This is a genomic window from Maccoyibacter intestinihominis, assembly GCF_040096355.1.
GTDB lineage: Bacteria > Bacillota > Clostridia > Lachnospirales > Lachnospiraceae > Maccoyibacter > Maccoyibacter intestinihominis.
In genome coordinates, this window is the sequence record NZ_JBBMEX010000015.1 from 1 (window position 1) to 55,845 (window position 55,845).

Here is a 55,845-nt window from a genome sequence, read left to right on the forward strand (position 1 = left end):
AAGCCCCCCCCAAGATGAGATATCCCATCCATAAGGAAGTAAGACCCCTGAGAGACGATCAGGTAGATAGGGCAGAGATGGAAGTGCAGCAATGTATGGAGCTGACTGTTACTAATCGGTCGAGGGCTTGACCAAAAGGGAAGAAGTTCAAGGAATCTGTATGAAGTTTTGAAGGTATGTAAATAAGGCCTCATGGCTCAGTTGGTTAGAGCGCCGCCCTGTCACGGCGGAGGTCGGGGGTTCGAGTCCCCCTGGGGTCGCTACATGAAACATTTGAAAATGAATAAATTTTAGATGTGGATTGCGTATCATGTGGGATCTTAGCTCAGCTGGGAGAGCATCTGCCTTACAAGCAGAGGGTCACAGGTTCGAGCCCTGTAGGTCCCATTTTTTGAGTATTCTATGTAAAGATACGCCGATGTGGCTCAATTGGCAGAGCAGCTGATTTGTAATCAGCAGGTTATCGGTTCGAGTCCGATCATCGGCTTTTTGAAAATTTTATATTTTCATAATGGATGGATTCCCGAGTGGCCAAAGGGGACAGACTGTAAATCTGCTGCATATTGCTTCGGTGGTTCGAATCCACCTCCATCCATTTAGTTATTATCGCGGGGTGGAGCAGTCTGGAAGCTCGTCGGGCTCATAACCCGAAGGTCACAGGTTCAAATCCTGTCCCCGCAACTCAAACGCCCAGTTAGCTCAGTTGGTAGAGCAGAGGACTGAAAATCCTCGTGTCTCTGGTTCGATTCCGGAACTGGGCACTAAGCAAATTAAAATAAATATGGGGTATTAGCTCAGTTGGCAGAGCACTTGACTTTTAATCAAGTTGTCCGGGGTTCGAATCCCCGATGCCTCATTCAAGGAAATCCTGAGAAATTAGGATTTTCTTATATTATGAAAGATTTTGAGCAGAATAAGAAAAACGCAGGGAAGAAGAGAGTACATTTAGGAAACTGTTACAGAGAATTTTCCAGACAGATATCAGAGGTCTTGCTGAGAGGAAAAGTAGTGAAGTAGATGGAAGATGGCTTCGGAGCGGCATAGCTGAACAGATGATGTTAGGTTATGAAGGGTTCGCCCGTTACAGCGAGGAGTACTGCAGGGTACTTGCTAAGATTCATACCCGTGAGGGCTGGATGAATTGAAGTGGTAACACGGGATATAACTCGTCTTCAGGTTAGAAGGCGGGTTTTTTTGATTTATAGGGACAATGAAAGTCAGATAAGGAGGAAGTGTTATTCATGCGGAAAAGAAAAAAAATCCACAGTAAACTTGTAGTGGCAGGCATCGTTTGCCTTGCGGGTGCAGTTTTTCATATAGTGGACACAGGAAGGATATTCCAAAAGCAGACGATCATATGGAGCGAAGAACAAAAGGGAAGTTATGTGCAGGCAGCGGAAAAGGCACCCGTATATTTTGCGGATCAGACATTCAAAAAGAGGATTCAACAGGAGATAGACGGGGTTGCCAATAAGCAGAAGTCTGGAAAAGCGTACTATGTTTCACCGAAGGGAAATGACAATGCAAAGGGAAGTAAAAAGAAGCCGTTTCGCACGTTCAAGCGGGCATGTAAGAGTCTGAAGCCGGGCGATACGCTGTATGTGCGTGGTGGGATTTATACGGAAAACATACGACTTGGGAAAAAGCAGAGCGGAACCAAGAAAAAATATGTTACAATCTGCAATTATCCCGGGGAAGAGCCTGTGATCAGCGGAAAGAAGAAAAAAGCAGAACTGATGAAAATTACAGGTGCATCATATTTACGGATATCAGGTTTGGAGTTTCAGGATGCAAAGGGGCAGGATTCCTGTGGGATTAAAATTGCTCCGGGCAGTCATCATATAGTGATCAGTGGAAACAAAATACATCAGATATCGGTGCCGGATCCGAAGAAAGAAGACCACTGTGCCAATGGAATACTTCTCTTTGGAGAAAAAGCAAAAAAAGAGATCCATAATATACTGATTTATAATAATAATCTGTACGATTGCCAGACCGGCTGGGCAGAATGTATTTCTGTGGCGGCAAACTGCCGAAATATTAATGTGATATCGAACCGGATTAAAAATACGGGAAATATCGGGATTGATGTAACCGGCAATTATGGATATTGCAGCGACCCCGCAAAGGATTTTCCAAGAAAATGCCTGATCTATCAGAACAGGGTAGAGCAATGTGTTTCGCCGTATGCAACCTCTTATGGTATCTATGTGGATGGAGCTAAGGAAGTTCAGATTTTAAAAAATCAGGTCAGAAAATGCAGCGGAGGCATTGAAATCGGAGCAGAGGAAAAGCCACCAAAGGAAGAATACAGTACATCGGATATTTTAGTACAGGACAACCGGATTGTGGATAACATAGAAAATGGTATTACGGTTGGTGGATATCAGAAGAATCTCGGATGGGTAAAAAATGTTCGGATTTTGAACAACCGATGCAAAAATAATGGAAAAGACAATGCCATCCTGACACTGGCAAAGTGTAAAAATATCACCTTGAAACAGAATACGTTTCAGAATACGTCCGGAGATGCTGCAGTGGTATATGCGGAATTTCCAGAAAAGTATACAAAGAATATTCAATTTCAAAATAATAAATATTACAATGGACACAGCAAAAACAAGACACTGTTTGTTTATCGGGGAAAGACCTATACCTCTTTTTCTAAGTGGAAAAAAGTAGTTGGAAAACAGGCGGGTGTCTATCAAAAATAAAAAAGTATGGAGGAAAGAAAATGAGCAATAAAGGAAAGTTTTACATGACAACGGCGATTGCCTACACATCGGGAAAGCCTCATATTGGAAATACCTATGAAATTATCTTAGCAGACAGTATTGCAAGATATAAAAGATTTGAAGGGTATGATGTATTTTTCCAGACAGGTACGGATGAGCATGGTCAGAAGATTGAGTTAAAAGCACAGGAAGCAGGAATTTCTCCAAAGGAATATGTGGATGGTGTTGCAGGACAGGTAAAAGAGATCTGGGATATGATGAACACTTCCTATGATAAATTTATCCGTACCACAGATGCACCGCATGAAAAACAGGTGCAGAAAATCTTCAAGAAGTTATATGACCAGGGAGATATTTACAAAGGACATTATGAGGGACTGTATTGTACCCCTTGTGAATCATTTTTTACAGAGTCACAGTTAGTAGATGGAAAATGCCCGGACTGTGGAAGAGAGGTTGTTCCGGCAAAAGAGGAAGCATACTTCTTTAAAATGAGCAAGTATGCAGACCGTTTGATCGAACATATCAATACACATCCGGAATTTATCCAGCCGGTTTCCCGTAAAAATGAGATGATGAATAACTTCTTATTACCGGGACTTCAGGATCTTTGTGTTTCAAGAACTTCCTTCTCCTGGGGAATTCCGGTAGATTTTGATCCGAAGCATGTGGTTTATGTATGGTTAGATGCACTGACCAACTATATCACCGGAATCGGTTATGACTGCGACGGAGAATCCAGTGAACAGTTCAAGAAAGACTGGCCGGCAGATTTACATCTGATCGGAAAAGATATTATCCGTTTCCATACGATTTACTGGCCGATTTTCCTAATGGCACTCGATCTGCCGCTGCCAAAACAGGTATTTGGTCATCCGTGGCTGATCCAGAGTGATGGAAAAATGAGTAAATCCAAAGGAAATGTGTTATATGCCGATGAACTGGTAGATTTCTTTGGCGTGGACGCAGTGCGTTACTTCGTGTTACATGAGATGCCGTTTGAAAACGATGGTGTGATCTCATGGGAGCTTTTAGTAGAGAGAATTAACTCCGACCTTGCAAATACACTTGGAAATCTGGTAAACCGTACCATTTCCATGAGTAATAAATATTTTGACGGTGTAGTTTCTAATAAAAATGTCTGCGAGGATGTGGATGAAGATTTAAAGAATGTTGTAACTTCCACCGTAGACCGTGTCGATGCAAAAATGGGTGAGCTTCGTGTTGCGGATGCAATCACAGAGATTTTTGCACTGTTCAAACGCTGCAACAAATATATTGATGAGACAATGCCTTGGGCACTTGCAAAAGATGAGAGCAAGCAGGATCGTCTTGCAACCGTGCTTTACAATCTGGTAGAGAGCATCAGCATTGGTGCAGAATTATTAGAGAGTTTTCTGCCGGAGACAGCAGAGAAGGTCTTAAATCAGTTAAATGCAACCAGAAGAGGTTATGACCATCTGCATACCTTTGGACTGTACCCGGATGGCGGCAAGGTAACGGAAAAACCGGAAATCCTCTTTGCACGTTTGGATTTAGATGAAGTATTGAAAAAAGTAGAAGAGCTTCATCCACAGAAGGAAGAAGAAAAAGCGGATGAGGAAGTAGCACCGGGAATTGATATTGAAGCAAAATCGGAAATTTCCTATGATGATTTTATGAAAATGCAGTTCCAGGTAGGAGAGATCATTGCCTGTGAAGAAGTGCCGAAATCTAAGAAACTGCTCTGCTCACAGGTTCGTATCGGAAGTCAGGTAAAACAGATCGTATCCGGTATTAAGAAACATTATAGTGCAGAGGAAATGGTTGGCAAGAAAGTTATGGTTCTTGTAAACTTAAAGCCGGCAAAATTAGCAGGTGTTCTATCGGAAGGAATGTTATTATGTGCCGAGGATGAGAACGGCGAGCTTTCCTTGATGGTACCGGAGAAAGAGATGCCAAACGGAGCAGAAATCTGCTAGTGAGAAGTTGCAAATAAAAAGTTAGGGAATTAAAATATCAGAATATAAAACAGAGGGTTTATCTTAGAATATTCCAGGATGAACCCTCTATTTATATAGGTAGGTAACTAATTAGATTCTGCCGAGAAAATCTTATTTAGAGGTACGAAGATTTGCCCGCTCTTGTGCTGCTTGTTAGCAACCAGATAAATCGCAAAGATTGCTACAAAGAACAAGAGCTGGATTCCGATCGCTTTCCAGTAAAAGTTCATGGAAAACGGTTCAGCGGAGTAGCTGCCAAACATATTCGTAATCCGCACATACCAGTAAGCCGGCAGGAAGCGGGACACCTGCAGCAGGTTGTCACTTAAGATGGACTGTGGAACAAAGATTCCGCATAAGAAGCTCATGCCAAGTCCGACTACATTTGCGATCATGTTTAAAACATTGGTATTCGGTGAAAAAGTGCTTACCAATAAAGTGAGGGCAAGTGTGAACAATAAAAATACAAAGCTGTTTAAGATACAGAGCAAACCGTTTTTAGAAAACATATCCGCACCGTATACTATCCGTCCAATGATGATAAAAAATCCCCAGACTGCCAGGCAGTAGAGAGCACATCCCATACTTAAAGCCAATCCTTTCGAGGTTGGTGAAACCGGAGCACAGTCCATGCGGTTCTCAATGTCCTTTTTACGGAAGATAATGAGGATTGGTGCAAGGCTGATCGTCAGCAGCAGGATCAGGATGTATGGCATGTACTGGAAGTAATAGTACAGGTTATCCGAAGAGGAGTGGTCCTTTTCAAAAGAGAGGGAGGTTACCTTTTCGATATCCTTTGCAGAATCCGCCGTGTGCTTTGCCGCATCGGTAATACTATCACCGCTGCACAGATAGAGGCGCATGGTTTTTAAATACTGGTCTACCTGTTCATCTAAAAAATAGCCACTGGCACTGTCTTTTCTTTTGCTGGTCTGAATGAGATTTTTGCTGTTACCGTCTAAAAGCTCTTTTTCAAAACCCTTCGGGATAGTTAAAACATAGCTCACCTTACGATAGAAAAGACTGTCCTGAATGACTTCGCCATCGTTTTCTAAAGGAACAATGGTGTGGATTTCATCCAGATAATCTGTCAGGGCATGACTGGCTTTGGATTCATCACAATCTATGATACCGATATCTAAAGAGGATGCCTGAAACTGGCTGTCATTGCTATCCTGTGCTAAGAAGCTGAGAAGGATCATAATGACAACATAAATGCCCAGATATAGGATACAGGAAGGCAGATGCTTTTTAGAAATCTTAAAAAAAGTCTTAAATGTTTGCATATTTTTTCCTCCTTGTCAGTAAAAATCCACCGATACAAAACAGAACCGATAAAATAACCAGAGATATCAGATTTTCAAAGTATCGGTCGAGCGAATCATAAATTGCGAGTGAGTAGAACATATCGCTGATCAGTGCAGTCGGATTGATCCGATTGATGATCGGGCAGTAAGTATCCACAACGATCCGCATATTTCCTGCCATTAATCCACTTAAGAAACTGCCACCCATGGTGATGACCATGACCAGCCCGGTTTTGACGTTTTCCGACATGTTTCCAATGGCACCGATGAAAAATCCCATGGTCATACCGGTCGTACATCCGGTAAGGATTGCTAAAAGTGCAAACGGAAGTCTGGTATTCAACGGAATCCGTAAAACAAGGATAATAAAGGCAAAAGAGATCAAAATACAGAGAAAACGAAACAGGATATTTACTGCAAGTTCTCCGGTAATGTCTTTTAATTTGTGGGTTGGTGATACATTCTTGCGGGCGCCGATCGCAGACATATTTCCCTGATTCTGAATCGCGATCAGACATCCGGCTGTACCACAGTACATGGATACCATAGCGAGAAGATTGTAAAAATACTGGTCGTAGGTATCTACGTTTTTTCCGTAAGAGATTTCCTGGTTGTAGGAAGCACTTTCCTGTAAGATGTCCATGGCTTCGGAAAGTTTTTCCGGGTGAGTTTTTACAATTTTTACAATCGCCTGATAGTTCATCTGATATTCTTCAATGAAAGCAGACAGGATACTCTGATTTAATTTTGCAGAGGACATATCGGAAGAAACCGTCAGGGAGATGTTGTCATCTACCTGAATGATACCATCCACTTTTTCTTTTTTTAACAGGGACAGTGCCTGTTTCTTATCACAGTAGACCGCTTTTAAGAAACGATCCTTATCGTCTTTATCTAATTCTTTTACCGTTTCCATAAATCCGTCAGACATACTTCCCTGCTCATTGACGATGGCTACGGGAATTGCCTGAAATTTTTCACCGGCAGTAATATTAGAAAAAGCAGCCTTGAATAAGGAACCTAAAATGATCGGAAACAGGATGACCCAGAACAGCTCACTGCGGTTATGGAGAAGCTGCTTTAAGTTATATTTAAATATCTGTAACATGGCATTTCCTCCTTAATCTCGTAATTCTTTTCCGGTCATTTCGAGGAAGACATCATTCAGTGTCGGAAGTTCGGAATAGACTCTGCCAAAGGAAAGATTCTTTGTCTGCAGATAGTCTAAAATGTGGATCAGGTTGTGCTTGCCGTTGCTGCAAAGGATGGTCAGTTTGTGATTTTCGTAAGTAACATCATAAACATTTTTTAATTCCTTCAGAGCAAGGATGTCTTCATCTGAAATATCAAGGATTTCGATGGAGATGATTTCTTTTTTCTTGATCATCTGCTTGAGTTCATCCGTAGTTCCGGTAGCAAGGTTTTTGCCTTTGTCCATGATGGCAATACGGGTACAGATCTGTTCAACCTCTTCCATATAGTGGGAGGTATAGACAATGGTTGCGCCCTGTCGGTTCAGTTCTAAGATGCCCTCTAAAATGCGATTGCGGCTCTGCGGGTCGACAGCTACGGTTGGTTCATCTAAAAAGATCAGTTTTGGTTTGTGGGCGATGCCACAGGCAATATTCAGACGGCGCAGCAGACCACCGGACAATTTTTTCGGATAAAATTTCTTATAGTCACTCAGTCCGACGAACTCGATGGCTTCTTCTACATACTGTCTGCGTAATTGTTTGTCTTTGATATAGAGACCACAGAAGTAGTCGATGTTGTCATAGACATTTAACGCATCAAAAACGGCAACGTTTTGCATGACAACACCAATTTTTCGTTTGCTGTCATAGCTGTCCGGCTGCATTTCCTTTCCAAATACTTCGATCGTTCCCTTGTCATAGGATAACAGGGAAAGGATGCAGTTGATCGTGGTGGTCTTGCCGGAACCGTTAGGGCCTAAAAGTCCTAAAATTTCACCTTCCCGGATCTCTAAATTAAAGTGGTCTACGGCGATCAGTTCTTTATAGCGCTTGACCAGATTCTCTACTTTTATTACCGGTGTACTCATATGTAATTCCTCCTTCAATTTCAAGGTGTCTATTTCTTTCTAATTGTAGTATAATGGAACGGAAAAACCTATGGTAGTGAGTGTTGTCAGAATGTGAGATGACAAATGTCATAAAGCAACGAGGGAGGGGGCGAAAGGATGATAAGGATTTTAGACAAGGGAATCCTGTTTGGGTTAGGAGCAGTCCTGCTGTTTCAAAGACAGGAATTTGTGATACCGGTAGTCGTGCTTTTGACGGCATTGATCTTTTCGTCTTTTAGCCTTTATCTTACGGATGCAAAAATTCTTGGAATTTTGTGGATGGGATATCTGGTGTTGTGTGTGATCCGTCCCGAATTTTCGTATTTTTTACCATTATTATTGTATGACAGCATGTGGTACTCATTTTACTGGGGACTTGCGGGAGTGCTGTTTTATTATCCGGCAAGAGAAATCTATACGGGATGGATGAGTATGCTCTGGCTGTTGACAGCATTTCTTGCCGTTTATATGGCATATAAGAGTGAAAAAAACGACAGACTGGATGCGGATATCATTCATTTGCGGGATACCGATACGGAACTGAAACTGGTGATGGAGCAGCGAAACCGTGAATTATTGGAAAAACAGGACAATGAGATCTATCTGGCGACTTTGAGAGAACGTAACCGTATTGCAAGGGAGATCCACGACAATGTAGGACATATGTTGTCGCGTTCTATTTTACAGGTGGGAGCACTTGCTACCATTTGTAAGGAAGAGACGATCCGGCAGCAGTTAGCAGGGATTAATGATACGCTGAATCAGGCGATGAACAGTATCCGGGAAAGCGTGCATGATCTGCACGATGATGCGATCGATCTGCGGCAGGCGGCATATGAAGCGGTAAAGGATATGAGAAAAAATTATGATGTCCATATCGAGTATGATATGTCTGCCCACATCCCGCGCAATGTCAAGTACTGTTTTATTGCGATTGTCAAAGAAGGAATGTCGAATATCATAAAACACAGCAATGCAGATAAGGTGGACATTATTTTCAGGGAACATCCGGGATTTTACCAGCTCTGCATTGAGGATAACGGTAGTGTCAGTCACAGCGTGGAAGAGTCAGACCACGGGATCGGAATCTCTAATATGAGAGAACGGGTTGAGGCACTGGGGGGAACACTCAATATCCGACAGAAGAACGGATTTCGGATTTTTGCAACGGTGCGCAAAGAGATGGAGGAGACAGAATGAGGACAGTAATTGTAGACGATGACGGTCTGGTAGCAATTTCATTAAAAACAATATTAGAAGCACAGGGGATTGAAGTGGCAGCAACCGGCAACGACGGAAAAGAAGCGATCGAGCTGTATCATCAGTATCATCCGGACGTATTGCTGATGGATATCCAGATGAAAGAGATGAGCGGTTTAGAGGCAGCGGAACAGATCCTTATAGAAGATGCAGAGGCGAAGATTTTATTTTTGACAACGTTTTCGGATGATGAATATATTGTAAAGGCTTTGAACATCGGGGCAAAGGGTTATATTTTAAAGCAGGATTTTGAAGGGATCGCGCCGGCAATGCAGGCAGTTGAACGCGGGCAGAGTGTGTTTGGAGGAGAAATCGTGCATAAGATCCCGGTTCTGATGCAGAGTAAAGAAGAGTTTGATTATGAAAAATATGACATCAGTGAAAAAGAGCAGGAGATTATAGAGCAGGTGGCACTTGGAAAAAGCAACCGGGAAATTGCAGGAGAACTTTTTTTGAGCGAAGGAACCGTAAGGAATTATATCAGTTTGGTGTTAGATAAGCTGTCGCTTCGTGACCGGACACAGCTGGCAATTTTTTATTATCAGAATGTAAGATAATATAAGATAGATAAAGGAGACAAGTTTTATGATTTTTGAGTCACATGCACATTATGATGACAGTAAATTTGACGATGACAGGGAAGAATTGTTATCCTCTATGCAGGAAAACGGAATCGAAAAAATCATCAATATCGGATGCAGTATCGAAAGCTGTAAATCGACCTTGGAACTGACGAAGCAATATCCGTTTGTCTATGGGGCAATGGGAATCCATCCGAGTGATATTGGGGATTTGAATGAAGATACTTTTTTATGGCTGAGGGAGCAGGTAAAAAAGGAAAAGGTGGTTGCAGTCGGAGAAATCGGACTGGACTATTACTGGGACAAGGAAGAGGAAGTACAAAAAAATCAGCGTATCTGGTTCCGGCGGCAGTTAGAGTTAGCAAAAGAGAGCAATCTTCCGGTCATTATCCATTCGAGGGATGCGGCAGCAGATACGATGGAGATCATGAAGGAAGCATATGTGCAGGGAATCAAAGGAGTTATCCATTGTTTTTCCTATTCTAAGGAACAGGCGCAGGAATATGTGAAAATGGGATATTATATCGGAGTCGGCGGAGTCGCCACTTTTAAAAATGCAAAGAAATTAAAAGAGGTCATTGAAACGATTCCGTTAGAGAAAATCTTATTGGAAACAGATTGTCCGTATATGGCACCGGAACCGTACCGGGGCAGGAGGAATTCGTCACTTTATCTGCCTTATGTCGTAGAGAAGATTGCCGGGTTAAAAGGTGTGACAGCGAAGGAAGTAGAAGAAGTTACCTATCGGAATGCAGAGCAGTTGTTTTTAGGAAAGTAAAAGGAGAAGTATGGCAACATTAGGAAATCCACAAAATACCATTGCGGTATTACAAAAATATAAATTTAATTTTCAGAAAAAATTCGGACAGAACTTTTTGATCGATACGCATGTACTGGATAAGATCATTGATGCGGCGGGAATTACAAAGGAGGACTTTGTCTTAGAGATTGGCCCGGGAATTGGTACGATGACACAATATCTCTGTGAAAATGCAAGGGAAGTGGTTGCAGTAGAGATTGATAAAAATCTGATCCCGATATTAGAAGATACTTTGAGTGATTACCGGAATGTCACGGTGATCAATCAGGATATTTTAAAGCTGGATATTCCGGCGTTGGCAAAAGAGAAAAATGACGGGAAACCAATTAAGGTGGTTGCAAATCTTCCATATTACATTACGACACCGATCATTATGGGACTTTTTGAGAGCCATGTGCCGATCGACAGTATTACGATCATGGTACAAAAAGAGGTGGCTGACCGGATGCAGGTAGGACCGGGAACAAAAGACTATGGTGCCTTATCCTTAGCAGTGCAGTACTATGCAAAACCGGAAATTGTTGCGAATGTACCACCGAACTGCTTTATGCCAAGACCGAAGGTTGGCTCGGCAGTGATCCGTCTGACCAGACATGAGCAATGTCCGGTGGAAGTAGAGGATGAAAAGTTCATGTTCCGTGTGATCCGTGCATCATTTAATCAGAGAAGAAAGACCTTAGCCAACGGACTGAATAATGCACCTGACATTCAGGTATCCAAGGAAGATATTGCAAAGGCTTTAGAGGAATTGGGAGTCGGGGCAAGCATCCGTGGAGAGACACTGACCTTAGAACAATTTGCAAGGCTTAGCAATATTTTAAAAAAATATATGTAAAAACTATGCAGAAGAACTATTGAAACTCCACAATATCTTTTCGGAAACGTTTCGGCAGATTCTGGTTTTGCAGGGCAGGATTTTTTCTGGCATCGATCGCAATACTTTCAAAGAAGCCTTTCCAGAGTTTTTGATATTCTAATTCCATAGAGGAATAGTCTGTGATCATATCGGCATTGAGATCGGAAGCATCTGTTAATACACAGGGGCTTCCTTTTTTATGCAGTACCGCTAACTGCCTGCCTTCGTCATAGATCATAAAGTTTTCCTGTGGCAGCCGGTCACTGAAATGGTCTGCTAACAGAAGCAGGATATTGTGCTTTGGGTGCACCGTGGCAATTAAAACGCCATTTTTTAATTCTTCAAACCGTAGAAAGCCGAGCAGATGATGTGCTTCATTACCGGCAGCACGGGCAAGGGAAAAGACTTCATGGACATAGGGTTCTGCTAAGTAATCCGGCAGACGGCTTCCATCGGGAATTGCAAGTCCAAGGACAATACTCTTATATACGGCATCGGCTTTGTCCATCGGATGCCGTTTGCTGACGCATTTCTCATCAGAGATGACAGCCTGATAGAGGATCGAATAGACTTCTTCACCCAGGCGTTGCTTTAAGGTTCTGCTTACTTTCTCACTCTTTTGTAAATCCGGTGTGACATCCCGGTAAGTGCAGAACAGATCATAGTTCTCTTCTCCGGTGTGGATCTGCAGGGAAATATTGTTGTGTCCAAGGCGGCTCTCCCAGGCATCGTAGACACCGGTAAAAATACCTTCGGGAGAATCCTCACATAAAAAAACATACATAATAAAGCTCCTTATCCATAGGCCAGATGTGACAGCCCACACAGGATCATCCTAAGATATCGGAGAGTGTAAGCTGTTCATAGCCCTGATTTCGTAATTCTTTTGGTACCATGGTCCGGTCAGAAACAAGATTGCGCACGATATAATCTTCGTCTAATTTTGTGGGATACATCATTCTGCCGGAACAGGTAATAAAATATAATGCCCGCTTTAAGACGACCCCCATCCGTTTTAGATCATCAAAACCAAGATTTGCGTGCCGTCTTGCTCTTATGATCCGTTGGGCTGATTTATAACCAATGCCCGGAACACGCAGCAGGGTGCGATAATCTGCCTTTTGGATCTCAACCGGAAAATATTCTAAATGACGGACTGCCCAGTCACATTTCGGGTCAAGATAAATGTTGAAGTCGGGTCTTGCCTCACTTAACAGCTCATCCACATGGAAATGGTAATAGCGCAGCAGCCAGTCCGCCTGATAAAGACGGTGTTCCCGCAAAAGAGGCGGTCCACCGGGCAGCATAGGGAGATTGGAATCCTCATTTACATTGATAAAAGCAGAATAAAAGACACGCTTTAGGGAGAACCTGTCATAAAGCTGTTCTGCAACACTCATGATCTGGTAGTCATTTTCCGGAGTGGCGCCAATGATCATCTGGGTACTCTGTCCGGCAGGAACAAACTTTGGAGCAGAGCGGTACAGTGCCAGTTCTTCTTTGTTCTCCGTGATACCGTTCTGGATCTGCCGCATAGGTTTTAAGATTGTCCGGCGGGATTTATACGGTGCTAATTTTTTTAATGCATTGGCAGTCGGCAGTTCTAAATTAATGCTCATACGGTCAGCTAAATATCCGGTTCTCTGGACTAAGAGCGGGTCAGCCCCCGGAATTGCCTTCACATGGATATATCCGTTGAAATGGTATTTGTTACGCAGCAAAAATAAAGTCTGATAGATCAATTCCATCGTATAGTTCGGACTGATCAGAATCCCGGAACTCAAAAAAAGTCCTTCGATATAATTCCTGCGGTAAAATTCTAAGGTAATGGTGCAGATTTCTTCCGGCGTGAAAGAAGCACGACGCACATCATTGTTGCAGTTGTTCAAACAATAAGCACAGTTAAAAATACATTCATTCGTAAACAGTATTTTTAAGAGGGAGACACAGCGTCCGTCAGCAGAAAAAGTGTGGCAGATGCCCGGTGCAAGGCAATTCCCCATTCCGGTCTTGTTCCCGGAACGGTCTACGCCGCTGGATGTACAGGCAACATCATATTTTGCTGCGTCTGATAAAATGGTCAATTTTTCAAAAAGCGTCATATCCATTGCAATCTGCATAGCGTCCCTCCATAAAACACAAACAAATGTTCTGAAATAAGAATAGCACAGAAGAGAGAAAAAATCAAGAACAAACGTTCTGGAATAAAAGGAATTTTTTCCCATATACTAAAACGGGATGAAATTGTCCTAGGAGTCAGGAGGTCTATGTGAAAGAAAAATTAAAGCTGATTTTCTCCTGTGTTCTGATCCTGATCTGTCTGCCGTATTTTGTAACTTATTGTTTTCAGGGAGAGCCGGCAAAGGCAACCGTCAAAACGGATGAAAGTATTGAGATTGCAGGAATCCTTGCTTCACAGGTTCCGGTTACGGTGGAAGAAGAGGCGCTCAAAGCACAGGCGGTCATTGTGCGGACACAACTGCAATGGTGCAAAGCGAATAAAAAGGAAGCACCGAAGCCGCTTTCAAAAAAGGAGATGGAGCAGCTTTGGGGGCAGGAAAAATATTATGAATTTTATGAAAAAATGATTCGGGCTGCCGGGGACACGAATGGACAGGTTATGACGTTTGGAGGGAAGGTCATCAATCCGTCTTTTCATAAGGTCAGTGCGGGAATGACCAGGGACGGAAGCCAGATTTATAAGGATACGCCGTATCTTTTGAGTGTGAAAAGTTCGGAGGATGTCTTATCGGAGGACTATCTGAGCGTGAAATTTTTCACAAAGAAGGAATTTGAGGAAAAATTGGCGGGGGTATTACAAAATAAAGAAGGGTCGCAGCAGACGGATGATAAAAGCGAAGAAAAAACAGAGAATACAAAAGAAGAGGAGATGAAAAAAGAAATTGAGGCATATCTGGATACGTTTACGATCCAGCGGGATGGGGCAGAGTATGTCACGGAGTTAGAAAAAGACGGGAATCCTCTGGATGTCGATGCATTTGTGCAGGCATTTGAGCTGCCGTCGCCCTGCTTTTTTTTGAAAGAGATGGACGGACACATCCGCATTGTGATAAAGGGGTGTGGTCATGGTTACGGACTCAGTCAGTACGGTGCAGAGGATATGGCAAAAAATAAGAAATCTTATGAAGAAATTCTAAAATATTATTTTTCCGGTATTAAAATCGAAAAAATGGGGAAACACTAACATTATCAAATGTAGATAATGGATGGTGAAGAAATGAAGAAAAAGAAGGAGTATATCATCGCCGGCTCACTTTTGAGTCTTGCCATTGTAGGAATGGTATTTGCCTATAACACGGAGTCGGGAGATAAGAAATCACAGGAAAAAGAGGAGCAGCAGGTTGCTTTTCAGGAGGTCGAAAAAGACAAGGAGACCGCAAAGGACGAAGTGGAAGATGTGTCCAGTATTTTAAAAGCGAAAGAAAAAAAGGAAGAACAAAAGCAGGAGCAGAAACAGAAAGCAGAGACACAGAAGGAAGAAGTAAATGTAGCAAAGGAAGAGCCGAAGGTGCAGGAGACAGCAAGTAAGCCATCCGCACTGACTTTTAAGGGAGAGCTTGCATGGCCGGCAGCCGAAGAAGATAAGGTGATCATGAACTACAGCATGGATCAGACGGTTTATTTTAAATCGTTAGACCAGTACCGTTATAACCCGGCAGTCATCATCGGAGCAAAGGTGAACGATAAGGTGACATCAGCGGCAGCCGGAAGTGTTTTAGATGTTTCTAATAATGAAGTAACCGGATGCACCGTTACCGTGAATTTAGGCGACGGATACAAAGCAATCTACGGACAGTTGAAAGAAGTAAGCAAAAAAGCAGGAGATTATGTTGCTCCGGGAGAGGTCATTGGCTATATCAGTGAACCGACAAAATATTACTCAGAAGAGGGCAGCAACTTATATTTTGAACTGCAAAAAGATGACCAGCCGGTAGACCCAATGGGTTATTTCAAGTAATTCTTGAACGGTGTTCGGAAGTCTGCTATAATATAACAGATATTGTGTTCGGCGGTGGAATACACCGTCGATTTTCATGCTCTTTAAAAAGAAATTTTCTGAACAGATATTTGTAAAAAAGAGGCGTAAGATGAATTATACATACATTCTGCAATGTGCAGATGGAACCTATTATACCGGTTGGACGAACAATTTAGAAAAAAGGGTCGAGGACCATAACCAGAACAGGGGAGCAAAATATACGCGGGGTCGGACACCGGTAAAGCTGGTATACAGTGAAACATTTGAGACCAAAAGCGAAGCCTTAAAAAGAGAGGCGGCGATCAAACGACTCAGCCGCAGCGAAAAAGAGGCATTGATCGCGAAACAGCATAAGGAGAATTGATGGAAACAGTTAGATTTGACGAATTAGAGTTACAGCCGCAGATTTTAAGAGGGATCAAGGCAATGGGATTTGAGGAGGCAACCCCGATCCAGAGTCAGGCAATTCCGGTTGTGATGAGCGGCAGTGATGTCATCGGTCAGGCGCAGACCGGAACAGGAAAAACAGCAGCATTTGGAATCCCGATCTTACAGACCGTAGACCCTTCTAATAAGAAAACACAGGTGATCATCCTCTCACCGACGAGGGAGCTCGCCATACAGGTAGCCGATGAGATCCGTGCTCTGGCAAAATATATGCACGGTGTCAAGGTGCTTCCGGTTTATGGCGGTCAGGAGATCAGCAAGCAGATCCGCTCGTTAAAAGGCGGAGCACAGATCATCATCGGTACACCGGGAAGAGTTATGGATCACCTTCGCAGAAGAACGATCCGTTGTGATCATGTCAACAAAATTGTCTTAGACGAAGCAGACGAAATGTTAAATATGGGATTTCGTGAGGATATTGAGACCATTTTAGAATATATTCCGGAACCGCATCAGACGATTCTTTTTTCTGCAACGATGCCGAAACCGATCTTAGAGATCACGAAAAAGTATCAAAAGGATGCAGTCACCATTAAGGTGGTAAAAAAAGAACTGACCGTACCAAGCATTGACCAGTTCTATTATGATGTGAAGAGAAAAGAAAAAATTGACGTGTTATCCAGACTTTTAGATTATTACGATCCGAAGCTGTCCTTAGTGTTCTGTAACACAAAACGTAAGGTAGACGAACTGACGAATGAACTTCAGGGCAGAGGATATTTTGCGGAAGGTCTGCATGGAGACATGAAGCAGTCCCAGCGTGACCGTGTTATGAATAATTTCCGAAAGGGCAAAACGGATATCCTTGTGGCGACGGATGTAGCGGCAAGGGGAATCGACGTAGACGATGTGGAGGCAGTTTTTAACTATGATATTCCGCAGGATGACGAGTATTATGTACACCGTATCGGAAGAACCGGACGTGCCGGAAGAACCGGACGGGCGTTTACATTTGTAAAAGGAAAGGAAGTCTACAAACTCAAGGACATCCAGCGTTATTGCAAGACCAAGATTTTAGCGCAGCCGATCCCGTCCAGTCAGGATGTTGCGATGATCAAGGCAGAAAAGATCATGGAGCGGATCGGAAATATCATCGAGGAAGAAGACTTAAGCAAGACGATCAATTTCATTGAGCAGGCGATCAATGAATCCGATGACCTGACCGCAATGGACATTGCAGCAGCATTTTTATTAGATGCCATTGGAACACAGGAAGGAAATGTTACAGGCAGCAGTGACTATGATTTTGAGAATACCGGTGCAGAAGAGGGCATGGTCAGACTCTTTATCAATATCGGAAAAAAACAGCGTGTGAAGCCGGGCGATATTTTAGGTGCGGTTGCCGGTGAAACAGGAATGCCGGGAAGTCTTGTAGGTGCGATTGACATGTATGATAAGTATACTTTTGTCGAAGTGCCGAAAGAGTACGGAAGAGAAGTCTTAGAAGCAATGAAGAATGCGAAAATCAAAGGAAAATCCATCAATATGGAGCCTGCGAACCAGAAATAGGGTAAAGATTGTGTCTTTTTTCCTATGCAGGAAAAATTTTCAATGCGGTCTGAGCAGAAGTATGCTATAATGAGCGAAAGTGCATTTGAAAGGAAATTGTATCGTTAACATTTAAAGTATATTGGAGGTTATTATGGAAAGCTTAGTTATCTGGTATCAAAATTCATTAGGAAGCTTTATGCCAAAAGAAGTCTTTATTTTTCTGGTATCAATGCTGCCCCTGATTGAATTACGAGGCGGACTGATTATTGCATCTTTACTGAAGGTGCCGTTGATGCAGGCAAATATTATCTGTATTCTTGGAAATATTCTTCCGATACCGTTTATTCTGTTGTTTATTAAGAAGATTTTTGAATTTATGAAAAAACATAATATTTTGAAAAATTTGGTATACAAGTTAGAGGACAGAGCCGCAAAGAAATCGAGTGGCGTGGAAAAGGGAGAATTTATTTTCCTGTTGCTGTTTGTTGGAATCCCGCTTCCGGGTACCGGTGCATGGACCGGTTCTCTGATTGCTTCTTTATTAGAGTTCGATATTAAAAAAGCATCTCTTGCGATTTTGATCGGAATCATTTTAGCAGCGATCATTATGGATATTGTATCTTATGGAGTGCTGGGAAGTCTGGTTAGTTAGTGATAAACTAAGAACATAGAAGATGTAGGAAAAAGAGTCCATATCGGTTGATATGGACTCTTTCCGTTCAAAGAGAGGATTAATTTTTATTTGCTTTATCGCCTAGCATTAAATTTGGATTTACATCTTTTAATTTTTCTTTTGCCTTATTTTTTAATAGTATATTCATTTGTGAATGTGCAATATTTCTTAATTTCTGAAAACGTTCTTCTTGTAATAAACCGTCCTTTATCAATTCTGCGTTCTGGCTTTCAAGATTGATAAGAATAATTAATTCTTCTGCTGATGCATAATCTCTAATATTTTCACCTCTTTTTGCTTCGTCGGGATGTTCGCTTCTCCATTCCCATGCTTTTTTTCCAAACAAAGCAACATTAATCATATCTGCTTCGTTTGCAAATTTATAGCCTTTTTCCTGTTCGGTCAGACTGTTTGTAATCAAATACTTTTGTACCGCATCAGTGTGGATATGATAATTAATTTTTGATAAAGCTCGTTTTTCATCCCATCCAATAGCTTTCCTCTCAGATTCATCTTTCTTTAAACGCTGATAATCTTTAATGATGTATAATTTGAATTCCGGTGAAATCCAAGAGGCAAATTCAAAAGCTATATCAGTGTGAGCATATGTTCCGCCTCCATATCTTCCTGATTTTGAAATTATACCAATGGCATTTGTGGTTTTTATCCATTGTTGTGGAGACATAGTAAATGCGTTAGAACCTGATTCATTTTTAAAGTGGTCGAATTCGACCACTTTAAAATTAGAATTATGTATCTGCTCCCATAGCCCTAGAAATTCAATGGTGCTCCTTAGTCTCAGCCAATTTTTAACAACATCTGCAGGAGATGTCGAATTTTTATACTTGGCTATATCCGTTAGACAGATATATGCGTTTTCATCTATTGTATTTCCAATTACGCCTATTTCTACTCCATTTGCGTTTATCTTAGATGTCGGTAATATAAAATCTCCCCCTTTAATTAATATGATATATTGTAATATTATGTACTATCAGTACATGGTAGTCAATATAAAATTATTGCATTGGAGAAACGAAAAATCTCGAATGAGATAATATACAAATATAAAACATTAAGATATAATGAATAGGAGTGAGAAGAACGTGAAAGGAGTATCTCCATGAAAGTAACCATTGTCGTAGACAATATTGAACATGCAGGGATTCCCGGCGAGTGGGGATTTTGTGCCTACATAGAGCAGAACGGAAAGAAGCTGCTGTTAGATACTGGGGCATCTAACCTGTTTGCAGACAATGCAGAAAAATTAAATATAGATTTAAAAGATGTGGATTTTGCGGTATTATCGCATGCACATTATGACCACGCCAATGGGATGGGAAAATTCTTTGAAATCAATGAGAAGGCACCGTTTTATTTGCAGGAAGGATGCGGCGAAAACTGCTATTTTAAGAAAGGCTTTGTCAGAAAATATATTGGGATTCCGAAGGGGATTACGAAAAGATATCAGGATAGAATCAAATATGTTTCCGGGATTTGTCCGATTGCAGAGGGAATTTATCTGGTGTCACATTCCACGCCGCATTTAGAACAGATCGGGAAAAAAGAGATGATGTACCAAAAGACAAAGCTGGGCTGGAAACCGGATAATTTTTGCCATGAGCAGAGTCTGGTACTGGATACGGACAGCGGTTTAGTCATCTTCAACAGTTGTTCCCACGGAGGTGTTGTGAATATCATTAATGAGGTAAAAGCTGCATTTCCGGAACAAAAAATTACTGCATTAATTGGAGGTTTTCACATCTTCAGGCATCCGGAAGCGGCAATCCGGGAGCTCGCAAAATTAATAAAAGAAACAGGAATTCAGCGTATTTACACCGGACATTGCTCGAAGGAAAGAGGTTATAGAATTTTAAGAGAAGAGCTTGGGGACATGGCAGGTCAGTTCTATGTCGGAATGGAATTAGAGTTCTAGCACATGTTCTGATATGCCGGATAGAATCAAAATGTGAGGTACTAATCAATGGAGAGAGAACATAACGAGATCAACATTCGTGTTGCCACGGTGGAGGATGCACAGCAGATTTTACAAATCTATGCACCTTATATAGAAAAAACGGCAATTACATTTGAATATGAAGTCCCTGCATTAGAGGAATTTCGTGGAAGGATACAACATACCTTAAAGAAATATCCATATCTGGTTGCAGAAGAAGCAGGTGAGATTTTAGGGTATGCCTATACGGGACCGTTCAAGGAACGTGCAGCGTATGACTGGGCAGTGGAAACCACGATTTATGTAAAAGAGGACAAAAAGCAAAGAGGAATTGGCAAGCTGCTGTATCAGGCACTTGAAGAAATTTCAAAGGCTCAAAATATATTGAATATGAATGCCTGCATAGCTTATCCCGAAAATGAGGATGAACACCTGACAAAAAACAGTGTGCAATTTCATGAGCATTTAGGGTATCAGATGGTAGGAACATTTCATCAATGTGGTTACAAGTTTGAAACATGGTATCATATGGTCTGGATGGAAAAATTTATCGGGGAACACCAAGTGCCGTCGGCTGAGGTGATTCCCTTTGCGGATATGGAGGATATGAATTGGAGGACAGGAAAGATATGAATCATAAAGAGGAGTTGAACGTAGACGAGGGTCTGCGTGGCAACGAACAGATAGAAGAGGCAATCGCAGCACTTCAACAGGAGCCGTCTCAGGAAATGTTAGCACATACACTGACGTGCATACGCAGACGTATGAATGAAAATGGACAGGTCATCATAGCAGTAGAACCTCCGGTTGGAGATCAGGGGATGCAGGTGCAGGCGGTTCAGACAGATGACGGAGCGAACTGGTGGGTGGCATTTACCGGATTTGAAGAAGAGATAAAAGGAAGTGAAGGAGTCATGTCCACCTTTTTAACCGATATGGGACATCTGTTTACTTCTGCTTTAGAAGTAGAGGAGATTAGTGGTATCATACTGAATCCGTGGAACCGAACATTAATGTTAAATAAAAAATTAATAAATATTATATTGGGAAATTGTTAAAGGAAAACGAAATGGCGTTATTGATTGACAAAAGAAGAACAATTCCTTTATACTAAAATGAAGAGGTGTGATTCGTGAAAAAAGCAGAAGATTCCCAATTAAATTATAATGAAGAAGCCGTGACATGCGTAAAAAATGAGATGATACCGGATGAATATGTGACGAAGCTGGCATCCTTTTTTAAGTCGGTCAGCGAGGAGAACCGGGTGCGGATGATTTTCGCCTTATCCAAGCGGGAGATGTGTGTGAATGACATTGCAGCGGCGCTTGGCATTTCCCAATCTCTGGTGTCCCATCAGTTAAAACTGTTAAAGCTCGAAGGACAGGTGAAATCCCGAAGAGAGGGAAAGAATGTATACTATTCTCTGGATGATCAGCATGTAGTAGACATTTTTGAAGAGGCATTAAAGCACATTATGCATCGCATGGAAGAGGGGAATAAGTCCTGATTAGTAATGTGAAGGAGTAGTTAGAGCCGGAGGGCTACATTTTAAAACCGATTGACGGAAAGAAGTTAATAGAACGCATTGAGAATTATTTTCAGAGCGGGGGTAACGTATGATAAAAATGCAGACAGCGCTATTAATACTGACAGTATTTATTGCCTGTCTGTATTTTAGTGCAAAAAGAAAAAATGATATCAATCACAAGCTGTTCAACAGTATGCTGATTATGGGAATCGTAAACTTGACCTTTGACATCGTGACCGTTTATACTGTGAATCATTTAGAGGAAGTTTCATCGGTTGTCAATCGGGTGTGCCACGATATTTTTGTCTGGTACTGACAGTTATTTATGTGATACGCTACCGCTCGAAACTGAGCCAGAAGAAGCGTATTCTCATTCTGATACCAATGGCGGTAGAGATTGCAGTTTCAGTCTATCAGCTTTTTTATCCGGTCAGTCTGATTAGTGGTTTTGGTATTTTTCTGATTATGTTTTCGATTTATTTGATCCATGAAAGCCCGGATATCCAGATGGCGGAAGAACTGAAAGAGGCAAAGGCAAAAGCCGAGCAGGCAAATCAGGCAAAATCAGATTTTTTAGCAAGTATGTCCAATGAGATACGAACCCCAATCAATGCCATTATCGGTATGGATGAGATGATTCTGCGGGAATATGAAGATGAAACCCTGCATCGGATGCGGAGTATGGGAGATATTCCGTGTAAAGATATGACGGTGATTATTCTGACTGCAAATGCAGTAACCGGGGCAAGAGAGGAATATTTAGAAGAGGGATTTACGGATTTTTTAGCAAAACCGATTGACAGTACGCATCTTGAAAAAATGCTATGCACCTACCTTCCGAAAGAATTATTAGAAGAAGGTATGCCACAGGAGCATCAGGACAGCAGCAAAAAAGAGGAAACCGTATCGAAAGATATTTTAGATGTAGATTGTGGAATGGGGCTGATTGATGGAGTGATGAATGAGAGTTAATTATTGATTATAAAGTTCAGATGACAAATGTTGTATCCTAACCGACCAGTCAGACGCTCACACAAAGGAATATTCCCAGTTTCCTTGTGCAGAACATTCCAATGAACCTCTGAAACCGGAAATCGTGTTCGCCGATGGACTCCACGATTTCCTGAGTTTCATTTCCCTTGCACAAAAAGAAACTTTTCATATTCCTTTGTGGGAGCTGTGAATAGGCGGTTATAGAACCGTATTTGCCATCGGAAACTTATTGAGAAAAGCTCTCATTTATTTTGAGCGAAATTTAATAGAAGTAGTTGACAAATGGAAATAATAAGAATATTATAAGGATAAACATATGAATAGATGTTCAAATGAACAGATAATAAAATGATTAACAATAAGAAGAGAGGAGTCGATTTTATGAATAAAGAATTACATGAACATGAACATCATCACGATGATGGCTGTTGCTGTGGACATGAGCATGAACATCATCACGATGACGATTGCTGCTGTGGACATGAGCATCACGAACACGACCACCATGAGCATCACCACGTTGCAGAGAATATTCCGGCAGACCACAAGACGAAGGTTTATACAATTGAAAATCTGGGTTGTGCCAACTGTGCCGCAAAGATGGAGAGCCGGATTAACCAGTTAGAGGAGGTATCCGATGCGACCATTACGTTTGCAACAAAACAGCTTCGTGTCAGTGCAAAGAATCCGGATGCCTTATTAAATGAGATACAGGAAATCTGTGCAGGCATTGAGGTCGGAGTACAGGTTGTAGAGAAAAAAGAGCAGCGTCAGAATACCGCACAGAAGCGGGAGAGAAAAGCGGAGCAGAAAAAAGAACTGTATACCATTATCGCAGGAGCCGTATTATTCTTAGGTACGGTGCTGGTAAATGAAGTGATGGGTTACGAGGATTACAGTTTTCCATTCTTTTTGGCATTTGCAGTATCCTACCTGATCTTAGGTGGAGAGGTTCTTTTAAGTGCCGGTAAAAATATTTTAAAAGGCCAGATGTTTGACGAGAATTTTCTGATGAGTATTGCAACACTCGGATCATTTGCAATCCATAAATATCCGGAAGCAGTCGGCGTTATGCTGTTCTTTAGAATCGGAGAATTTTTTGAAGATGTGGCAGTTGAAAAGAGCCGAAGTCAGATCATGGAGGCAGTGGATTTAAGACCGGAAGTAGTCCTTTTAGAAAAAGACGGTCAGATCACTGAAATCCCTGCGGAAGAGGCAAAAGCAGGAGATATCGTACAGGTACGTCCGGGCGACCGTATTCCGTTAGATGGAGTTGTCATTGAAGGCGAGAGCCGTATTGATACTTCCGCAGTTACAGGCGAGCCGGTGCCGGTAGCAGTCCGAGAGGGTTCTGAGGCAGTTTCCGGGTGTGTCAATATTTCGGGACTGTTACGCATCCGCGTAGAAAAACCGTTAGAAGAATCCATGGTCAGCAGGATCTTAAATTCGGTAGAAAATGCAGCAGCAGGCAAACCGAAGATTGACCATTTTATTACAAGATTCGCAAGAGTCTATACACCGATCGTAGTTGCGCTGGCATTGTTTACGGCGATCGCCATTCCGTTGATCACAGGTCAGGAATTTTATCCTTGGATCTACACAGCATTGAGTTTTCTGGTAATGAGCTGCCCATGTGCAGTGGTACTGAGTGTTCCGCTTGCATTTTTCTGCGGGATCGGAGCAGGTTCTAAACGTGGAATCCTTTTTAAAGGCGGAGTTGCCATTGAGGCATTGAAAAATGTAAAAGCAGTTGTTATGGATAAGACGGGAACTATTACCAAAGGAAACTTCGATGTACAGAAGGTACTGACACAGGATGAGTGGTCAGAAGAAGCAGTGTTATCCATGGCGGCAGCCTGTGAAAGTGCATCGACACATCCGATCGCAGTCAGCATTGTAACAGCGGCAAAAAATAAAAATCTTTCGATCGAAAAACCAAGTGAGATTGAAGAAATTTCCGGTAAAGGAATCCGTGCCATCCAGAACGGCAGACAGCTTTTATGTGGAAATGTGAAGCTGATGCAGGCATTTGATGTGGATTTAAGTTCCTATCAAAAAGAAGGAAGCGCTTCTGAAGTACTTTTAGCCGTAGATAAAAATTACGCAGGATGCATCATCGTTTCCGATACTTTAAAAGAAGAAGCACCAAAGGCGATCGCGCGTATCAAGGGACAGAATTTAAAGACAGTTATGTTAACCGGAGATGCATTAGAAAGTGCAGAGGAAATTGCAGCATTAGCAGGTGTGGAAGAAGTTCATGCAAGACTGCTCCCGGAAGATAAACTTTCCGAGCTTCAAAAAATCCGTGAAAAAGACGGAAGCGTGATGTTTGTCGGTGATGGCATCAACGATGCACCGGTACTTGCAGGAGCAGATGTCGGAGCAGCGATGGGAAGTGGAGCAGATGCAGCGATTGAGGCAGCAGACGTTGTATTTATGAATTCGAACATGGATGCAATCCCGCAGGCGATCGCACTTGCAAATAAGACCGGAGCGGTAGCAATGCAAAACGTGATCTTTGCGATTGGAATCAAAGTAATCGTTATGATCTTAGGACTGACAGGAATCTATACCAATATGTGGTTAGCAGTATTCGCCGATACAGGTGTTGCATTCTTATGTATTTTGAATTCGATCCGAATTTTACGTCAGAAGTAATACAAAAAAATATAAGATTGCAATTTGACAGAAGGGAAACAGGAAACAAAATAAAATTTCTGCATATACTAAAGCCTGGAGGTATTGTATATGCAGAGAAATTGTACACAAATTAAAAAATGGGAAATCGCAGAATTTATATTTATCGCCATCGTGGGAACGCTGCTTCATTTTGTCTATGACTGGAGCGGACAGAATCCGGCGGTGGGCATTATCGCGCCGGTCAGTGAGAGTACATGGGAACATTTAAAGCTGCTCTTTATGCCGGCACTTTTATTTACACTGATCCAGGAGGCAGTGGTTGGCAAAGATTATCCGTGTCTATTGACGCAAAAAGCAAAAGCCGTCTTAGCGGGTATGGCGTGGATCGTCGTAGGATTTTATACCTATACCGGCGTTTGGGGGAAAGATGTGGCATGGATAGATATTCTCTTGTTTTACACCGCAGTGGCATTGTATACATGGCTTTCTAAACGCAGTATAGAAAAAGAGAAAAAATACTGCAATGCAGGAGTGGGAACGGCAGTCTTTGTGCTGACATTTATCCTGTTTTTGGTGTTCACGGTACAACCGCCAAAGATCGGACTGTTTCAGGACCCGCAGATGGGAAGTGTGAACGTAAGTAAAATGCTTGTTTAGAAAATATTTAGAAATTCCCCTATCGCAGTTTAGGAATGTGTTATAAAATATAAAAAAATTGTGATAAAATGAGGGAATAAAAATGACGATCAGAAAAAGACTATCGAGAACCAATACAAGGATTTTGCTGTTTGCGCTGTTATCGCTGTTAGTAATCGGTGTATTTATTATAGAGATTTTTGAAAAAACCTATTTAGAGCAGGCGATCAACTATGTAAAATTACAGGATCATTCCGTAGAACTAGTAGATTTTTTGGATGAATATCAATTTTCGGAGGATGAGATCGGAACACTCGGAAAAAAGATCCGGAGCTATGGTCACAACTTTTATATTGCAAAAGACAGGCAAAGAGTCAGTACGGATTTTTCTACAAAACAGCTTCGGGAGATGCAGTATTTAGATTCCTATGTTACCATCAATGAGCCGGCAGATGTATTTGTCTGGCGGACGGCAACGATGATCTTTAAAAGTTATGAGACAGAGACCGGAACCTATCAGGTGGTAGCGCTCCGCAATGATGAGAACACCAGACAGATCAATCCGAACAGGGAGACATATCGGTGGCTGATACCTATCTTTACGGCGATCGGTGTTCTGGCGATCGTGATCATTGTGGGGATCAGCAGATATTTCAGCCGGAAGTTAGAAAACAGGATCATGGAGCCGATCGAAAAGCTGATCGATGCGGCAAACCGTGTCGAGGATGGAAACTTTGAAGAGCATGTGGAATATGAAGGAGAGGAAGAGTTTGAAAAACTCTGCCATTCCTTTAATACCATGCAGGACAGTCTTGCGGCGGGCGTGGACCGGGCAGAAGAATATGATAAGGCAAAGACAGAGATGATCGCCGGAATGTCTCACGACCTTCGGACACCGCTGACCTCGATCAAAGGTTATATCAAAGGAGTCAAAGACGGAGTTGCCAATACACCACAGAAGCAGGAGCAGTATTTAGACATTGCCTATCAGAAGGCATGTGCCATGGATGTGTTGCTACGAAAACTTTCGGATTTTTCAAAGTTAGAGACCGGAAATATGCCGATGGAGCCGGTAACGACCGATTTTGGAGCATTTTTACAGGAGATGCTGGATGATAATGAACAATACCTGAGAGAAAAAGATGTGAATGTCATATTTTTTGTACCGGAGGAAAAAGTGATCACCTGCATCGACCATGAGCAGACCAAACGCGTTCTCCGCAACATCATGGAAAACAGCATGAAATACCGCTGCAGGGAACAGGTATTAATCCGCATGAACCTGATCCCGAATAAAGAGTCGGTCATTTTAAAGATCACGGATGACGGAGAAGGAGTACCGGAGGAAAAACTGCCGCATCTATTTGAACAGTTCTATCGCGGAGATGAGACAAGAAACAGCAGGATTGACGGAGACGGACTCGGACTGTACATAGCAAAACGCATTATAGAACAGCAGGGCGGAAGCATCAGTGCTTCAAACCATGGCGGGTTCTGTATTACGATCATACTTCCGAGAGTGGGAGAAGAACAGGAGCAGATATGAGAGAAAAAATATTAATAGTAGAAGACGAAGAAGAAATTGCAATGTTAGAGCAGGACTATCTGGAGATCAACGGATTTCAGACAAGGATCGAGAGTGATGGTGAGCAGGCGGTGGAACTGGCACTGACGGGAGAGTTTGATCTGATCTTATTGGATCTCATGCTTCCGGGCAAAAACGGCTATGATATCTGCAGAGAGATCCGCGACAAAGTGGATGTTCCGATTTTAATGGTAACGGCACGCACCGAATCCATAGACAAGGTGCTGGGTCTGGGACTTGGAGCCGATGATTACATATCGAAACCGTTTGATCCGGCAGAACTGGTAGCAAGAGTAAAATCCCACTTAAACCGTTACGAAAGACTGACGAAGAACGGTGAGCCGCAAAACGGCACCGAAGGACGGGAAAAAGATGTTATCAAAATTGATGGGATCGAGATACATACGAGAAGCTGGAAAGTATTTCGGGACGGCGAAGAGATCCGCTTCCCAAACCGTGAGTTTGAACTGTTGAAGTTTCTTGCGATGAATCCGAATATCGTTTTTTCAAAAGAGGAATTGTTTGAAAAAATCTGGGGCTATGATTATGTCGGGGATAGCGTGACCGTGACCGTACATATTAACCGGATCCGTGAAAAAATCGAAGAGGACAGCAAGAATCCAAAGATCATTGAAACGGTCTGGGGTGCGGGATATCGCCTGAATCGGTAGAAATCTTAAGAATAAATCAAGAAAATTTAGGTTTTGTTTAGAAATGTTATAAATTCTGTTTAGGAGTTTTCGTTTGGAAATTTATTTCTCCATGCTACCATAACGTTGTAGGAAATATAGCAGTCGCAGTTATATTTTTCACAATAATAAGGAGGAAAATGAATGCTCAAAAACGAATGGAAGAAGCTATTTCAAAACAAATTTATGATCGTGGTCATGATCGCGATCATCCTGATACCGACAATTTACACGGCAATTTTTGTGGGAGCCATGTGGGACCCGTATGGAAGGGTGGAACATCTTCCGGTTGCAGTTGTAAATAAGGACGTACCGGTAACTTACAAAGACAAAGAACTGAGTGTTGGAGAAGACCTGGTCAAAAATCTGAAAGAAAACAACTCTTTGGATTTTAACTTTGTAGATGCAGATACGGCAGCGGCAGGGCTTGCGAACGGTACCTATTACATGGTGCTGACCATACCAAAGGATTTCTCAAAAAATGCAACGACTCTGACAGAGAAGAATGCAAAAAAGATGATGCTGTACTATGAAACCAATCCGGGACAGAACTACATCGCATCCAAAATGAGTGAGACAGCGGTAAGCAAGATTCAGACAAACATTCGTGAAAAGATCACAACGCAGTATACGGAAACTGTATTTGAACAGTTAGGAACCATCGGAGATGGTTTTGTAGAAGCGGCAGATGGAGCATTACAGATCACAGACGGTACAGACCAGCTGTTAGACGGAAACGGACAGCTTCAGGATGGTATCGAAACCTTAAAGGACGGAACCGTTGCTTTAGAAGATGGAAGCACCAGTCTCCAGACAGGAATCAGTGCGTATACACAGGGTGTTGGAACACTGAAAGCCGGAGCAGATACGTTAAATGGCAAGAGTTCAGATTTGAACGGGGGTGTCACAAGCGTTTCTGAAGGAGTTACCTCTTTAAAGAGCGGAAGCGGAGCAATTTTAGCCGGTATGAATACAATGTCTGATGAGCTTGCAAAGAGCCTTTCCAAAGAAAACATGAAAAACATGGAAGCATTGCGGGGCGGTCTTACAAGCATCAACAAAGGAATTCAGACATTAAATACCGAACTTCAGAAAATGGATGTAGAAGGTCAGTTGAATACGACAGTGAGTGCAGTAACAGGCGGTCTTACTTCCATACAGGGAAGCCTTTTGAATTCCCAGACACATATGGGTGAGCTGCAGACAGCCATCGGAACGTTAAAAATGCAGTTATTGGCATCCGGAAAAACAGAGGATGAAGTAAATGCAATGTTGTTACCGCTGATGCAGTCCGCACAGGCGGTCGGAGGAGATGTCAGCGCGATTGCAACGACAACATCCGGTCTGGCAGATTCCTTAAAGAACAGCAATTTATCGGAAGTTACACAAAAAGTAGATACGTTAAAGAGCAATGTCAGCACACTGGCAGAAAATTCTGATGTGGTATTACCGAACAGTAGTACAACGATTGAAAAGCTGACATCCGGTTTACAGGGAGTGCAGTCCGCATTGGATAAGACCGGAGAAACGGCAGACCAGATGGGACTCATCCAGGCAATGGGTGCAGTGAATACCGGACTCGGACAGTTAGATACCGGGATCAATGGTGAAAAAGGCTTAAAAGCAGGCGTGAAAGCATATACAGATGGTGTATCCCAACTTGCAGGTGGAGCAGAGCAGTTGACAGCGAACAGTGCAGCGTTGAACGAAGGTGCGGGAAAACTCACGAGCGGAGCAGCGGCATTAAAAGACGGAAGCAACAGACTCTATGATGGAACCGTAAGTATGCAGGAAGGGCTTTCTAAGTTAAAAGACGGAAGTGTTACACTTGCAGATAGTCTGAACGATGCCGGAGATGAAGTAAAAGCGACCAATACGGACGAAGATACCGTTGAAATGTTTGCGGCTCCGGTTGAGACAAAGGGAAGCACCTACTCCCGCATTGACAACAACGGAAGTGCAATGGCAGCTTACATGATGGGTGTAGGTCTCTGGGTGGCATGTATCGCATTCTGCGTTATGTACCCGCTGATGAAGCCGGCAGGCGAAGTCAAAAACGGTATCCGCTGGTGGTTCAGCAAAGCATCCGTATATCTGATCATTGCATCCGTTCAGGCGGTAGTCATGGTACTCATGCTCAAGCTGATCTTAGGATTCCAGCCGGAATACTTAGGAAGAACGATTTTAGTGGCAATGGTTGCCTCCATGGCATTCATGTCCGTAATGTACTTCTTTAACATCTGTTTCGACAAAGTCGGAAGTTACCTGATGCTGATCTTCATGGTATTGCAGTTAGGCGGTTCTGCCGGAACTTATCCGTTGGAATTATCCTCGGATTTCTATCATAAGATCCATGAGCGTATGCCGTTTACCTATAGCGTAAAGGCTTTCCGTTCCACCATTTCCACAGGTCAGGATATCTCCGGGGAAATGGCAGTGTTTATCGGAATGATCGTAGTGTTTAATCTGTTATCCTTAGCAGTGTTTGTTTATAAGACAAAAAAAGGAAAAAATATGATCTCGGCAGAGGTAGCCGTGGAATCATAAAAACAGCATTGACAAGTGTTACACATAGTGCTACACTAACTTACAGTTAAATAAGAATCTTCAGGGCAGGATGAAATTTCCGACCGGCGGTAAAGCCCGCGAACCGAGAGGTATGATTCGGTGTAACTCCGAAGCCGACAGTATAGTCTGGATGAAAGAAGATGCAAAAGCTGCGTAGGCAGTACACTTGTGATGCACAGTAAAGCTCTGAAATGATATTCATTTCAGAGCTTATTATATTTCACAGAAAAGAAATGAATAAAAAAGTGTAGAACCAAACAGTGAGCAACCCCCTGAACGATAGATCAGTTCAGGGGTTTTTTTGATACTTTTTCATACAAAAATTTATATGAGAAAGATCAAAGAACCCAAAACTTTCACATCCCATACAACTACTATATGATTTGTGCACCCACAAAGTTAGGAGGAAAAACACTATGACCCCGGAAGAATATATGCAAATCGCCATCGAAGAGGCAAAAAAAGGCTCAGGATTCACCAGCCCCAACCCACTTGTCGGCGCCGTACTTGTGAAAGACGGAAAGATCGTCGGCAAAGACTATCACCACAAATACGGAGAATTTCATGCAGAGAGAAATGCCATTTTAAACTGCAAAGAAGACTTAGCGGGAGCATCCCTCTATGTCACATTAGAGCCGTGCTGTCACTACGGGAAAACACCTCCCTGCACACAGATCATCATAGAAAGAGGAATCGAAAAAGTATATATCGGTTCCTATGATCCGAATCCAAAAGTCAATGGCGGCGGCATCAAGCAGTTAAAAGATGCGGGAATAGAAGTAGTTACGGAAGTCTTAAAGGAAGAGTGTGATGCACTCAATCCGGTATTTTTTCATTACATAGAAAAAAAAGAACCTTACGTCGTTTTAAAATATGCGATGACGGCAGATGGAAAAATTGCGACAAGAACCGGAGCCTCAAAATGGATTACCGGAGAAGCGGCGAGAAAACGTGTGCAGTACAGCCGAAAAATTTACAGTGGGATCATGGTGGGAATCGGAACCGTGTTAGCAGATGACCCGATGCTGACCTGTCGCTTAGAAAATGCAAAAAATCCGGTCAGGATCATATGCGACAGCAGTCTTAGGATTCCGTTGGATTCTAATATTGTAAAGACGGCGAAAGAAGTACCGACCATCATAGCCTGCACGATTCCAAAAGAAGACAAAGAAAAATCAAAACAGGATTTAATTATAGAAGAAAAGATAGAAAAGTTACAGCAGGCGGGATGCGAAGTGATCCATATCGGAAGAAGCAAAACAGGAGTAGATCTGAAAGAACTGATGAAGCTGCTTGGAGAAAAAGGCATCGACAGCATCCTGTTAGAGGGCGGGAGCAGCCTGAACTATTCGGCACTACAGGCAGGGGTCGTATCCAAAGTAGAAACCTATATCGCACCAAAGATATTCGGAGGAGAACTGGCAAAGACACCGGTTGGCGGAATAGGCGTAGAAGAGCCGGGACAGGCATTTTTCTTAAAAAATCCGAAAATCACACAGATAGAACAAGACATACTGATAGAATGGGAGGTGGGAACTTGTTCACGGGAATCGTAGAAGAAATCGGAAAAATCGCAGGGATCCAAAAGGGAGCAAAATCCGCAGTGCTGACGATACAGGCAGATAAAGTATTAGAGGATGTCCATATCGGAGACAGCATCGCCGTCAACGGAGTCTGCCTGACCGTCACATCCTTTGAAAAAAATACCTACACCGCAGATGTGATGAACGAAACTCTGCAACGAAGCTCACTCGGAAGCCTGAGTGTCGGCAGCAGTGTGAACTTAGAGCGGGCAATGGCAGCAAACGGGCGGTTTGGAGGTCATATCGTGTCGGGACATATTGACGGAACCGGAACGATCACACAGGTTAAAAGAGATGACAATGCCATCTGGTATACGATCATGGCAGAAGCGTCCCTGATGAAATACATTGTAGAAAAAGGCTCCATAGCGATTGATGGTATCAGCCTGACCGTCGCAAAACGGAGTGACAAAGATTTTTCCATATCCATGATACCGCATACGGCAAAAGAGACAATCTTATCGCAGAAGAAAGCGGGGGATGTGGTCAATCTTGAAAACGACATCATTGGAAAATATGTAGAACAGTTACTACAGTATGACAAAAAAGAAGAAAAACAGAGCCGCCTGACAAAAGAATTTTTATTGCAGGCAGGCTTTTAGAAAGGGGCAAAAATTATGTTTCAATTTAACACAGTAGAAGAAGCACTGGAGGACTTAAAGAAAGGAAAGCTGATTCTGGTAACAGATGATGAAGACCGCGAAAATGAGGGCGATTTAATCTGTGCGGCAGAGTTTGCCACAACGGAAAACGTCAATTTTATGGCAACGCATGCCAAAGGTCTGATCTGTATGCCGATGGGAGAAGAAATTATAAAAAAATTGCAGATACCGCAGATGGTCAGCAACAACACCGATAACCATGAGACGGCGTTTACCGTATCCATTGACCATGTCGATACCACCACCGGAATTTCAGCAGCGGAGCGTTCGATCACAGCAATGAAATGTGTGGATGAGGATGCGAAGCCGGAGGACTTCCGCAGACCGGGACATATGTTTCCATTATTGGCAAAACCAAACGGAGTCTTAGAAAGAAACGGCCACACAGAGGCAACGGTGGACTTAATGAAGTTAGCAGGATTAAAGGAGTGCGGACTTTGCTGCGAGATCATGCGTGACGATGGAACGATGATGAGAACGCCGGAATTAAAGGAGATGGCACAAAAATATAATCTGAAATTTATTACCATCCGTGCTTTGCAGGAATACCGGAAAGTTCACGACAAACTGGTAGAGCAGGTGGCAGCAGTTAAAATGCCAACCAAATATGGAAACTTCCGCGCATACGGATACATCAACAAATTAAACGGGGAACATCATGTGGCACTGGTCAAAGGCGATATCGGAGATGGAAAAGATGTGCTGTGTCGTGTGCATTCGGAATGTCTGACCGGAGATGTATTTGGCTCCGAGCGCTGTGACTGCGGAGAGCAGTTTGCAAAAGCCATGGAAGCAATCGAGAGAGAAGGACGGGGAATTTTACTCTATCTTCGTCAGGAAGGACGAGGTATCGGACTGATCAATAAATTAAAAGCCTATGAACTTCAGGAAAAAGGAATGGACACCGTAGAGGCAAATCTGGCGCTCGGTTTTGATGATGATGAGAGAGAATACTACATAGGCGCACAGATCTTACGGGATTTAGGAGCGAAATCCTTAAGATTGTTAACCAACAATCCGTTAAAAATCGAAGGACTGGAAGATTTTGGACTGGAGATCAAGGAGCGGGTGCCGATTCAGATCGCATTGACACCGTATGACAAATTTTATCTGATCACCAAGAAAAACAAGATGGGACATATCCTGGATTATCAGGAGAAATAGAATGTCACACATTCTAACTATTAAAAAAGTAAGGACAGTACATTAGCAAAAAACATAAAAATAAAAAGGAGATTTTATTATGAACGTATTTGAAGGAAAAGTAGTATCAGAGGGAATGAAAGTAGGAATCGTAGCAGCCAGATTCAACGAATTCATCGTAAGTAAATTAGTGGCAGGAGCACAGGATGCACTTGTCAGACATGATGTAAAAGAAGAGGACATCGACCTTGCGTGGGTGCCGGGAGCATTTGAAATCCCGCTGATCGCGTCAAAGATGGCGAAGAGTGGAAAATACGATGCAGTCATTGCGTTAGGAGCAGTTATCCGTGGTTCAACAACACACTACGATTATGTATGCAGCGAAGTATCGAAAGGAATTGCAAACGTGTCCTTAAATTCCGATATCCCGGTCATGTTCGGCGTGATCACAACAGAAAATATCGAGCAGGCAATCGAACGTGCCGGAACAAAAGCAGGAAACAAAGGTTATGACTGTGCTTTAGGTGCCATCGAAATGGTAAATCTCATCCGCAATATCGAAAAGTAAAATTATTGTAAAATGGTAAAGAAAGGATATACTTTTTGATTTTCCGTGTTATAATAAACCTGTGAGAGAAGAAGAGAGAAGAGAAAAAAGGAGGTTTATTATGAGCAGGAACCTATTGACGTTAACAATTGGAAAACAGAAAAACATTGCATTGATCGCACATGATGCGAAAAAAGAAGAGCTGATCAGTTGGTGTGATGAGCACAAAAAACTTTTAAGTAAACACTTTTTATGCGGAACAGGGACAACTGCCCGCATGATTACAGATAGAACCGGACTTCCGGTAAAGGGCTACAATAGCGGTCCTCTTGGCGGTGACCAGCAGATTGGTGCAAAGATCGTAGAGGGAAGAATTGATTTTGTAGTATTCTTTTCGGACCCACTTACCGCGGCACCGCATGACCCGGATGTAAAAGCATTGCTCCGTGTGGCACAGGTATACGATATCCCGATCGCCAATAACCGGGCAACAGCCGATTTTATGATCACATCCCCGCTGATGGATCAGGAATATGACCATGATGTCATAGATTTCCAGAGGAATATTGCAGAGCGTGCAAAGACGCTTTAGGAAAATAAAAAGTTAATTTTTACTCAAAATTTTTTACAAGTAAAATAGTGTGAATTTGCCGTCTCCCAGACTTTTCAAAGTTTGGGAGACATTTTTTTAGGTATTTTGTACATTGACTTTGCGTCCCCCTATGTTAGCATGTCTACAAAGCATATTTTCTTTTTCTCATGGCATTGCCATTTCACGATTTCTTTTATCATTTCAGAAAATTCATGCTTTTATTCAAGTGAACAAGAGCAGGATTTTTTGAGACATATAAAAGATGCATGAACCAATATTTTCATAAAATTCTGCCGTACAGAAAAGGAGGACTTTTATGGAAAGAACAAAGAGATATCCGAAAGTTTCGGAAGGAAATCCTTATAGGGATTCCCAACGTCCACTCGCACCACACGGCAATACAAGACCATTAGAAGATACCGGGAGACCGATTTCCTCTGCCATAACTTTTCCATGGAATCTTTTCATTTCCGTGCCAAGGAGATACGCAAGCACGGCAGGCTGCAGTCCTGTGGTATAGGAATTGATCAGGAAGAAAAGCGGATCGTCAGAAAGGATCTGTGTACAAAGCTTTACCAGAGGATGAATGGCTTCTTCAATCTTCCAGATTTCGCCTTTCGGACCTCTTCCGTAAGATGGAGGATCCATAATAATGGCATCATAATGATTACCGCGTCGGATCTCACGTTCTACGAATTTGACGCAGTCATCGACAAGCCAGCGGATCGGTGCATCTTTCAGACCACTGGCAACAGCATTTTCTTTTGCCCATGTAACCATGCCTTTTGAAGCATCTACATGAGTCACACTTGCACCGGCAGCCGCAGCAGCTAATGTAGCACCACCTGTATAAGCAAAGAGATTTAAAACCTTCACAGGACGATTGGCATGTTTGATTTTCTCAGAGAACCAATCCCAGTTTACAGCCTGTTCCGGGAACAGACCCGTATGTTTAAAGCTGAATGGCTTCAAATGAAAGGTCAGGTCTTTGTAATGTAAATCCCATTGTTGAGGAAGGTCAAAGAACTCCCATTCCCCACCGCCTTTTTTGCTGCGGTGATAATGACCATTTTTTTGCCGCCATTCTTTTCTGTTTTTCGGGGTATCCCAGATGACCTGAGGGTCCGGACGAACCAGAATGTAATCTCCCCACCGTTCGAGTTTTTCTCCATTGGAGCAGTCAATAACTTCATATTCTTTCCAATTATCAGCAATCCACATAATGAGTTCCTTCCTATATAATATAATCTATCATCATCGTGTAAGACATGAGCGTCTTACAATCAAAATAGTCCAGTACCTATTTTACACACATATGATATAAAAGTAAAATAGAAAAAGCACTTGAGCAGACAAATTTGATTTGTTATAATAAAAATTAGGATAAAAAGTAGAAACGTGAAATATAAAGTGAGAGGTAAATGCCGATGTATCTGGAATGGATGGGAAAAAACCGTGCTTTTGTAGAAAAGTTTATAAGATATGCGAATACATATGCAGCGGTTTATAAAAAAGAGGCACTGTATGGAACGGATATACCGATTTCCTTTGAGCAGGTGCAGGTATTAGAATATCTTTTAGAAAACGAGCAGTTAAATCAGAATATGTCAATGATCGCAAGTCGTCTGGGAATTACTCCAAGTAATTTTACGCGAATCGTAAACAAGCTCTCCGGAAAGAATTTATTAGAGAAGTACTATGTAGAAGGCAATCGCAAGAACATAGTGATCCGTGTTACGGATTTTGGAAAAGAGCAGTACAGCTCATATTCTAAATGGATTTATGAGAATTCATTCTCAAAATTATTTGTGCGCATGGAGAAGGTGCCGGAAGAGATATTATGGGAGCTTGCGCAGGGATTTGAAGAGGCATTATGGTTACAGGAAAAGAGCAGTACGGAGGGGAAACTGATTCCTGTAGGCGAGACAAAAAAATAGGATGAGTGTCAAAAAGTGTACAGGGAGTAAAGAAATGTACACTTTTTTATTGCAATTTTTAGGATTCTGCGTTAGAATAAAGAACAGAAAATATAATTGCAAGTTGCAATAAAATTATTGTAAGAAGAAATAATAAGGAGTGACGGAGATGAAGAGCGAAGCTTTTAAGTATAAATCAGCAGATAAAAAGACAATGATCGATGCAGTTCGCTGGCTGCCGGATAATGGAGAATATAAAGCGGTTCTTCAGATAACGCATGGAATGGTAGAATACAAAGAGCGTTATATGCCATTTGCAGAGTTTATGACAGAGAATGGTTTTATGGTGGTGGCACATGATCACTTAGGACATGGCGAATCCGTAAGTTCTAAAAAAGACTGGGGATATATGGCAGAGGGACATCCTTCCGATATCCTGGTAAAAGATATGCATACACTGCGTACCACGATCCAAAAGGAAAATCCGGGAAAACCATATTTTATGTTAGGACACAGCATGGGCTCCTATATGCTGCGAAAATATCTTGCAAAATACAGAAAAGGTTTAGACGGAGCGATTGTCATGGGAACCGGATGCATCGGAGATGCGACAACAAAGCTGGCGATGACACTTACGAAAGTAATGGCAAAATTCCATGGCTGGAGATACTACAGTCCGTTTTTAGAGAGCCTGACATTCTTAGGGCCATATAAAAAATATGACGTAACCGGAAAAAATGCACCGAAGAGCTGGCTGACGAAAGATACCGACATCGTAAAGGCATACTATTCCAATCCGAAATGTACCTTTAAATTCTCATTAAATGCATATATGGGACTTTTTGAAGCAGTATATTTTGATAACCAGAAAAAGAACATCGATAAGATACCAAAAGAACTTCCGGTATTTATCGTATCCGGTGAAGATGATCCGGTCGGAGATCTGGGCGAAGGAGTAAAGAAAGTATATCAGAAGTTCCTTCAGGCAGGCATGAAAGATGTGTCCTGCAAACTTTACAAAAATGACAGACATGAGATACTGAATGAGACCGACAGAGAACAGGTATATGCAGACCTGTTAGGATGGATGAAAAAACGTATCAAATAAAAAATAAGGAAAGAAAAAGACGTTTTTTGAAGATTGTACGAAAAAAAATACAATATTTTCAAAAAACGTCTTGCACATTATGGAAATGTCCTGTATACTAAATCTTGCTGTGACATTGATAGCGTAGAAGCGTGAGGTTGCTGCTTTACATAGCAGGTTTTCCGTGGAGCGAATGTCAAGTTAGGAAACTGGCGACAAGTCACTGTACCATACAATCGTCTGCAAAGAAATGCAGAAACAACGTGTGAGAACCTTTAGGACACACACGGAAGAGTGTACAGTCACCGCTTGTCGTACTGATATAAGTGCGAAAAGGAGGCGACTTTTTTTATGGCAAGTCAAGTAATGAGAATCACATTAAAAGCGTATGACCACGAATTAGTGGATGCATCAGCAAAAAAAATCATCGAGACTGTAAAGAAGAATGGATCACAGGTGAGCGGACCGGTACCACTTCCAACTAAGAAGGAAGTAGTTACAATCTTAAGAGCTGTTCACAAATACAAAGATTCCAGAGAGCAGTTCGAGCAGAGAACTCATAAGAGACTGATCGATATCATCACACCGACCCAGAAGACGGTAGATGCATTATCCAGATTAGAAATGCCGGCAGGTGTCTACATCGACATCAAAATGAAAAACAAATAATTAAGGTAACAATCCTGAAGGGTTAGATATAGAAGTTTTGCGAAACAAGAAACGCAGCCACTTATATCGACTGTTCTAGGATGAACGGTTCCGCTGCCCCCGCAAAAGCCGGGTAAGAAGCGTTCCGCTGTAGAGAAAACAGGAGGTAAAAGAATGAAGAAAGCAATTTTAGCTACTAAAGTCGGAATGACTCAAATCTTCAATGCAGATGGAGTATTAACTCCGGTTACTGTATTACAGGCTGGACCATGTGTAGTAACACAGATCAAAACTGTTGAGAATGATGGTTACAGTGCAGTACAGGTTGGCTACATGGACAAAAAAGAAAAAGTTGTTACAAAAGATGCCAACGGAAAGAAAGAAATCAGAAACAGACATGGTGTTACAAAGGCAGAGAAAGGTCATTTTGACAAAGCTGGAGTATCCGCAAAGAGATATGTCAGAGAGTTCAAATTTGAGAATGCTGCTGATTACAACTTAGCAGACGAGATCAAAGCTGATATTTTTGCAGAAGGCGACAAGATCGACGCAACTGCAATTTCAAAAGGTAAAGGTTTCCAGGGTGCGATCAAGAGACATGGTCAGCACAGAGGACCTATGGCGCACGGTTCTAAATTCCACCGTCATCAGGGTTCTAACGGTGCTTGTTCTTCGCCAAGTAAGGTATTCAAAGGAAAAGGAATGCCAGGACAGATGGGACATGTAAAAGTAACTGTACAGAATCTTGAAGTAGTAAAAGTGGATGCAGAGAACAACCTGCTTTTAGTAAAAGGTGCCGTACCGGGACCTAAGAAATCATTAGTAACAATCAAAGAGACCGTAAAGGCAGGAAAGTAGTGCCGGGTTAGGAAAGGAGGAACTTAACGATGGCTAAAGTAGCTGTTTATAATATGGAAGGCAAAGAAGTTGGAAGTATGGACTTAAACGATGCTGTATTCGGTGTAGAAGTAAATGAACACTTAGTACACATGGCAGTCCTGCAGCAGCTTGCAAATAACCGCCAGGGAACACAGAAAGCAAAAACGCGTTCCGAAGTACGCGGCGGTGGTAGAAAACCATGGAGACAGAAAGGAACAGGTCATGCAAGACAGGGTTCTATCAGAGCTCCACAGTGGAAAGGCGGCGGAGTTGTATTCGCACCGGTTCCAAGAGACTACTCTTTCAAATTAAACAAGAAAGAGAAAAGAGCAGCATTAAAATCTGTTCTGACATCCAGAGTTCAGGAGAACAAATTCATCGTTGTAGATGAGTTAAAGATGGATGAGATCAAAACAAAGACATTCAAAGGTGTGTTAGATAACCTGAATGCAGAAAAAGCACTGGTTGTTTTAAATGACATGGATGCAAACGTAATTGCTTCTGCAAAGAACATCCCAACAGTTAAGACAACACAGACAAACGAGTTAAATGTATTTGATGTATTAAAATACAACACAGTCGTTGTAACAAAAGACGCTGTGGCAACAATCGAGGAGGTGTACGCATAATGGCAAATATTCAGTACTATGATGTAATCCTCAAACCGGTTATTACAGAAAAAAGCATGAATGCAATGGCTGAAAAGAAATATACTTTCTTAGTTCATCCGGAAGCAAACAAGAGCATGATCAAAGAAGCAGTAGAGAGAATGTTCGAGGGAACAAAAGTAGCAAGCGTCAACACCATGAACATGGATGGAAAGAAGAAAAGACGCGGCATGGTTGTAGGAAAAACTGCTAAGACCAAAAAAGCAATCGTGAAGTTAACAGAGGACAGCAAAGATATCGAAATCTTCGCAGGACTGTAAGAAGAACTTCCTTAGAAACTAAGCACAGACAAGTGCGATAATAAACAATTGAAAGGAGAAAGACAATGGGAATTAAGACATATAACCCATATACACCTTCCAGAAGAAATATGACAGGTTCCGATTTCTCTGAAATTACAAAGAAGACACCGGAGAAGTCCTTACTTGTTTCTTTACAGAAGAATGCTGGTCGTAACAACCAGGGTAAAATCACTGTAAGACACCAGGGTGGTGGAAACAGAAAGAAATACAGACTCGTAGATTTCAAACGTAATAAAAAAGACGGAATCCCGGCAAAAGTAGTCGGAATCGAGTACGATCCAAACAGAACAGCAAACATCGCATTAATCTGCTACGCAGATGGCGAAAAATCATATATCCTTGCACCGGAAGGACTGACAGACGGAATGACAGTAGTCAGCGGCGCAGAGGCAGAGATCAGAGTAGGTAACTGCCTTCCACTTGCAAACATCCCGGTAGGTACTCAGGTACACAACATCGAGTTACTTCCAGGAAAAGGCGGTCAGTTAGCACGTTCCGCAGGTATGAGTGCACAGCTTATGGCAAAAGAAGGAAAATATGCAACACTTCGTCTTCCATCCGGAGAGATGAGAATGGTTCCGATCAACTGCCGTGCAACTGTTGGAGTTGTAGGAAATGGCGACCATAACCTTATTAACATTGGTAAAGCAGGACGTAAGCGTCACATGGGTATCCGCCCAACAGTTCGTGGTTCTGTTATGAACCCGAATGACCATCCACACGGTGGTGGTGAAGGTAAAGCACCGGTTGGACGTCCGGGTCCATGTACACCTTGGGGCAAACCTGCACTTGGCTTAAAGACCAGAAAGAAGAAAAAACAGTCTAACAAGCTTATCGTAAGAAGAAGAGACGGAAGAGCAATCAAATAAGGAGGATAGCTATTATGGCACGTTCATTAAAAAAAGGACCATTTGCGGACGCAAGTTTACTGAAGAAGATTGATGCTATGAACGCTTCCGGAGACAAGAGTGTCATCAAGACATGGTCCCGTCGTTCTACAATCTTTCCACAGATGGTTGGACATACAATTGCAGTCCATGATGGAAGAAAACATGTACCTGTATATATCACAGAAGATATGGTTGGTCACAAATTAGGTGAGTTCGTAGCAACCAGAACTTACAGAGGACATGGAAAAGACGAAAAGAAATCAAAAGTTCGTTAATGATAGATTTGAAAGGAGGTTTCATCCATGGCAAAAGGACATAGATCCCAGATAAAAAGAGAAAGAAATGCAGTAAAAGATACCAGACCTTCTGCAAAGTTATCTTATGCAAGAATATCTGTTCAGAAAGCATGCTTCGTATTAGATGCCATTCGTGGCAAAGACGTACAGACAGCACTTGGTATTTTAATGTATAATCCAAGATACGCATCCAGCGTCATCGAGAAGTTATTAAAATCTGCAATCGCAAACGCAGAGAACAACAACGGAATGAGCGCAGAGAACCTTTACATTGCAGAATGTTATGCAAATAAAGGACCGACAATGAAGAGAATCAGACCAAGAGCACAGGGTAGAGCTTATAGAATCGAAAAGAGAATGAGCCACATTACAATCGTGCTTGATGAAAGATAAGGAGGGCAAACATGGGACAGAAAGTAAATCCTCATGGCTTAAGAGTCGGAGTTATCAAAGACTGGGACTCCAAATGGTATGCGGAAGCTGATTTTGCTGATCTGTTAGTAGAAGACTATAAGATCAGAACATATCTTAAGAAAAAATTATACGCAGCAGGAATCTCTAAGATTGAGATCGAAAGAGCTTCTGATCGCGTAAAAGTAATCGTATATACAGCAAAACCGGGCGTTGTAATCGGAAAAGGTGGAGCTGAGATCGAAAGAGTAAAAGGTGAATTACAGAAATTCACAGACAAGAAATTATTAGTAGACATCAAAGAAGTAAAAAGACCGGACAAAGATGCTCAGTTAGTAGCAGAGAACATCGCATTACAGTTAGAGAACCGTGTTTCCTTCCGTCGTGCAATGAAATCCTGCATGGGCAGAACAATGAAAGCCGGAGCATTAGGAATCAAAACATCCTGCTCAGGTCGTCTTGGCGGAGCTGATATGGCTCGTACAGAGTTCTACAGCGAAGGAACTATTCCGCTTCAGACATTAAGAGCAGACATTGATTATGGATTCGCAGAAGCAGACACCACATACGGAAAAGTTGGTGTAAAAGTATGGATCTATAAAGGCGAAGTACTTCCGACAAAAGAAGGTAAGGAAGGAGGAACGAAATAATGTTAATGCCAAAAAGAGTAAAACATCGTAAACAGTTCCGTGGTTCCATGAGAGGAAAAGCAAGCAGAGGTAACAAGATCACTTACGGTGAATATGGTATCGTTGCAATGGAGCCATGTTGGATTCGTTCCAACCAGATCGAGGCAGCCCGTGTTGCCATGACACGTTATGTAAAACGTGGTGGTAAAGTATGGATTAAGATTTTCCCGGATAAGCCGGTAACTCATAAACCTCTTGAAACTCGTATGGGTAAAGGAAAAGGTGCATTAGAGTACTGGGTAGCAGTAGTTAAACCAGGTCGTGTAATGTTTGAAATTGCTGGAGTTCCAGAAGAAACAGCTCGTGAAGCATTACGTCTTGCTACACATAAATTACCTTGCAAATGTAAAGTAGTTTCACGTGCAGACTTAGAAGGCGGTGAATCAAATGAAAACTAGTAAATATTTAGAAGAATTAAAAACTCAGTCAGCTGAGCAGTTAAATGAGCAGTTAGTTGAAGCAAAGAAAGAACTTTTCAATTTAAGATTCCAGAATGCCACAAATCAGTTGGATAATACAAGCAGAATCAAAGAGGTTCGTAAGAACATCGCCAGAATTCAGACGATTATCTCACAGAAGGCAAAAGAAGCTTAAGGAATTATCGGGAAAGGAGACAAATCGTGGAAGAAAGAAATCTTAGAAAAACACGTACAGGTATTGTTGTATCCGATAAGATGGATAAGACCATCGTTGTGGCAATTAAAGACAACGTAAAGCATCCTCTTTACAACAAGATCGTAAAGAAAACCTATAAATTAAAAGCCCATGACGAGAACAACGAATGTCATGTTGGTGATACCGTAAAAGTAATGGAAACAAGACCTTTATCCAAAGATAAGAGATGGAGACTTGTGGAAATCATGGAAAGAGCGAAATAATTAGAAGGAGGCTGCTAGAATGATTCAACAGGAAAGTAGACTGAAAGTCGCTGACAATACCGGTGCAAAAGAATTACTCTGCATCCGTGTAATGGGCGGTTCTACAAGAAGATATGCACAGATTGGTGATATCATTACCGCTACTGTTAAAGATGCAACACCAGGCGGCGTTGTAAAAAAAGGTGACGTTGTAAAGGCAGTAGTAGTTCGTACAGTAAAAGGTGCCCGTCGTAAAGATGGTTCTTATATTAAATTCGATGAGAATGCTGCTGTTATTATCAAAGATGACAAAACTCCAAGAGGAACCCGTATTTTTGGACCAGTAGCGAGAGAGCTTCGTGAGAAACAGTTTATGAAGATTGTTTCTTTAGCTCCGGAAGTATTGTAGGAGGTACTTTTGATGGCAACAATGAAAATTAAAAAAGGTGATACAGTCAAAGTGATCACTGGAAAAGATAAAGACAAAGAGGGCAAAGTAATTGCCGTAAACAGAAAGAACAATACTCTTTTAGTTGAAGGTGTCAACATGGTTACAAAACATACAAAACCAAGTATGGCAAATCAGCAGGGCGGTATTGTACATCAGGAAGGACCGATTGATGCGTCAAACGTAATGTACGTTCACAACGGAAAACCAACCAGAATCGGTTTCAAGATGGACGGAGACAAAAAAGTACGTTTTGCAAAATCAACAGGTGATGTAATCGACTAATAGAAGGAAGGAGGTCCAGTATCTTGAGTAGATTAAAAGAAACATATCAGAATGAGATCGTAGATGCTATGATGAAAAAATTCGGATATAAAAATATTATGGAAGTGCCGAAGCTCGACAAAGTTGTTGTAAACATGGGTGTTGGCGAGGCAAAAGAAAATGCAAAGATTTTAGATGCAGCCATGAAAGACATGGAGACTATCACAGGTCAGAAAGCGGTTCCTACAAGAGCCAAGAACTCCATTGCTAACTTCAAATTAAGAGAAGGAATGCCGATCGGATGTAAGGTAACCTTACGCGGCGAAAAAATGTATGAGTTCGTTGACCGTTTGATCAACTTAGCATTACCACGTGTACGTGACTTCAGAGGAGTAAATCCAAACGCATTTGACGGAAGAGGTAACTACGCACTTGGTATTAAAGAGCAGTTAATTTTCCCGGAGATCGAGTATGACAAGGTAGACAAAGTAAGAGGTATGGATATCATCTTTGTTACTACTGCAAAGACCGACGAAGAGGCGCGTGAATTATTAACACAGTTTAATATGCCGTTTGCAAAATAATAGGAGGGAATTTTAATGGCTAAGAAATCAATGAAAGTAAAACAGCAGCGTAAGCAGAAATTCTCTACCAGAGAATACAATCGTTGCAGAATCTGTGGTCGCCCACATGCATATTTAAGAAAATATGGTATCTGCCGTGTATGCTTCCGTGAGTTAGCATATAAAGGACAGATCCCAGGAGTAAAGAAAGCTAGCTGGTAGCCCGAAAGCACTTAGCGAATGCAAGCCGTAAGGCGCAGCATGAGGTTAGTGCGAGGGCGTTCCGTGAGATTAGCGAGACCGAGCCAAAGGCGAAAGTCGAGGTTAGCGAACGGAGCATCCTTGTGAAACACAGTTATCGAAGCTTAAACAGAATAACAGGAGGAAACACAATCATGACAATGAGTGATCCAATTGCAGATATGCTTACAAGAATCCGTAATGCAAATACTGCGAAACATGATACAGTAGATGTTCCATCTTCCAAAATGAAATTAGCGATTGCAGATATTCTTGTAAAAGAGGGATATATTGCTTCATATGAAATCGTAGATGATGGTGCATTTAAGAACATCCATATGACATTAAAATATGGTGCAGACAAGAATGAAAAAATCATCACTGGTATTAAGAGAATTTCCAAACCGGGTCTTCGTGTATACGCAGGCAAGGATGAGATCCCGAGAGTACTTGGTGGCTTAGGAATTGCAATCCTTTCCACAAACCAGGGTGTTATCACAGACAAAGAAGCCAGAAAACTTCAGGTTGGTGGCGAAGTATTAGCATTTGTTTGGTAGGCATTGAACACTTAGCGAATGCAAGCCGTAAGGCGCAGCATGAGGTTAGTGAGAAAGCCCTTCCCGAGACTTAGCGGTGGCGAGCCGTAGGCGAAGACAGCGTGTTAGTCGAGCGGAAGAGTGGAACTGCCATAAAGTAAAGATATAGTATTAGCAACCTGTCCATTCATCAGGACAGATTCAAACAAAATTTTAGGAGGTACGGGCATGTCACGTATAGGAAGAATGCCAATCGCAGTACCGGCAGGCGTAACTGTTGATATTGCAGAAAATAATCATGTGACTGTAAAAGGTCCAAAGGGAACTCTTGAGAGAACACTCCCTACAGAAATGGAAATCAAAAAGGAAGGCGACGAGATCATCGTTACCAGACCAAATGATTTAAAGAAAATGAAATCCTTACATGGTCTGACAAGAACTCTGATCAACAACATGGTAATCGGTGTAACAGACGGATATACCAAAGAGTTAGAGGTAAACGGAGTAGGTTACAGAGCTCAGAAGTCAGGCAAAGTATTGACATTGCATTTAGGATATTCCCATCCGGTAGAAATGGAAGATCCGGAAGGTTTAGAGTCCAAAGTAGATGGTAACAAGATTGTCATCTCAGGTATTGATAAAGAAAAAGTTGGCCAATATGCGGCAGAAATCAGAGACAAGAGAAGACCTGAGCCATATAAGGGCAAAGGAATCAAGTATGCTGATGAAGTAATCAGACGTAAAGTTGGTAAGACTGGTAAGAAATAATTAAAGGAGTGACGGAAAATGGTTAATAAAAAATCTAGAGCATTAGTTCGTGAGAAAAAACACAGAAGAATGCGTAATCACCTTTCTGGAACAGCCGAGAGACCTCGTTTAGCTGTATTCAGAAGTAATAATCATATGTATGCTCAAATTATTGACGATACAGTTGGAAATACTCTGGTTGCAGCTTCCACACTTGACAAAGATGTAAAAGCTGAATTAGAAAAGACCAATAACGTTGATGCAGCAGCATATCTTGGAACAGTAGTTGCAAAGAAAGCATTGGATAAAGGTATTGAGACAGTTATCTTTGATAGAGGCGGTTTCATATATGCAGGAAAAGTTCAGGCTTTAGCAGACGCAGCTAGAGAAGCTGGATTGAAATTTTAAGGAGGAAACGATACATGAAACGTGAGATCATTGATGCTAGTCAGTTTGAGTTAACCGAAAAAGTGGTATCAATTAAACGTGTAACAAAAGTTGTTAAAGGTGGACGTAACTTCCGTTTTACAGCTTTAGTTGTTGTCGGTGACGGCAATGGACATGTAGGTGCCGGTTTAGGTAAAGCAGCTGAAATTCCTGAAGCAATCCGCAAAGGAAAAGAAGATGCAATGAAAAAACTCATCACTGTAAAATTAGATGAGAACAACAGTATTACACATGATATTACCGGAAAGCACACAGGAGCTTCCGTGTTACTGAAAAAGGCTCCGGAAGGTACCGGTGTAATCGCTGGTGGTCCTGCGCGTAACGTATGTGAGTTAGCAGGAATCAAGAACATCCGTACAAAATCACTGGGATCTAACAACAAGCAGAACGTTGTACTTGCTACGATCAATGCTTTAAGTCAGTTAAAATCCCCGGAAGAAGTTGCAAGACTTCGCGGAAAATCTGTAGAAGAGATTCTCGGTTAGGAGGGTGTAAAAAATGGCAGATAAATTAAAAATCACACTTGTGAAATCAACCATTGGTGCCGTTCCAAAAAACAAAAAGACGGTAGAAGCTTTAGGATTGAGAAAGATTGGACAGTCTAAAGAATTTCCGAATAATAAAGCTACCCAGGGTATGATTCAGAATGTTAGACATTTAATCAAAGTAGAGGAAATCTAAAAAATAACAGATAGGAGGTGTCACAATGGACTTATCAAACTTAAGCCCTGCAGCAGGTTCAAAGCACAGCGATAATTTCAGAAGAGGACGTGGACACGGTTCAGGAAATGGTAAGACAGCCGGAAAAGGACATAAAGGTCAGAAAGCGCGTTCAGGAGCTCCAAGACCGGGCTTTGAAGGTGGCCAGATGCCATTATACAGAAGATTACCAAAGAGGGGATTTAAGAACAGAAACAGCAAAGAGATCGTAGCTGTAAATATCTCTGTATTGGAAAACTTCGACAATGATGCAGTTGTTTCAGTAGATACATTAATTGAAAGAGGAATTGTTAAGAATCCAAGAGATGGAGTAAAGATTCTTGGAAACGGTGAATTGACTAAGAAGCTTACAGTTCAGGCAAATGCATTCAGCGCAAGCGCAAAAGAAAAAATTGAGGCTCTTGGTGGAAAAGCAGAGGTGATCTAATGTTAGAAACACTTCGCAATGCTTTTAAGATTGAGGATATTCGGAAACGTATAGGTTATACGTTTCTGATGCTCATAGTAATCCGAATCGGTTCTCAGCTACCGATTCCATGTGTAAACAGTGAGGTATTTGCGAACTGGTTTGCAAATCAGGGAGGCGATGCATTCAGCTTCCTTGATGCAATCACAGGTGGTTCTTTCTATCAGATGTCTGTGTTTGCATTAAACATTACGCCGTATATTACATCTTCTATTATCATCCAGCTTTTAACAATTGCAATTCCGAAGCTGGAAGAACTTCAGAAAGATGGAGAAGAGGGAAGAAAGAAGATTACAAAGATAACCCGTTACTTAAGTGTGATCCTTGCATTAGTAGAAGCGATCGCAATGGCAATTGGTTTCGGAAGAAGCGGATATCTGGATAAATTCAATGTGATCAATGTATTATTAGTAGTTACGACGTTAACAGCAGGATCTACCATTCTGATGTGGATCGGTGAGAGAATTACAGAGAGAGGCGTAGGAAATGGTATTTCCATCGTACTTACCATCAATATTATCTCCCGTATCCCGGCTGATCTGACAGCACTGTTTGATCAGTTTATCAAAGGTAAGACCATTGCAAAAGGAGTACTTGCAGCAGCCATTATTGCAGCGATCATCTTAGTGACGGTTGTATTCGTAGTAATCCTTCAGGATGCAGTACGCAAGATTCCGGTACAGTATTCCAAAAAAATTCAGGGAAGAAAACAGGTAGGCGGTCAGTCAACATACATTCCGCTGAAAGTTAACACAGCCGGCGTAATCCCGGTTATCTTTGCACAGTCCCTGATGCAGTTCCCGGTTGTCATTGCAACGATTGCAAGAAAGAACAACGGAGACGGCGTTGGAAGCAAAATATTAAAAGGATTATCACAGTCAAACTGGTGTAATCCGGATGAACCGATTTACAGTATTGGATTGGTTGTATATATTATATTGCTGATTCTGTTTGCATATTTTTATACATCCATTACATTCAATCCATTGGAGATCGCAAACAATATGAAAAAAGCAGGTGGCTTTATACCGGGAATCCGTCCGGGAAAACCAACCAGCGATTACTTATCAAAGATTTCAAACCATATCATCTTCATTGGTGCCATTGGTTTGACCATTGTAGCGATCATCCCAATTTTCTTTAATGGAATATTTGGAGCGAGTGTAAGTTTCGGTGGAACATCCATCATCATTATCGTAGGTGTTGTAATAGAGACCTTAAAGCAGATCGAATCTCAGATGAGAGTTCGTAATTATAAAGGCTTTTTAAACGATTAATTTAATAAAGAAACCTAGGGAGATACAGGCGTAGCCGTATCTCCAAAGGTGTTTATAGGAGAAATTACAATTATACATTGAATGAAAATGGTGTACTTATAATTGGAGAAAAGAATATTACCGAATAGGAATATTACATAGAAAAAGTGAAAAAACAAATCAGAACAAAAAGGAGGATTTTCTATGAAGATTATTATGTTAGGTGCTCCTGGAGCAGGAAAAGGAACTCATGCAAAGAAAATCTCTGAGAAATATGGAATCCCACATATCTCAACAGGTGATATTTTCCGCGCAAACATCAAAGAAGGAACAGAGTTAGGCAAAAAAGCAAAAGAGTACATGGATCAGGGATTATTAGTACCGGATGAGCTGACCTGTGATTTAGTAATGGATCGTATCCAGCAGGATGACTGCAAGAACGGATTCGTATTAGACGGATTCCCACGCACCATTCCACAGGCAGAAGCATTAGATGCAGCCCTGACAAAGATCAACGAAAAGATGGATTATGCATTAGACATCGAGTTAGCAGATGAAAAAATCGTTGAGAGAATGTCCGGAAGACGCGTATGCGTAAAATGCGGTACACCATACCACATCGTAAACATCCCACCGAAAAAAGAGGGAATCTGCGACAGCTGTGGTGGAGAATTACAGTTCAGAGCAGACGATCAGCCGGAGACCGTATTAAAACGTCTTGGTGTTTACCATGAGCAGACACAGCCATTGATCGAGTACTATGCAAAACAGGGCATCTTAAAAGAGATCGACGGAACACTTTCAGTAGAAGACGGATTTGCTTCCATCGTAGCTATTCTGGGAGAATAAAGTATGTCAGTTACCATTAAATCTGCGAGAGAAATCGAACTTATGAGAGCCGCCGGAAAAATCTTAGCCAAGGTTCATCAGAACCTTGGTGAGGCACTCAGACCGGGAATGTCTACCTATGAAATAGACCGTCTTGGTGAAGAAATGATACGAAGCTACGGATGTATTCCGTCCTTTAAAGACTATCAGGGATATCCGGCAAGTGTCTGCGTATCCGTTAATGAAGAAGTAGTACATGGTATTCCAAATAAGAAACACCACATTCAGGAAGGCGACATCGTCAGCCTTGACATCGGTGTCATCTACAAAGGATATCATTCGGATGCGGCACGCACACACGGAGTAGGTGAGATTTCAAAAAATGCGGCATTATTAATAGAAAGAACAAGACAGAGTTTTTTTGAAGGCATTAAATATGCAAAAGCCGGGAATCATTTACATGAGATATCAGCAGCCATAGGCGATTATGCAGAGAGCTTTGGCTATGGTGTCGTAACGGATTTGGTCGGACACGGCATAGGAACGCACTTACATGAAGAACCGGAAATTCCGAATTTCAGACAGGTCCGCAGAGGAATTAAACTGCGGCAGGGGATGACACTGGCAATCGAGCCGATGATCAATGAGGGACGGCCGGATGTGGAGTGGTTAGGAGATGACTGGACAGTAGTAACAGAGGACTCATCCCTATCCGCACATTATGAGAACACAATTCTGATCACAGATGGAGAACCGGAGATTCTGACACTTACAGACAAAGAACTTGAGAGCATGTAGGGAGAGGAAGACTGATGAACATCCAGTTTGCAAAATCAAAAGCAGGGCATGATAAAAATCAGCTTTACTTCATATTAAAAGAAGAAGAGGAATTTGTGTATCTTGTCAATGGAACAACAAGACCGTTAGATAAGCCAAAGAAAAAGCGAAAAAAGCATGTGCAGGTCATACACCGGATACCGGCAGAACTGTGCAGCATTTTAGAGGCAGGCATCACAAATGAGTCTGTAAAACGGTCCATGAAATTATACAGTGCAGGTTTCAGGCAGGAAACATCCGCCGGAACCGGAGAAAATCAGGAATAGGAATCAAGGGATTCATATAAGAGGAGGAAATAAAATGTCAAAAGCAGATGTAATTGAAGTAGAAGGAACTGTTGTAGAAAAACTTCCAAACGCAATGTTTCAGGTAGAATTAGAGAATGGCCACCAGATACTGGCACATATCAGCGGAAAGCTCCGTATGAACTTTATCCGTATCTTACCTGGAGACAAGGTAACCATAGAGATGTCTCCATATGATCTGACCAAGGGCAGAATTATCTGGAGAGATAAATAAGACAGAGATAAATAAGACATAAAAAACATATTGATTTTTAAAAGCGTCCGTGCTATAATGTTAGTCGGACGCTTTTGAAATATGCCCTACCACTATGCCCAAAACCAAGGAAAATCAAGGGTTCGGGGGATTGCGTGGGGTGCTTAAGACGGTCAATGACCGAAAGATAAGAAAGGAGAATTTGCTGTGAAAGTAAGATCATCCGTAAAGCCAATTTGCGAAAAATGCAAAGTGATCAAAAGAAAAGGAAGCATCAGAGTAATCTGTGAGAATCCGAAACACAAACAGAGACAAGGTTAATTGTAGCTATTATGTGCGGCTGTAGCGTGACATCCTCAAACTCACGCTATTCATAATAAAACCAGGTGTATGCTTTAATACCGAGAGGCATATATCATTTTCATGCCAGAGGGCAGTAACCAGAGGAGCAGGTGTATGCACACATTTCAGGGCGGGAAACCGCAGCTGCATGGGTTTGTTCCGAAATAGAAAAAACAGATAGGAATAATGGAGGTTAACACACATGGCTCGTATTGCAGGTGTAGATTTACCAAGAGAAAAACGTGTTGAGATTGGTTTGACTTATATTTATGGAATCGGAAGAGTAAGCTCTAACCGTATTCTTGAGGCAGCAAACGTAAATCCGGATACGCGTGTCAGAGATTTAACTGACGAAGAAGTAAAGAGAATCAGTGCAGTCATCGATGAGACTCAGACTGTAGAAGGTGATCTCAGAAGAGAGATCGCACTCAATATCAAGAGATTACAGGAGATTGGATGCTATCGTGGTATCCGTCATAGAAAAGGACTTCCTGTTCGTGGTCAGAAGACAAAGACAAACGCAAGAACAAGAAAAGGTCCTAAGAGAACAGTTGCAAACAAGAAGAAATAAGCAACATAACGAATCATAAAGAAAGTAGGTTAGTTTAGATATGGCTAAAAAAGTTACAAAAAAAGTGACAAAAAAGCGTGTAAAGAAAAACGTTGAACGCGGACAGGCACATATTCAGTCATCTTTCAATAACACAATCGTAACAATTACAGATGCTGAAGGAAATGCTTTATCATGGGCAAGTGCCGGTGGTCTTGGATTTAGAGGTTCAAGGAAATCTACTCCTTATGCTGCTCAGATGGCGGCAGAGACTGCAACAAAAGCAGCTCTTGTACACGGATTAAAGACAGTAGATGTTATGGTAAAGGGACCGGGTTCAGGTAGAGAAGCAGCAATCCGTGCGCTTCAGGCATGTGGACTCGAAGTATTAAGCATCAAGGACGTAACCCCTGTACCACACAACGGTTGTCGCCCGCCAAAACGCAGAAGAGTTTAATTAGGAGGTAAGTCTAAGATGGCAGTAAATAGAACACCAGTCTTAAAGAGATGCAGATCTTTAGGTTTGGATCCGGTTTATTTAGGATATGATAAGAAATCAAAAAGAGAATTAAAAAGAGCAAACAAGAAGATGTCTGAGTACGGTCTTCAGTTAAGAGAAAAACAGAAAGCAAAATTCATCTACGGTGTATTAGAAAAACCTTTCCGTAATTACTACAAAAAAGCTGATAGAATGAAAGGTCAGACAGGTACAAATCTGATGGTTATTCTTGAAAGCAGATTAGACAACGTAGTATTCAGATCCGGTTTTGCAAGAACAAGAAGAGAAGCAAGACAGATCGTAGACCATAAGCATGTTTTAGTAAACGGCAAGCAGGTAAACATTCCTTCTTACTTAGTAAAAGCAGGCGATGTTGTTGAAATCAAAGAAAAATGCAAAGGAATGCAGAGATACAAAGATATCTTAGAGGTTACAGGCGGAAGATTAATTCCTGAGTGGTTAGACGTAAATCAGGAAGGCTTACAGGCAACTGTAAAAGAGTTACCATCCAGAGAAGCAATTGACGTACCTGTAGACGAGATGCTCATTGTCGAGTTATATTCTAAATAATATGTAAAGCAATGATACCCGAAAAGGAGGGACTTTGTAGTGTTTGAGTTTGAAAGACCCAAAATTGATATCGCTGAGATTTCAGAAGATAAAAAATACGGCAGATTTGTCGTAGAACCTCTCGAGAGAGGGTATGGTACAACACTTGGAAACTCTCTGAGAAGAATTATGCTTTCTTCTTTACCAGGTGCAGCAGTAAGTCAGGTTAAGATTGATGGTGTGTTACACGAATTTTCTTCCATTCCGGGAGTAAAAGAAGATGTGACAGAGATTATCATGAACATCAAAAATCTTGCCATTCGAGATAACAGCACATCTAACGAGGCGAAAGTTGCTTACATTGAATTTGAAGGCGAAGGCGTAGTAACCGCAGCAGATATTCATGTGGACGGAGACGTTCAGATCATGAATCCTGAACTTGTGATCGCACACTTAAATGGCGGTCCGGACTGCAGACTGTATATGGAATTAACCATTACAAAGGGCAGAGGTTATGTCAGTGCCGATAAGAATAAGAGTGAAGATGTACCGATTGGTGTCATCGCAGTAGATTCCATCTACACACCGGTAGAGCGTGTAAACCTTACCGTTGCCAATACTCGTGTTGGTCAGATCACCGATTACGACAAATTGACATTAGATGTATATACCAATGGTGCTATTGAGCCGGATGAGGCAGTCAGCCTGGCAGCAAAAGTATTAAGCGAGCATTTGAATTTATTTATCGACCTTTCAGAAAATGCTAAGACAGCAGAAGTAATGGTAGAAAAAGAGGATGATGAAAAGGGCAAAGTTCTTGAGATGAACATTGACGAATTAGAGTTATCCGTTCGTTCCTACAATTGTCTGAAACGTGCAGGAATCAACACGGTAGAAGAGTTGACCAACCGCACACCGGAAGATATGATGAAAGTTCGTAACTTAGGACGCAAGTCTTTAGAAGAAGTATTAGCAAAATTAAAAGAATTAGGTTTACAGTTGAATCAGGGAGAGGAATAAGGAATCACCTTATTTTTGGATTGGCATGTAGACTTTAACGCACATATGGAATACCGAGCCGGTAAGACCATTCAGGCACGGCAAGGGATATCCATGAGTGGCAGTCAATGACATTCGGTAAGTAAGACCAAAGAGCGTGGCCGGATGTTCCACAAATGGAGGATAAGCAAATGGCAAAATATCGTAAATTAGGCAGAACCTCAGATCAGAGAAAAGCCTTAATCAGAAACCAGGTAACAGCATTATTATACAATGGAAAAATTGTTACCACAGAAGCAAAAGCGAAAGAAGTTCGGAAAGTAGCTGAAGGTTTAATCGCCTTAGCTGTAAAAGAAAAAGACAACTTTGAAGAAGTAACCGTAACAGCAAAGGTTCCTCGCAAAGACGCTGAAGGCAAGAGAGTAAAAGAAGTTGTAGATGGTAAAAAAGTTACTGTATATGATGAAGTAGAAAAAACCATCAAAAAAGATATGCCTTCCCGCTTACATGCAAGAAGACAGATGTTAAAAGTTCTCTACCCTGTAAAAGAAGTTCCAACAGAGGGTGCTAAGAGAAAGAAAAACACAAAACAGGTTGATTTATGTGATAAGTTATTCACAGAAATCGCACCAAAATATGCAGACCGCAACGGTGGTTACACAAGAATCATCAAAATCGGACAGCGTAAAGGTGACGGTGCTTTAGAAGTTGTACTTGAGTTAGTATAAGAGACCGTAAATATGACCCGCATGAGGTATTTGAAATGTACCTCATGCGGGTCTTTTTATGTGATGAAATATTATCTCTGAGTGAAGTATCTTGAAGGGATTGTAAAATAGGATCATTGTATTGTAAATATCCTAAAGGTATTGTAGAATATAAATAATATTTAATAAAGATGGAGGCAGTAAACGTTATGAAATTATACAGTGAGCTTTTTTGTACATATTCCATGGAAGAGAAAAACCGAGTAATTCATATTTTAGAAGAACATCAGATACCGTATAAAATATCTACGAATGGAAATACGATGAGGAATCTCGGCAGCAGGGGAA

At 41.8% G+C, this 55,845-nt stretch carries 69 protein-coding genes, 7 tRNA genes, 1 rRNA gene and 1 riboswitch (1 of these 78 only partly in view); of the genes, 70 read left to right on the forward strand and 7 right to left on the reverse strand.

Annotated features, from left to right (window positions below; all coding sequences use genetic code 11):
• From WMO43_RS12425 to metG, 10 genes are all read left to right on the forward strand, one after another.
• Positions 1-135 (forward strand): 23S ribosomal RNA (locus tag WMO43_RS12425); the annotation flags it as partial.
• Between the two features lie 51 nt (positions 136-186).
• A tRNA-Asp gene (locus tag WMO43_RS12430) sits at positions 187-260 on the forward strand.
• 54 nt (positions 261-314) lie between these two features.
• Positions 315-387, forward strand: a tRNA-Val gene (locus WMO43_RS12435).
• 27 nt (positions 388-414) lie between these two features.
• A tRNA-Thr gene (locus WMO43_RS12440) sits at positions 415-487 on the forward strand.
• 26 nt (positions 488-513) lie between these two features.
• Positions 514-595: transfer RNA gene (locus tag WMO43_RS12445), tRNA-Tyr, on the forward strand.
• A gap of 12 nt (positions 596-607) precedes the next feature.
• Positions 608-681 (forward strand) — tRNA-Met (locus WMO43_RS12450).
• Between the two features lie 7 nt (positions 682-688).
• Positions 689-761: transfer RNA gene (locus WMO43_RS12455), tRNA-Phe, on the forward strand.
• Between the two features lie 22 nt (positions 762-783).
• Positions 784-856: transfer RNA gene (locus WMO43_RS12460), tRNA-Lys, on the forward strand.
• A 385-nt stretch (positions 857-1,241) separates the two neighbouring features.
• Positions 1,242-2,714: a right-handed parallel beta-helix repeat-containing protein gene (locus WMO43_RS12465; RefSeq protein ID WP_353531421.1), complete on the forward strand. Its 1,473-nt coding sequence runs from the start codon at positions 1,242-1,244 to the stop codon at positions 2,712-2,714.
• A gap of 20 nt (positions 2,715-2,734) precedes the next feature.
• Positions 2,735-4,696, forward strand: a complete 1,962-nt coding sequence (metG, locus tag WMO43_RS12470) for a methionine--tRNA ligase (RefSeq protein WP_353531422.1) — start codon at positions 2,735-2,737, stop codon at positions 4,694-4,696.
• A gap of 107 nt (positions 4,697-4,803) precedes the next feature.
• Here the strand turns inward: metG and WMO43_RS12475 are convergent, their stop codons facing one another.
• From WMO43_RS12475 to WMO43_RS12485, 3 genes are read right to left on the reverse strand one after another with little or no spacing between them, the layout of a single operon-like run.
• Positions 4,804-6,003 carry an ABC transporter permease gene (locus tag WMO43_RS12475; RefSeq protein ID WP_353531423.1) on the reverse strand — a complete coding sequence of 400 codons (1,200 nt, stop codon included), beginning with the start codon at positions 6,001-6,003 and terminating at the stop codon, positions 4,804-4,806.
• Entirely contained in the window at positions 5,990-7,132 is a 1,143-nt protein-coding gene (locus WMO43_RS12480; RefSeq protein ID WP_353531424.1) for an ABC transporter permease, read from the reverse strand. Before WMO43_RS12480 ends, WMO43_RS12475 begins: the two co-directional genes overlap by 14 nt.
• A gap of 12 nt (positions 7,133-7,144) precedes the next feature.
• Positions 7,145-8,086 carry an ABC transporter ATP-binding protein gene (locus tag WMO43_RS12485; RefSeq protein ID WP_353531425.1) on the reverse strand — a complete coding sequence of 314 codons (942 nt, stop codon included), beginning with the start codon at positions 8,084-8,086 and terminating at the stop codon, positions 7,145-7,147.
• Between the two features lie 138 nt (positions 8,087-8,224).
• Between WMO43_RS12485 and WMO43_RS12490 the strand changes: the two genes are divergently transcribed.
• Genes WMO43_RS12490 through rsmA form a run of 4 tightly spaced genes read left to right on the forward strand, consistent with a single transcriptional unit; the run spans position 8,225 to position 11,603 of the window.
• Positions 8,225-9,307, forward strand: coding sequence for a sensor histidine kinase (locus tag WMO43_RS12490; RefSeq protein ID WP_353531426.1), 1,083 nt, complete (start codon positions 8,225-8,227; stop codon positions 9,305-9,307).
• Positions 9,304-9,924, forward strand: a complete 621-nt coding sequence (locus WMO43_RS12495; protein ID WP_353531427.1) for a response regulator transcription factor — start codon at positions 9,304-9,306, stop codon at positions 9,922-9,924. The genes WMO43_RS12490 and WMO43_RS12495 overlap by 4 nt, the downstream gene beginning before the upstream one ends.
• A 28-nt stretch (positions 9,925-9,952) precedes the next feature.
• Positions 9,953-10,726 carry a TatD family hydrolase gene (locus WMO43_RS12500; protein WP_353531428.1) on the forward strand — a complete coding sequence of 258 codons (774 nt, stop codon included), beginning with the start codon at positions 9,953-9,955 and terminating at the stop codon, positions 10,724-10,726.
• A 10-nt stretch (positions 10,727-10,736) separates the two neighbouring features.
• Entirely contained in the window at positions 10,737-11,603 is an 867-nt protein-coding gene (gene rsmA / locus WMO43_RS12505; RefSeq protein ID WP_353531429.1) for a 16S rRNA (adenine(1518)-N(6)/adenine(1519)-N(6))-dimethyltransferase RsmA, read from the forward strand.
• A gap of 16 nt (positions 11,604-11,619) precedes the next feature.
• On the opposite strand, the gene WMO43_RS12510 is transcribed toward rsmA, so the two are convergent.
• Complete coding sequence (locus WMO43_RS12510) at positions 11,620-12,408, reverse strand: TIGR03915 family putative DNA repair protein (RefSeq protein WP_353531430.1); 789 nt, start codon at positions 12,406-12,408, stop codon at positions 11,620-11,622.
• A gap of 46 nt (positions 12,409-12,454) precedes the next feature.
• Positions 12,455-13,744: a putative DNA modification/repair radical SAM protein gene (locus WMO43_RS12515; protein WP_353531431.1), complete on the reverse strand. Its 1,290-nt coding sequence runs from the start codon at positions 13,742-13,744 to the stop codon at positions 12,455-12,457.
• Between the two features lie 149 nt (positions 13,745-13,893).
• Here WMO43_RS12515 and WMO43_RS12520 point away from each other — a divergent pair, with 149 nt between their 5' ends.
• The 5 genes from WMO43_RS12520 (at position 13,894) to WMO43_RS12540 (ending at position 18,214) form a co-directional block, all read left to right on the forward strand.
• Positions 13,894-14,829, forward strand: coding sequence for a SpoIID/LytB domain-containing protein (locus WMO43_RS12520; protein ID WP_353531432.1), 936 nt, complete (start codon positions 13,894-13,896; stop codon positions 14,827-14,829).
• Between the two features lie 33 nt (positions 14,830-14,862).
• Positions 14,863-15,603 carry a peptidoglycan DD-metalloendopeptidase family protein gene (locus WMO43_RS12525; RefSeq protein WP_177962093.1) on the forward strand — a complete coding sequence of 247 codons (741 nt, stop codon included), beginning with the start codon at positions 14,863-14,865 and terminating at the stop codon, positions 15,601-15,603.
• A 130-nt stretch (positions 15,604-15,733) separates the two neighbouring features.
• Positions 15,734-15,988, forward strand: coding sequence for a GIY-YIG nuclease family protein (locus WMO43_RS12530; protein ID WP_177962092.1), 255 nt, complete (start codon positions 15,734-15,736; stop codon positions 15,986-15,988).
• Positions 15,988-17,580: a DEAD/DEAH box helicase gene (locus WMO43_RS12535; protein ID WP_353531433.1), complete on the forward strand. Its 1,593-nt coding sequence runs from the start codon at positions 15,988-15,990 to the stop codon at positions 17,578-17,580. Before WMO43_RS12530 ends, WMO43_RS12535 begins: the two co-directional genes overlap by 1 nt.
• A gap of 133 nt (positions 17,581-17,713) precedes the next feature.
• On the forward strand, positions 17,714-18,214 hold the full coding sequence (locus WMO43_RS12540) for a COG2426 family protein (RefSeq protein WP_353531434.1): 501 nt from the start codon (positions 17,714-17,716) through the stop codon (positions 18,212-18,214).
• A gap of 79 nt (positions 18,215-18,293) precedes the next feature.
• Here WMO43_RS12540 and WMO43_RS12545 read toward each other — a convergent pair whose 3' ends face one another.
• Positions 18,294-19,223, reverse strand: a complete 930-nt coding sequence (locus WMO43_RS12545; RefSeq protein WP_434784188.1) for a KilA-N domain-containing protein — start codon at positions 19,221-19,223, stop codon at positions 18,294-18,296.
• A 135-nt stretch (positions 19,224-19,358) separates the two neighbouring features.
• On the opposite strand from WMO43_RS12545, the gene WMO43_RS12550 reads away from it, so the two are divergent.
• The 16 genes from WMO43_RS12550 to WMO43_RS12625 all read left to right on the forward strand — a co-directional run bounded on the left by WMO43_RS12550 (position 19,359) and on the right by WMO43_RS12625 (position 35,358).
• A complete protein-coding gene (locus tag WMO43_RS12550; RefSeq protein WP_353531435.1) occupies positions 19,359-20,171 on the forward strand; it encodes an MBL fold metallo-hydrolase in 813 nt (270 codons plus the stop codon).
• A gap of 48 nt (positions 20,172-20,219) precedes the next feature.
• On the forward strand, positions 20,220-20,825 hold the full coding sequence (locus tag WMO43_RS12555; protein ID WP_177963070.1) for a GNAT family N-acetyltransferase: 606 nt from the start codon (positions 20,220-20,222) through the stop codon (positions 20,823-20,825).
• Positions 20,822-21,250, forward strand: a complete 429-nt coding sequence (locus WMO43_RS12560; RefSeq protein WP_177963071.1) for an SseB family protein — start codon at positions 20,822-20,824, stop codon at positions 21,248-21,250. Before WMO43_RS12555 ends, WMO43_RS12560 begins: the two co-directional genes overlap by 4 nt.
• A gap of 74 nt (positions 21,251-21,324) precedes the next feature.
• Complete coding sequence (locus WMO43_RS12565) at positions 21,325-21,699, forward strand: ArsR/SmtB family transcription factor (protein ID WP_353531436.1); 375 nt, start codon at positions 21,325-21,327, stop codon at positions 21,697-21,699.
• 109 nt (positions 21,700-21,808) lie between these two features.
• Complete coding sequence (locus WMO43_RS12570; protein WP_353531437.1) at positions 21,809-22,036, forward strand: hypothetical protein; 228 nt, start codon at positions 21,809-21,811, stop codon at positions 22,034-22,036.
• Entirely contained in the window at positions 22,009-22,692 is a 684-nt protein-coding gene (locus tag WMO43_RS12575; protein WP_353531438.1) for an ATP-binding response regulator, read from the forward strand. Before WMO43_RS12570 ends, WMO43_RS12575 begins: the two co-directional genes overlap by 28 nt.
• Positions 22,693-23,094: 402 nt before the next feature.
• The gene (locus WMO43_RS12580; protein WP_353531439.1) at positions 23,095-25,371 is read left to right on the forward strand and encodes a heavy metal translocating P-type ATPase; all 2,277 of its coding nucleotides are present in this window, start codon (positions 23,095-23,097) and stop codon (positions 25,369-25,371) included.
• Between the two features lie 90 nt (positions 25,372-25,461).
• On the forward strand, positions 25,462-26,010 hold the full coding sequence (locus WMO43_RS12585) for a DUF6512 family protein (RefSeq protein WP_353531440.1): 549 nt from the start codon (positions 25,462-25,464) through the stop codon (positions 26,008-26,010).
• An 82-nt stretch (positions 26,011-26,092) separates the two neighbouring features.
• Positions 26,093-27,535, forward strand: a complete 1,443-nt coding sequence (locus WMO43_RS12590; RefSeq protein WP_353531441.1) for a sensor histidine kinase — start codon at positions 26,093-26,095, stop codon at positions 27,533-27,535.
• Positions 27,532-28,245: a winged helix-turn-helix domain-containing protein gene (locus WMO43_RS12595; RefSeq protein ID WP_177963078.1), complete on the forward strand. Its 714-nt coding sequence runs from the start codon at positions 27,532-27,534 to the stop codon at positions 28,243-28,245. Before WMO43_RS12590 ends, WMO43_RS12595 begins: the two co-directional genes overlap by 4 nt.
• A 162-nt stretch (positions 28,246-28,407) precedes the next feature.
• Positions 28,408-30,810: a YhgE/Pip family protein gene (locus WMO43_RS12600; protein WP_177963079.1), complete on the forward strand. Its 2,403-nt coding sequence runs from the start codon at positions 28,408-28,410 to the stop codon at positions 30,808-30,810.
• 52 nt (positions 30,811-30,862) lie between these two features.
• A riboswitch (FMN riboswitch) is annotated at positions 30,863-30,977 on the forward strand.
• A gap of 270 nt (positions 30,978-31,247) precedes the next feature.
• On the forward strand, positions 31,248-32,387 hold the full coding sequence (gene ribD, locus WMO43_RS12605) for a bifunctional diaminohydroxyphosphoribosylaminopyrimidine deaminase/5-amino-6-(5-phosphoribosylamino)uracil reductase RibD (RefSeq protein WP_353531442.1): 1,140 nt from the start codon (positions 31,248-31,250) through the stop codon (positions 32,385-32,387).
• Positions 32,369-33,016, forward strand: a complete 648-nt coding sequence (gene ribE / locus WMO43_RS12610) for a riboflavin synthase (RefSeq protein ID WP_177963081.1) — start codon at positions 32,369-32,371, stop codon at positions 33,014-33,016. The genes ribD and ribE overlap by 19 nt, the downstream gene beginning before the upstream one ends.
• A gap of 15 nt (positions 33,017-33,031) precedes the next feature.
• Positions 33,032-34,240, forward strand: coding sequence for a bifunctional 3,4-dihydroxy-2-butanone-4-phosphate synthase/GTP cyclohydrolase II (locus WMO43_RS12615; protein WP_177963082.1), 1,209 nt, complete (start codon positions 33,032-33,034; stop codon positions 34,238-34,240).
• Between the two features lie 79 nt (positions 34,241-34,319).
• Entirely contained in the window at positions 34,320-34,787 is a 468-nt protein-coding gene (gene ribH / locus WMO43_RS12620) for a 6,7-dimethyl-8-ribityllumazine synthase (protein WP_177963083.1), read from the forward strand.
• 100 nt (positions 34,788-34,887) lie between these two features.
• Complete coding sequence (locus tag WMO43_RS12625) at positions 34,888-35,358, forward strand: methylglyoxal synthase (protein WP_353531443.1); 471 nt, start codon at positions 34,888-34,890, stop codon at positions 35,356-35,358.
• A gap of 360 nt (positions 35,359-35,718) precedes the next feature.
• Here WMO43_RS12625 and WMO43_RS12630 read toward each other — a convergent pair whose 3' ends face one another.
• Complete coding sequence (locus tag WMO43_RS12630) at positions 35,719-36,579, reverse strand: class I SAM-dependent methyltransferase (protein ID WP_353531444.1); 861 nt, start codon at positions 36,577-36,579, stop codon at positions 35,719-35,721.
• A 206-nt stretch (positions 36,580-36,785) separates the two neighbouring features.
• On the opposite strand from WMO43_RS12630, the gene WMO43_RS12635 reads away from it, so the two are divergent.
• The 35 genes from WMO43_RS12635 to WMO43_RS12805 form a co-directional block, all read left to right on the forward strand.
• The gene (locus WMO43_RS12635) at positions 36,786-37,295 is read left to right on the forward strand and encodes a MarR family transcriptional regulator (protein WP_353531445.1); all 510 of its coding nucleotides are present in this window, start codon (positions 36,786-36,788) and stop codon (positions 37,293-37,295) included.
• A gap of 148 nt (positions 37,296-37,443) precedes the next feature.
• Positions 37,444-38,382, forward strand: coding sequence for an alpha/beta fold hydrolase (locus WMO43_RS12640; RefSeq protein ID WP_353531446.1), 939 nt, complete (start codon positions 37,444-37,446; stop codon positions 38,380-38,382).
• Between the two features lie 330 nt (positions 38,383-38,712).
• Positions 38,713-39,030 carry a 30S ribosomal protein S10 gene (gene rpsJ, locus WMO43_RS12645; protein ID WP_172508233.1) on the forward strand — a complete coding sequence of 106 codons (318 nt, stop codon included), beginning with the start codon at positions 38,713-38,715 and terminating at the stop codon, positions 39,028-39,030.
• Between the two features lie 153 nt (positions 39,031-39,183).
• Entirely contained in the window at positions 39,184-39,867 is a 684-nt protein-coding gene (gene rplC, locus WMO43_RS12650) for a 50S ribosomal protein L3 (RefSeq protein WP_353531447.1), read from the forward strand.
• Positions 39,868-39,896: 29 nt separating this feature from the next.
• Positions 39,897-40,517: a 50S ribosomal protein L4 gene (gene rplD, locus WMO43_RS12655; protein WP_177963686.1), complete on the forward strand. Its 621-nt coding sequence runs from the start codon at positions 39,897-39,899 to the stop codon at positions 40,515-40,517.
• Complete coding sequence (gene rplW, locus WMO43_RS12660) at positions 40,517-40,816, forward strand: 50S ribosomal protein L23 (RefSeq protein WP_177963685.1); 300 nt, start codon at positions 40,517-40,519, stop codon at positions 40,814-40,816. Before rplD ends, rplW begins: the two co-directional genes overlap by 1 nt.
• Before the next feature lie 65 nt (positions 40,817-40,881).
• A complete protein-coding gene (gene rplB / locus WMO43_RS12665; protein WP_177963684.1) occupies positions 40,882-41,727 on the forward strand; it encodes a 50S ribosomal protein L2 in 846 nt (281 codons plus the stop codon).
• A 14-nt stretch (positions 41,728-41,741) separates the two neighbouring features.
• Positions 41,742-42,023: a 30S ribosomal protein S19 gene (rpsS, locus tag WMO43_RS12670; protein ID WP_177963683.1), complete on the forward strand. Its 282-nt coding sequence runs from the start codon at positions 41,742-41,744 to the stop codon at positions 42,021-42,023.
• Positions 42,024-42,050: 27 nt separating this feature from the next.
• Complete coding sequence (rplV, locus tag WMO43_RS12675; protein WP_177963682.1) at positions 42,051-42,437, forward strand: 50S ribosomal protein L22; 387 nt, start codon at positions 42,051-42,053, stop codon at positions 42,435-42,437.
• Positions 42,438-42,448: 11 nt separating this feature from the next.
• Positions 42,449-43,105: a 30S ribosomal protein S3 gene (gene rpsC, locus WMO43_RS12680; protein ID WP_353531448.1), complete on the forward strand. Its 657-nt coding sequence runs from the start codon at positions 42,449-42,451 to the stop codon at positions 43,103-43,105.
• A complete protein-coding gene (gene rplP / locus WMO43_RS12685; RefSeq protein WP_177963680.1) occupies positions 43,105-43,542 on the forward strand; it encodes a 50S ribosomal protein L16 in 438 nt (145 codons plus the stop codon). Before rpsC ends, rplP begins: the two co-directional genes overlap by 1 nt.
• Positions 43,532-43,738: a 50S ribosomal protein L29 gene (gene rpmC / locus WMO43_RS12690; protein WP_177963679.1), complete on the forward strand. Its 207-nt coding sequence runs from the start codon at positions 43,532-43,534 to the stop codon at positions 43,736-43,738. The genes rplP and rpmC overlap by 11 nt, the downstream gene beginning before the upstream one ends.
• 26 nt (positions 43,739-43,764) lie before the next feature.
• Entirely contained in the window at positions 43,765-44,022 is a 258-nt protein-coding gene (gene rpsQ / locus WMO43_RS12695) for a 30S ribosomal protein S17 (protein WP_177963678.1), read from the forward strand.
• Between the two features lie 19 nt (positions 44,023-44,041).
• Positions 44,042-44,410: a 50S ribosomal protein L14 gene (gene rplN / locus WMO43_RS12700; RefSeq protein ID WP_177963677.1), complete on the forward strand. Its 369-nt coding sequence runs from the start codon at positions 44,042-44,044 to the stop codon at positions 44,408-44,410.
• A 12-nt stretch (positions 44,411-44,422) separates the two neighbouring features.
• A complete protein-coding gene (rplX, locus tag WMO43_RS12705; RefSeq protein WP_177963676.1) occupies positions 44,423-44,734 on the forward strand; it encodes a 50S ribosomal protein L24 in 312 nt (103 codons plus the stop codon).
• A 23-nt stretch (positions 44,735-44,757) separates the two neighbouring features.
• Complete coding sequence (gene rplE / locus WMO43_RS12710) at positions 44,758-45,297, forward strand: 50S ribosomal protein L5 (protein ID WP_177963675.1); 540 nt, start codon at positions 44,758-44,760, stop codon at positions 45,295-45,297.
• 15 nt (positions 45,298-45,312) lie between these two features.
• A complete protein-coding gene (locus tag WMO43_RS12715; protein WP_177963674.1) occupies positions 45,313-45,498 on the forward strand; it encodes a type Z 30S ribosomal protein S14 in 186 nt (61 codons plus the stop codon).
• A gap of 173 nt (positions 45,499-45,671) precedes the next feature.
• Complete coding sequence (gene rpsH, locus WMO43_RS12720) at positions 45,672-46,073, forward strand: 30S ribosomal protein S8 (protein WP_177963673.1); 402 nt, start codon at positions 45,672-45,674, stop codon at positions 46,071-46,073.
• A gap of 207 nt (positions 46,074-46,280) precedes the next feature.
• A complete protein-coding gene (rplF, locus tag WMO43_RS12725; RefSeq protein ID WP_177963672.1) occupies positions 46,281-46,820 on the forward strand; it encodes a 50S ribosomal protein L6 in 540 nt (179 codons plus the stop codon).
• Between the two features lie 18 nt (positions 46,821-46,838).
• The gene (gene rplR / locus WMO43_RS12730; protein ID WP_177963671.1) at positions 46,839-47,207 is read left to right on the forward strand and encodes a 50S ribosomal protein L18; all 369 of its coding nucleotides are present in this window, start codon (positions 46,839-46,841) and stop codon (positions 47,205-47,207) included.
• Positions 47,208-47,221: 14 nt separating this feature from the next.
• A complete protein-coding gene (gene rpsE, locus WMO43_RS12735; protein WP_177963670.1) occupies positions 47,222-47,731 on the forward strand; it encodes a 30S ribosomal protein S5 in 510 nt (169 codons plus the stop codon).
• Positions 47,732-47,744: 13 nt separating this feature from the next.
• Positions 47,745-47,927: a 50S ribosomal protein L30 gene (rpmD, locus tag WMO43_RS12740; RefSeq protein ID WP_177963669.1), complete on the forward strand. Its 183-nt coding sequence runs from the start codon at positions 47,745-47,747 to the stop codon at positions 47,925-47,927.
• A gap of 25 nt (positions 47,928-47,952) precedes the next feature.
• On the forward strand, positions 47,953-48,393 hold the full coding sequence (rplO, locus tag WMO43_RS12745) for a 50S ribosomal protein L15 (RefSeq protein ID WP_177963668.1): 441 nt from the start codon (positions 47,953-47,955) through the stop codon (positions 48,391-48,393).
• The gene (secY, locus tag WMO43_RS12750) at positions 48,393-49,709 is read left to right on the forward strand and encodes a preprotein translocase subunit SecY (protein ID WP_177963667.1); all 1,317 of its coding nucleotides are present in this window, start codon (positions 48,393-48,395) and stop codon (positions 49,707-49,709) included. Before rplO ends, secY begins: the two co-directional genes overlap by 1 nt.
• A 183-nt stretch (positions 49,710-49,892) precedes the next feature.
• The gene (locus WMO43_RS12755) at positions 49,893-50,537 is read left to right on the forward strand and encodes an adenylate kinase (protein ID WP_177963666.1); all 645 of its coding nucleotides are present in this window, start codon (positions 49,893-49,895) and stop codon (positions 50,535-50,537) included.
• Positions 50,538-50,540: 3 nt separating this feature from the next.
• Positions 50,541-51,314, forward strand: coding sequence for a type I methionyl aminopeptidase (gene map, locus WMO43_RS12760; RefSeq protein ID WP_177963665.1), 774 nt, complete (start codon positions 50,541-50,543; stop codon positions 51,312-51,314).
• A gap of 14 nt (positions 51,315-51,328) precedes the next feature.
• Positions 51,329-51,619: a KOW domain-containing RNA-binding protein gene (locus tag WMO43_RS12765; protein ID WP_353531449.1), complete on the forward strand. Its 291-nt coding sequence runs from the start codon at positions 51,329-51,331 to the stop codon at positions 51,617-51,619.
• Positions 51,620-51,653: 34 nt separating this feature from the next.
• Entirely contained in the window at positions 51,654-51,872 is a 219-nt protein-coding gene (gene infA, locus WMO43_RS12770; protein ID WP_016213352.1) for a translation initiation factor IF-1, read from the forward strand.
• Between the two features lie 186 nt (positions 51,873-52,058).
• Positions 52,059-52,172 (forward strand): 50S ribosomal protein L36, encoded by a 114-nt coding sequence (gene rpmJ / locus WMO43_RS12775; RefSeq protein ID WP_073992704.1) that lies wholly within the window; start codon positions 52,059-52,061, stop codon positions 52,170-52,172.
• 223 nt (positions 52,173-52,395) lie between these two features.
• Positions 52,396-52,764: a 30S ribosomal protein S13 gene (gene rpsM, locus WMO43_RS12780; protein ID WP_177963663.1), complete on the forward strand. Its 369-nt coding sequence runs from the start codon at positions 52,396-52,398 to the stop codon at positions 52,762-52,764.
• A 40-nt stretch (positions 52,765-52,804) separates the two neighbouring features.
• A complete protein-coding gene (gene rpsK / locus WMO43_RS12785; RefSeq protein ID WP_177963662.1) occupies positions 52,805-53,200 on the forward strand; it encodes a 30S ribosomal protein S11 in 396 nt (131 codons plus the stop codon).
• Between the two features lie 18 nt (positions 53,201-53,218).
• Complete coding sequence (rpsD, locus tag WMO43_RS12790; RefSeq protein WP_353531450.1) at positions 53,219-53,812, forward strand: 30S ribosomal protein S4; 594 nt, start codon at positions 53,219-53,221, stop codon at positions 53,810-53,812.
• Positions 53,813-53,851: 39 nt separating this feature from the next.
• Entirely contained in the window at positions 53,852-54,811 is a 960-nt protein-coding gene (locus tag WMO43_RS12795; protein ID WP_177963660.1) for a DNA-directed RNA polymerase subunit alpha, read from the forward strand.
• A 170-nt stretch (positions 54,812-54,981) separates the two neighbouring features.
• Positions 54,982-55,518 (forward strand): bL17 family ribosomal protein, encoded by a 537-nt coding sequence (locus WMO43_RS12800; RefSeq protein WP_177963659.1) that lies wholly within the window; start codon positions 54,982-54,984, stop codon positions 55,516-55,518.
• A gap of 188 nt (positions 55,519-55,706) precedes the next feature.
• Positions 55,707-55,845: the 5' portion of a hypothetical protein gene (locus WMO43_RS12805; protein ID WP_177963658.1), read on the forward strand. Its footprint extends 107 nt past the window's final position; the window shows 139 of its 246 coding nt (coding positions 1-139); its start codon is at positions 55,707-55,709; its stop codon lies beyond the right edge, outside the window.

Coding starts and splice junctions, on each gene's coding strand:
- rplW (WP_177963685.1), top strand. CDS start 40,517: ATGGCAAATATTCAGTACTATGATGTAATCCTCAAACCGGTTATTACA.
- WMO43_RS12800 (WP_177963659.1), top strand. CDS start 54,982: ATGGCAAAATATCGTAAATTAGGCAGAACCTCAGATCAGAGAAAAGCC.
- WMO43_RS12495 (WP_353531427.1), top strand. CDS start 9,304: ATGAGGACAGTAATTGTAGACGATGACGGTCTGGTAGCAATTTCATTA.
- WMO43_RS12475 (WP_353531423.1), bottom strand. CDS start 6,003: ATGCAAACATTTAAGACTTTTTTTAAGATTTCTAAAAAGCATCTGCCT.
- WMO43_RS12550 (WP_353531435.1), top strand. CDS start 19,359: ATGAAAGTAACCATTGTCGTAGACAATATTGAACATGCAGGGATTCCC.
- ribD (WP_353531442.1), top strand. CDS start 31,248: ATGACCCCGGAAGAATATATGCAAATCGCCATCGAAGAGGCAAAAAAA.
- rpsC (WP_353531448.1), top strand. CDS start 42,449: ATGGGACAGAAAGTAAATCCTCATGGCTTAAGAGTCGGAGTTATCAAA.
- rpsM (WP_177963663.1), top strand. CDS start 52,396: ATGGCTCGTATTGCAGGTGTAGATTTACCAAGAGAAAAACGTGTTGAG.
- rpmD (WP_177963669.1), top strand. CDS start 47,745: ATGGCAGATAAATTAAAAATCACACTTGTGAAATCAACCATTGGTGCC.
- WMO43_RS12515 (WP_353531431.1), bottom strand. CDS start 13,744: ATGCAGATTGCAATGGATATGACGCTTTTTGAAAAATTGACCATTTTA.
- rpsD (WP_353531450.1), top strand. CDS start 53,219: ATGGCAGTAAATAGAACACCAGTCTTAAAGAGATGCAGATCTTTAGGT.
- metG (WP_353531422.1), top strand. CDS start 2,735: ATGAGCAATAAAGGAAAGTTTTACATGACAACGGCGATTGCCTACACA.
- WMO43_RS12530 (WP_177962092.1), top strand. CDS start 15,734: ATGAATTATACATACATTCTGCAATGTGCAGATGGAACCTATTATACC.
- WMO43_RS12465 (WP_353531421.1), top strand. CDS start 1,242: ATGCGGAAAAGAAAAAAAATCCACAGTAAACTTGTAGTGGCAGGCATC.
- rpsJ (WP_172508233.1), top strand. CDS start 38,713: ATGGCAAGTCAAGTAATGAGAATCACATTAAAAGCGTATGACCACGAA.
- rplC (WP_353531447.1), top strand. CDS start 39,184: ATGAAGAAAGCAATTTTAGCTACTAAAGTCGGAATGACTCAAATCTTC.
- WMO43_RS12590 (WP_353531441.1), top strand. CDS start 26,093: ATGACGATCAGAAAAAGACTATCGAGAACCAATACAAGGATTTTGCTG.
- WMO43_RS12510 (WP_353531430.1), bottom strand. CDS start 12,408: ATGTATGTTTTTTTATGTGAGGATTCTCCCGAAGGTATTTTTACCGGT.
- WMO43_RS12595 (WP_177963078.1), top strand. CDS start 27,532: ATGAGAGAAAAAATATTAATAGTAGAAGACGAAGAAGAAATTGCAATG.
- WMO43_RS12555 (WP_177963070.1), top strand. CDS start 20,220: ATGGAGAGAGAACATAACGAGATCAACATTCGTGTTGCCACGGTGGAG.
- WMO43_RS12640 (WP_353531446.1), top strand. CDS start 37,444: ATGAAGAGCGAAGCTTTTAAGTATAAATCAGCAGATAAAAAGACAATG.
- rsmA (WP_353531429.1), top strand. CDS start 10,737: ATGGCAACATTAGGAAATCCACAAAATACCATTGCGGTATTACAAAAA.
- WMO43_RS12525 (WP_177962093.1), top strand. CDS start 14,863: ATGAAGAAAAAGAAGGAGTATATCATCGCCGGCTCACTTTTGAGTCTT.
- rplV (WP_177963682.1), top strand. CDS start 42,051: ATGGCAAAAGGACATAGATCCCAGATAAAAAGAGAAAGAAATGCAGTA.
- WMO43_RS12585 (WP_353531440.1), top strand. CDS start 25,462: ATGCAGAGAAATTGTACACAAATTAAAAAATGGGAAATCGCAGAATTT.
- WMO43_RS12635 (WP_353531445.1), top strand. CDS start 36,786: ATGTATCTGGAATGGATGGGAAAAAACCGTGCTTTTGTAGAAAAGTTT.
- rplB (WP_177963684.1), top strand. CDS start 40,882: ATGGGAATTAAGACATATAACCCATATACACCTTCCAGAAGAAATATG.
- WMO43_RS12715 (WP_177963674.1), top strand. CDS start 45,313: ATGGCTAAGAAATCAATGAAAGTAAAACAGCAGCGTAAGCAGAAATTC.
- rpsE (WP_177963670.1), top strand. CDS start 47,222: ATGAAACGTGAGATCATTGATGCTAGTCAGTTTGAGTTAACCGAAAAA.
- rplO (WP_177963668.1), top strand. CDS start 47,953: ATGGACTTATCAAACTTAAGCCCTGCAGCAGGTTCAAAGCACAGCGAT.
- rpsH (WP_177963673.1), top strand. CDS start 45,672: ATGACAATGAGTGATCCAATTGCAGATATGCTTACAAGAATCCGTAAT.
- WMO43_RS12755 (WP_177963666.1), top strand. CDS start 49,893: ATGAAGATTATTATGTTAGGTGCTCCTGGAGCAGGAAAAGGAACTCAT.
- WMO43_RS12535 (WP_353531433.1), top strand. CDS start 15,988: ATGGAAACAGTTAGATTTGACGAATTAGAGTTACAGCCGCAGATTTTA.
- rplR (WP_177963671.1), top strand. CDS start 46,839: ATGGTTAATAAAAAATCTAGAGCATTAGTTCGTGAGAAAAAACACAGA.
- secY (WP_177963667.1), top strand. CDS start 48,393: ATGTTAGAAACACTTCGCAATGCTTTTAAGATTGAGGATATTCGGAAA.
- ribH (WP_177963083.1), top strand. CDS start 34,320: ATGAACGTATTTGAAGGAAAAGTAGTATCAGAGGGAATGAAAGTAGGA.
- rpsK (WP_177963662.1), top strand. CDS start 52,805: ATGGCTAAAAAAGTTACAAAAAAAGTGACAAAAAAGCGTGTAAAGAAA.
- WMO43_RS12560 (WP_177963071.1), top strand. CDS start 20,822: ATGAATCATAAAGAGGAGTTGAACGTAGACGAGGGTCTGCGTGGCAAC.
- rplX (WP_177963676.1), top strand. CDS start 44,423: ATGGCAACAATGAAAATTAAAAAAGGTGATACAGTCAAAGTGATCACT.
- rpsS (WP_177963683.1), top strand. CDS start 41,742: ATGGCACGTTCATTAAAAAAAGGACCATTTGCGGACGCAAGTTTACTG.
- rpmC (WP_177963679.1), top strand. CDS start 43,532: ATGAAAACTAGTAAATATTTAGAAGAATTAAAAACTCAGTCAGCTGAG.
- WMO43_RS12490 (WP_353531426.1), top strand. CDS start 8,225: ATGATAAGGATTTTAGACAAGGGAATCCTGTTTGGGTTAGGAGCAGTC.
- WMO43_RS12540 (WP_353531434.1), top strand. CDS start 17,714: ATGGAAAGCTTAGTTATCTGGTATCAAAATTCATTAGGAAGCTTTATG.
- WMO43_RS12600 (WP_177963079.1), top strand. CDS start 28,408: ATGCTCAAAAACGAATGGAAGAAGCTATTTCAAAACAAATTTATGATC.
- infA (WP_016213352.1), top strand. CDS start 51,654: ATGTCAAAAGCAGATGTAATTGAAGTAGAAGGAACTGTTGTAGAAAAA.
- WMO43_RS12500 (WP_353531428.1), top strand. CDS start 9,953: ATGATTTTTGAGTCACATGCACATTATGATGACAGTAAATTTGACGAT.
- rplP (WP_177963680.1), top strand. CDS start 43,105: ATGTTAATGCCAAAAAGAGTAAAACATCGTAAACAGTTCCGTGGTTCC.
- WMO43_RS12580 (WP_353531439.1), top strand. CDS start 23,095: ATGAATAAAGAATTACATGAACATGAACATCATCACGATGATGGCTGT.
- WMO43_RS12570 (WP_353531437.1), top strand. CDS start 21,809: ATGATAAAAATGCAGACAGCGCTATTAATACTGACAGTATTTATTGCC.
- rplN (WP_177963677.1), top strand. CDS start 44,042: ATGATTCAACAGGAAAGTAGACTGAAAGTCGCTGACAATACCGGTGCA.
- WMO43_RS12485 (WP_353531425.1), bottom strand. CDS start 8,086: ATGAGTACACCGGTAATAAAAGTAGAGAATCTGGTCAAGCGCTATAAA.
- rplD (WP_177963686.1), top strand. CDS start 39,897: ATGGCTAAAGTAGCTGTTTATAATATGGAAGGCAAAGAAGTTGGAAGT.
- WMO43_RS12765 (WP_353531449.1), top strand. CDS start 51,329: ATGAACATCCAGTTTGCAAAATCAAAAGCAGGGCATGATAAAAATCAG.
- rplF (WP_177963672.1), top strand. CDS start 46,281: ATGTCACGTATAGGAAGAATGCCAATCGCAGTACCGGCAGGCGTAACT.
- WMO43_RS12625 (WP_353531443.1), top strand. CDS start 34,888: ATGAGCAGGAACCTATTGACGTTAACAATTGGAAAACAGAAAAACATT.
- WMO43_RS12615 (WP_177963082.1), top strand. CDS start 33,032: ATGTTTCAATTTAACACAGTAGAAGAAGCACTGGAGGACTTAAAGAAA.
- WMO43_RS12630 (WP_353531444.1), bottom strand. CDS start 36,579: ATGTGGATTGCTGATAATTGGAAAGAATATGAAGTTATTGACTGCTCC.
- map (WP_177963665.1), top strand. CDS start 50,541: ATGTCAGTTACCATTAAATCTGCGAGAGAAATCGAACTTATGAGAGCC.
- WMO43_RS12480 (WP_353531424.1), bottom strand. CDS start 7,132: ATGTTACAGATATTTAAATATAACTTAAAGCAGCTTCTCCATAACCGC.